The organism is Bradyrhizobium septentrionale, from assembly GCF_011516645.4.
Taxonomy (GTDB): domain Bacteria; phylum Pseudomonadota; class Alphaproteobacteria; order Rhizobiales; family Xanthobacteraceae; genus Bradyrhizobium; species Bradyrhizobium septentrionale.
This window is the reverse complement of record NZ_CP088285.1, coordinates 6,488,318-6,545,988: the sequence shown is the minus strand read 5'-3', so window position 1 is coordinate 6,545,988 and position 57,671 is coordinate 6,488,318. Positions and strand designations below refer to the sequence as shown.

Sequence of the window (57,671 nt, the reverse complement as noted above, 5' to 3'; positions counted from 1 at the left end):
TACGTTGCTACCCTGAGGCGCGGTGATTTCGATCGGCTTCGGCGGCTTGCGATATTTTCCGGAATCGGCATAGGCGTGCGATGGCGTCTGGGGTGGCGGGGGCACCACGCCCAGATCGGTCACCGACAGCACGGTCTTGCTCTTGAGATCGACCTGGGCGAACAGGTTCTCGATCGGCTTGCCCCAGAGATTGTTGGCGGCGCCCGACGTATCGACGCAGGGAACGTTGAGCAGGCGGCGGCCTTTCATGGCGGGATCGGTCACCGGACCGACCGTCAGCGGCAGGCACAGCACGTTGCGGAAATCCGTGATGCCGCGCTTGGCCATCGCGGCGACCCAGCGCGGGTCCTGCTTCGGCAGATCGCCGGCGGACATCAACTCGTCGATCGTCAGCGCGGCCTCGTGATCCCTGACCTCGTCCCAGCCGAGCAGGCTGCGCGCAGCGAGATCGATGTGCGCTTCATAGAGATGCCCTCCGCTCAGCAGCGTCGCAACGGCACGGCGCGCGAACGGCTGTCCGGGCCGCCACGCCCGCACCTCGTCCTTGGAATCCTCCTCGATCGTCATCGAGACGACGCGCGTGGTGTCGTCGAACTTGCCGGCCGCGCGGAGGATCTCGGAGACGGACCGGATCTCGTCTGTGGTAAGCCCGTCCATCGGGTGCATGGCGGCGACCTGCGGCCACATCCGGCGCTCGGCCTGCGCGGGCGGCGGTGCCGCCAGCGTCACCAAGACCAGACCGGCCAATGCCCATGCGCATCCCCGGAACATCAGAGCCATTGCGCCCTCTCCTCAAAACTGGAGCCGTCAGAATACAAGCAACGGCGACGGCGTGAAGCCTTATCCGGCCACCTGTTCCGACGCCTCCGGCGCGATCGCGGCCTTTGTTGGGCGTGGCGAGGTGCGGTGCACGTCCAGCAGCCGCATGCCGAAGCGGTCGCGCAGGACCGGCCAGATGCCGCGCGGGGCCACCATCATCACGACAACGGCGATGATGCCGAGCCCAACCAGATACCAGCCGCCGGACAGGCCGAGCGGACCGGTCATCAATTCGCGCAAGCCGAAGAAGATGATGACGCCGAGGATCGGCCCCTCCAGGGTTCCGATACCGCCGATGATCACGATGAACATCATGTAGACCGACCAGTTGACGTCGAATGCGGCTAGCGGCGCGATGTACAGGTTGCCCATGAAGCTGAGCGCACCGGCAAGCCCGCATCCCGCCGCCGACAGCACGAAGGCGACGAAGCGGTTGTGGCGTACGTCGACGCCGACGCTCATCGCGGCGAGATCATTGTCGCGCACGCTCATCAGCCCGAGCCCGAAGCTCGAGGTCATCAATTTGTACAGCGCTGCGATGGTCAGAAGCGTCAGGCCGCCCGCGAGCCAGAACATGGTCGGCTCGAACCAGTCGAAATCGATCTGCTTGCTGGTGGCGAGCGGCAGCCCGGAGGTGCCGCCGACTGCCTGCGATTTCATGGTGAAGGCGCCGATGATCTCGGCGAACACCCACATCGCGATCGAGAAATAGGCGTCGCGCAGCCGGAACAGCGGAAACGCGATGATGGCGGCCACCGCGGCGGCGACCAGCGGCGCCACCGGCAGGACCCAGACCGGCGTGACCCCGAGCCAGCCTGAGGTCAGGAACAGCGCATAGGCGCCGAAGGCGATAAAGACCTGGTGGCCGAGCGAGACCAGTCCGGCATAACCCGCCAGCAGGTTCCACATCTGCGCCATGGTCAGCAGCAGCAGGCACTCGGTCGCGAGCCGCAGAAAACCTTCGTTCAGCACGAAAGGCGCACCCACGATCACCGCGATCAAAACGACGGCGCTGGCCAGCAGGATGGTCCGTGTCGGCATCGGCGTCACACCCTGCTCGACACCAGGCCCGACGGCCGGATCAGCAGCATGATGAAGAACAAGAGATGCGCATAGAGCAGCCCCGCATTCGGATCGATCTTCAGCCCGATCAATTGCGCTATGCCGAGCGCGATGCCGCCGAGCAATGCGCCCCAGAACGAGCCGAGCCCGCCGAGCACCACGACCTCGAACGCGATCAGGAGCCGCTCGGCCCCCGAGAACGGCGTGAAGCTCGAACGCACGGCGAGCAGCACGCCGCCGATCGCGCCCAGCGCCAGCGACAGGCCCATCACATAATTGTCGACCCGGTCGGGCTTCACCCCGGAGAGGCGGACGATGTCGCGGCGGTCGGCGGTGGCGCGCACGATCCGCCCGAACTCGGTATGGCGCAGCATGAGCTGCAGCGCCATGAACAATAACGCGGCGAGCACCAGCGTCAGCAGCGGCATGATGCCGATGTTGAGGCCGGCGATCTCGAGGCTGGCGCGCGACAATTCGCCGACCTGCAGGCTGCGCACGTCGGCGCCGAACATTTCGACCATCACATTGCGCAGGATCACCGAGACGCCGAAGGTCAGGAGCAACGGCGACAGCGGATCGGGCGACGTCACGACCCGGTTGACGATGACGGCCTGGTAGAGCCATCCGACGCCGAACGACAGCGCGATCACCGGGATCAGCATCAGCAGCGGCGAGACCTGCGGAAACAGATTGGCCAGCAGCACGGCACAGAACGCGCTCAGCACCATGAACTCGCCATGCGCGATGTTGACGACGCGCATCACGCCGAACACCAAAGCGAGGCCGATGCCGAGCAGCGCGTAAAGCCCGCCCAGCAAGGCACCGTTGATCAATGTCTCAACCCAGATCATGTCCCATCAATCTTCTAGTTGCCGAAATAGGCATGCGTCAGCTGTTCGGGCTGCAACCCCTGCGCCGGGCCGGTCAGCGACACCCGCCCCTTCAACAGGCAATAGATCCGTTCCGACGCCGCGAGCGCGCGATTGACGTCCTGCTCGACCAGCACGACGGCGGTGCCCTCGCCGCGAATGTCGGCAAAGGAGCGATAGATCTGCTCGACCATTACGGGCGCAAGCCCGAGCGAGATCTCGTCGCACAACAGCAGCCGCGGGTTCGACATCAGCGCGCGGCCGATTGCGGCCATCTGCTGCTGGCCGCCGGAGAGCTGGCCGGGAAACATCCGCCGCCGCTCCTCGAGGATCGGGAACAGGTCGAACACCCGCCGCAGCGTCCAGCTGCCCTTGCGCCGGTTCACCGTGCCCATCAGGAGGTTCTCCTCGATCGTCAGCGAGTCGAACAGCAGCCGGCCCTCCGGCACCATGATGAGCCCGAGCCGCGAGACGTCCTCCGCCGGCATCTGTGAGATATCGACGCCGTCGAAATGCACCATGCCTCTCCGCTCCTCGTTGAGTCCAACCAGCGCTTTCAGGAAGGTCGACTTGCCGGCGCCGTTGGCGCCAACCAGCGCCACCGCCTCGCCGTCGGCGACGGTGAAATTCATGTCGAACACGGCTTGGAGATCGCCGTAGAATATCTGCAGGCCGCTCACATCAAGCAACGCCATCGGCCTTCAATCCCATGTAGATCTCGCGCACCACCGCGCTGTCCATGACATCGGCCGGCGGTCCCTCCAGCACCTTGCGGCCGAAATCGAGCACCAGGATGCGATCAGACACCGCGCGCAATGCGTGCGGAATGTGCTCGATCCAGATCATGGCATGATCTGCTTTCACCGATTGGATGATGGCAACGAGGCGCTCGACCTCGGGCTCGGTCAGCCCTGCGGCGATCTCGTCGAGCAGGATCAGCTTCGGCTTCGAGGCCAGCGCCTTGGCGAATTCCAGCCGCTTGCGGTCGATCAGCGGCAATGCGCCCGCGAGTTTGTCCGCCTTCGTGTCGAGCCCGGTGCGCTGCAGCACCTGCATGGTCCAGGCGCAGGCTGCGTCGCCGTGCAGGCCCGCGCCGTAGGACGCCGCCACCAGCGCGTTCTCATAGACCGACAGATGCGGGAACGGTTGCGGGATCTGGAACGCCCGCCCGAGCCCCATCCGCGCCCTCTGGTGCGGTGGCAGGCTGGTGATGTCAGCGCCGTCAAGCATGATCGAACCGCCGTCGGCCGCAAGCAGGCCGACGATCAGGTTCAACAGCGAGCTCTTGCCGGCGCCGTTCGGGCCGATCACGCCGAGGCATTCGCCGCGCGCCAACTCGAAGCTGACGCCGTCGGCGACCACGATCTCGCCGAAGCGCTTGCAGAGCCCGCTGACGCGCAGACGCGGTGCCATCTCAGGCCAGCTTGGACAGCAATGCGAGATCGGCCTGCTTCGGGATGAACGGCGCCGTGCCGTTGTGCACGATCAGCAGCTCGTATTTCGATTTGCCGCCCTTGGTCTTGCGCCATTGCCCGCCCGACAGCGAGGTCACCGCGACGCTCTTGATCGGGCTGTCCTTGAACTTCACCCGGCCGACGACGGTCTCCATGTCGAGGCCGGCAATCGCATCGCGCAGCGAGTTCTTGTCCTTGGGATCACTGTTCTGCAGCGCCGCCAGCGCGACCTCCCAGAGCGCATGGGCGTAGCCGATCGGCTGGGTCCATTGCTTGCCGGTGGTCTTCTCCCACTCCGCGGCCAGATCGCCCGCGCTCTGGCCGGTCAGCGACGACTTGAAGGGATAGGCCGGCGTCCACCACACTTCGGTCGACATGCCGTCGCCGCGATCGCCGAGCGCATTCACCGCGCTCGGGAACAGGAACGCCGCCGCCACCGTGCAGATCTGCGGCTTGAAGCCGGCCTGCGCCGCCTGATTCCACAGCGTCACCCAGTGATTGCCGTAGGTGAAGCCGGCGACGATATCGACGCCGTTGTTCTTGAACGCCGAGACCTGATTGGTGAAGTCGTCGGTCGCGATCTGGAATTTGCCGGCGGAGAATTCCTGATAGCCGGCCTGCGCGATGCCGCCGGGCAATCCCACCTTCGGATCGGAGAACGCCTGTCCGGCCGGATTGTCGATATAGAGCGTGCCGACCTTCTTGTTGGTGTCGACCGACTGCCACATGCCGAGGAAGTTCTTGACGACGTCGTCGGCGCCCCAGAAGAAATGGAAGCTGTAGGGAAAGCCTTTGTCCGGCGTCGACTTGCGCGGGAACATCCAGCCCTGCCACGGCACCATGGTCGAGATCGAGGGGATCGACCGGGCGTCCGACAGCTCCTGCACCGGCGCCTGGGCGTCGCCGTCCTCGACCAGGATGAGATCGCATTTTTCGCGCAGCACCAGCTCGCTCGCAACCACCGACGAACGGTTCGGATCGGATTGGTTGTCCTTGAACACGAATTCGATCTGATAGGTCTTGCCGCCGATCTTCAGGCCGTCCTTCACCCGCGCCTTGATCCGCTCATGGATCCAGGTGTCGGGTTCGGCAAACGGCGCGCGGACGCCGGACAGGCATCCGACCCAGCCGATCTTGATTGTATTGCTCGCGGCGCGCGCGATATTGACCAGCGGCACGTTCACGGCAGACGCAAGGCCGGTGGCGCCGGCCGCCTTCAACAGGGTCCGCCGGTTGAGCCGGCCGGACGAGTTCGTCTTTGAATTCTCGGTCATGTCCCTCTCCCTGAAACAATCTCTAAAGTAGCTAGGCCGCCGATCGCCGGATCGCCGCGCGGCTCACGGAAGCGAATTTGCACAATGTGTTTTCGATGATCTGGCGCGGGATGCCGCGCACGATGAAGACCAGGCGCGAGCGCCGGTCCGCCGACGGCCAGCCGCCCAGCGTGATCGGCGGATGGAAGACGTGCTGCACGCCATGCACCACGACAGGCGCGTCCGGCTGCTCGGCGACATGCACGATCGCCTTGAAGCGCAGCAGGTCCTCGCCTTTGAGCGCCGCGACATAATCCAGCCAGCGTGCGAACGCATCGCGCTGGATCGGCTCGTCGATAACAAGGCTGTAGGACGACACGCCTGCATCGTGCGCGTGGTGGCTATGGTGGGCGCAATCCTCGCCGTCGCAATGGTGATCCCTGTGATCGTGCGGCGCGTTCGCCGCCTGCGACGCCAGATCGAACCAGCGCACGACATCGGTCGAGCGGGCCGACGGATCGAACAGCCCGGCATCGAGAACCTTTGCCGGATCGACCATCCCGTTCCGGACGCGATGACGCACCGCGACCGGGTTGATCGCCGCGATCAGCGCCTCGAGCCGCGCCAGCGCATCATCGGCGGCGAGATCGGTCTTGGTCACGAGCAGCCGGTCGGCGACCGCGATCTGCCTGACGGCCTCGCTGTGCGACTCGAGCGTGTGCGCACCATTGACGGCATCGACGGTCGCGACCACGCCGTCGATCCGGTAGCGGGCGACAACATCCGGAGCCGTCATCAGCGTGTGTAGCACCGGCACGGGATCGGCGAGCCCGGTGGTCTCGACCAGCACGCGGTGGAACGGCGGGATTGTCCCGGCGGCGCGGCGGGCAGCGAGATCGGCCAGCGTCTCGATCAGATCCTCGCGCACCGAGCAGCAGATGCAGCCATTGTCGAGCAGCGCCAGCCGGTCCTCGCTGCTCTCGACCAGGAGATGATCCAGCGCCACCTCGCCGAACTCGTTGATGATAGCGACGACGCCATTGAGTTCTGGCTGGCGCAGCAAATGGTTCAACACCGTGGTCTTGCCGCTGCCGAGGAAGCCGGTCAGCACCGTGACCGGGATCTGATCCACCGCTGCCATCACTTGCCCCGCTCATAGACCTTGCGGCCCTCGAAGAAGGTCATTTCGACCCGCGTATCGGCGAGCTGGTCCGGCGGGATGTCGAAGATCATCTGGTCGAGCACGATCAGGTCGGCCGATTTGCCGATCTCGATCGAGCCGATCGACTGGCCGAGCCCGGCCGCGCGCGCGGCGTCGATGGTGTAGATGTCGATCACGGTGGCGAGATCGAGCGCCTGCTCGGCCCACAGCGACTTGCCGGGAAAATCCCCGGTCGGATTTTGCCGGGTCACCATGCCCTCGATGCCCTGCCAGGGATCCGGGATCGGGATCACCGGCCAGTCCGAGCCGCCGGCCATCAGCGCGCCGGCCTGCTTCAAATCCCTGTTCGGCCAGAACCGCTGCGCCCGCTCCTCGCCCATCGCGGCCTTGTGCGCCTCGAGGAAGATGGTCGGATACCAGATGATCGGCGACAGATCGGCCGCGACGCCGAGTTCGGCGAAGCGCGGGATGTCGTCCGGCGCGATGTAGCTCGCATGCGCGATCTGGTGCACCAGATGGGTCGCCCCGTTGAAATTGCGCACGACGTCGATGGCGTCGAGCGCCTGCGTCACGGCGGCATCGCCGGCGCAATGGATCTTCGCAGCAAGGCCAAGCTTTTCGCAGCGTCCGAGCCAGCGGATCAGGTCCGGTACCGTCAGCATCGTCGAGCCGCGGAAGCAGCAGCCGCGCACGGGATCGGCCACATAAGGCTCGTGGAAGGCGGCGGTCTTGGCGCCGGGCACGCCGTCGAGGAACACCTTCACATAGTCCGGCTTCACATGCGTGCCGCGATACTGCTCGCGCAGCGCAAACAGCTCCTCGCCGGCCTTGCCGAACATGAAGCCCGGCTCGACCACCGGCATCGCGCAGACCGCCCAGGCGGTGAGCTCGCCGCGGTCGTCGAGCCCCTTCAGCGCCGCCATGATCGGCTGCATGCTGGCGGCGTCGATGAAGGCGGTGACGCCATAGGTGTTGAGGACCCCGATCGACCGCGCCACCGCCGCGCGGTCCATCTCCGCGGTATAGTGCCCAGAGGCGGCGAGCGCCCGCTCCACCAGGCCCGAGGCGGCCTCGATCATGATCCCGGTGAGCGTCCCGCTCTTGAGGTCGCGGCCGATCTCGCCGTCGGTCGGGTTGGGGGAATCGGCCTGCACGCCGGCCAGCCGCAGCGCCGCGGAGCTCGCCCAGCGATTGTGATAGCTGTCGTCGCGCAGCACGACGGGATGCCCGAGGCAGGCCGCATCCAGCAGCGCGCAGGACTCCGCGGTGTTCATCTCGTTCAAGAGATTGTTGCCGAACTGCCCGCCGACGATCCAGGCGCCCGCCGCCGCCGCCGACGCCGCCTTGTGCAGGGTCTCGGCGATCCTTGGAATGCTGTCGGCGGAAGAGAAGCGCAGCTCGTAGAGATCGGCGTGCCCGCCCATCATGATGTGATTGTGGATGTCGACGATCCCCGGCATCGCCATCCGGCCGCCGAGATCGACCGTCGCGGTCCCCTCGCCGACCAGCGCCGTAACATCGCGTTCCTCGCCCACGGCGATGAACCGGCCGGCCTTGACCGCAGCGCAGGTCGCCCAAGGCTGCTGGCGGTTCGACGTGTAGATCCGGCCGTTGCGGAAGACCGTGTCGGCGAATGTCCTGCTCATACGGATCAACTTCTCGGTTGGGAAAGCCTGCAGCGATCAGCCTTTCGTCGCGCGGTGCAGCGGGCTGAACCGCGCACGACGCCGGCATGATGGCCAAAGGTTCGGCATGTCGGCGTCTGGAACAATCCACCGTCCGGTGGATGCTCCGTCGCCTGCCGGATTGAGGTGGCGGAAACCGGCAGCCATCGGGGAGCCGCGCGATCGACGCGGCTCCCTTTTGACCTGCCTGGCGGGGTATGTCGGCGCTTGCGCTACTTGGTGAACATCGGCCGCTTCGGCGGCGTCGCCGGCTCATCCGGTGCCCAGAGACGGAAGCTCAGGTTGGCGAACACCGAGTAGCCCTTGGTGATCGACGCCGTATCAATTCCGGGCGGGCCGGCGGTGCCGCCGGAGGCGTTCGAGGAGAACTCATGCGTCGCCCAGACGGTCAGCGCGGCCGGTCCGAAATTGTAGCCAACGAGGCCGCCACCGGCCCAGATGTTGTACCGGTTGACGTTGATCGCGCCGTTATAGAACGCGCTCGACGTGTCGCTGGTGACCTGCCCCGCGTAATAGGCGATGGGACCGATGGTCCAGTTGCCGATCGTCTTGGTGGCGGTGAACTCGGCGTGGAGGACGTCGCCGGAGCGATAGCCGCTGATCGAACTGCTGGTATTGATCTCCTGAAACAGGTTCGCCGTCAGATTCCAGCCGTCCTTCAGGTAGGACACCACGAACTCGGGCTGAAACGTCCACCAGGGATTGCCGACGTTGCTCAAGCCGGCCGGGCCGCTGATCGAGCCATTCGGCACGTAGATGCCGAGGCCCGTCTTGATGAAGAAGCCGCTGTCGCCGAGCTTCCAGCTCAGTTCGGCCGGCACAATGTAGGTGTTGTGCATGCCGACCTGCTGGATGTTCACCGGCGAGCCGACGTCGGCCATGATCCAGGGCTGCACGATGACCGCATCATAGGTTGCGCCGAGGAATGTCCAGCCCGGCACCCACAGCAAGCCCGACGCCTCGACGGCCGCATGGACCGGCGTCGCCACGCCACCGACATTCGGCGCGCCGGGCCCGACAATGTTCGATTGATAGGTGAAGACCTGATTGAAGCTGTACAGCCCGGGCGGCGGCGCGCCGGCCGTTCCACCGCCGAGCGTGATGCCCGGCTTCTGCGCCCAACCCGCGTAACCGAACTCGAATGCGTTGGCTGATGTCATGCCCGCCGCTGTCACGGCAAGCGCCGCGGCCGTAACTCGTCCGTTGAAGTTCATGTTGCCCCTCCGTCCCCGATATCGCTGCGCCGCGACGCGGCGCTGCAACTCCCGGCAAACCTAGGAAAGCATCTCCGGCAGGCGTTATCCGGAATCGGCAGGCCCGCCGACATGGCAAATGAAAAAGTGCTAGCGTGGGGCGGAAAGCACGTTCTGAACGGTGCGTGAGGGCAATTCGCCAAACAGCAACCGATAGTTTTCGGTGAAGCGGCTCCAGTGCCAGAAACCCCACCGCGCCGCCACGTCGCCGATCGAAATCGGCCGGCCCGCCGCAGCAAGCGCACGCAACTCGCGGCGCACGGCGTTCAGCCGCAGCGTCCGCAGATATTGCGACGGCGTGAGACCGAGCGCATCCCGAAAGCAGGCCTGCAACGTCCTGCGGCTTACACCGGCGATGCGGCACAAATCGGCGATGTTGGGCGGATCGTCGACATGCGCGAACATGTAGTCGCTGACGCGATCGACCAGTCTCTGTTGGGCGGTCGCCGCCCTGACCTCGGCCCTTGACGTCTTCGACAGGATTTCGGCGAGCGCGCCGACCACGATATCCTGGAGCGATGCGCGCGTGCGACAAAACCTTATCGCCGTCTCGAGCTGATGGCCTGGATCGCAGATCTCGCGAAAACCCTGTTGGAGCGCCGGCAATCCCGGCCCACCGAATGAATGGTGCGGTTGCCGATAGCCGGAAACGAGGTCCGCCGACTGCGTCTCGCCGAGCGCGTCCAGCGATGACGCAAGATGATCGCGCGCGATCGCAATCGATACAACGTCCAGCAGGGTCGGTGTCACCAGCGGCGGCAGATCGACGCCGTCGTTGAGCAGTACATCGGGAAACGCCAGGGAGCGGCCGTTGAAATGTCCGTCGCTTGACGCCGCCAGCGGCAGGCTGAACACCAGCGCATCCGGCCACGCCGTACCTTGCTTGATCAGCGCTTGCGTCGTGGTCTCCCTGACGATCTCAAGGCTCTCGAGCCGGATCCTCACCAGACGTCCGGCGAACCGTCCCGACGACACCTGATCCATGCGCAGCTTCCAGCCGCCGAACCGGCCGGCATGCTCCGCCGCGTCGGCGGACTCCCCCACCGACACGCCGATTACCCTGCCAGACTCTGCTTCGGAAATCGCTGCCATGAAGCGCTCCCCGACGCCGAGCTTTGGCGAACGCGGGGTGTAGCAACAATCAACCCTTGGATGGACGATTTATATCTTTCCAGAAACAATTTACGGCCACAGCCGAACCTGGTCAGAAGCCCAGCGCCAGCCCGTCCTTGCGGTGGTCGGAGGCTCCGAACAGCACCCCGCGCGCATGGTCGATGCGGATCGCCTGGCAGCCGCCGATCGGCTCCTCGGAGAGGCGCGCATCGTGGCCGCGGGCGCGCAGCTCGTTGCGGATATCAGGCGAAATCGTCGTCTCCAGCGACAGCACGCCGTCGAAGGCAAAGGAGCGCGGCGCCTCGGCCGCCGCCTGGATGTCCATCTTCATGTCAAAAATGTTCGACAGCAGATTGGCATGGCCCGCCGCCTGGTAATGCCCGCCCATCACGCCGAACGACATCACGGTCTTGCCGTCCTTGCGGAGCAGGCCCGGGATGATCGTGTGCATCGGGCGCTTGCGCGGGCCGAGCGAATTGGGATGTCCGGGCTTGGCGCGAAAGCTCCAGCCGCGGTTGTGCAGCAGGACGCCCGACTTCGGCGCGTAGATGCCGCTGCCGAACGGATAGAACAGCGAGTTGATCAGCGAGACCGCATTGAGGTCGCGGTCGACCACCGTGACATAAACGGTGTCGCGGTGCTCGATGTCATCCCAGATCGCGGGCGCGGAGGCATGGCGCATGTCGATCTTGCTGCGGATCGTCTTGATATAGTCTTCAGCAAGAAATGCGGCCGGATCGACGTTGCTGACGGCGGGATCGCAGAAGAAGGCGTCGCGCGCCCGGTAAGCGGCCTTGGTGGCCTCGGCGAGCAGATGGATGCGATCGGCCTGCGCCAGCGCTGCGACGTCGAAGCCCGCGAGCGTCCGCAGGATCATCAGCGCCGCGAGCCCCTGCCCGTTCGGCGGACACTCGACCACATCGTGATCGTGATAGCGCGCCGAGATCGGGCGCACATAGTCCGAGGTCTGTGCCGCAAAATCCTCGGTGCTGTGCGCCCCGCCCAGCTCGCGCAAGATGCCCACCATCTCGTCGGCGGTCTCGCCCGCGTAAAAGGCGTCGCGCCCGTGTTGCGCGATCCGGCGCAAGGTAAGGCCGAGCGCAGGTTGGGTACGGATGTCGCCAACCTCCGGTGCCCTGCCGCCGGGAAGAAACTGCGCCGCCGCATTGGCGTCGATCTCGATCCGGGCCCGGAAGCGGCGCCAGTCCTCGGCGACGCGCGGCGTGACACAAAAGCCCTGCTCGGCGGCTGTGATCGCCGGCCGGAAGATCTCCTCCAGTGACCTGCTGCCGTGGTCCGCGACCAGCCGGCACCATGCATCGATCGCGCCAGGTATCGTCACCGCCTCCGGCGCAGTCGGCGGAATGTCGCGTGCGCCGCCCGCGGCAAATTTCTCCGCATCGGTACCAGCAGGCGTGCGGCCCGAGCCGTTCAGCGCGATCGGCTCGCCGTCCCTTGGCGAAACCAGCGCAAAGCAATCGCCGCCGATCCCGGTCATCTGCGGCTCGACCACGCCCTGCACCGCCACTGCCGCGACCGCGGCATCGACGGCGTTGCCGCCGGCCTTGAGCATCTCGACCGCGGCAAGCGTCGCCTGCGGGTGCGAGGTTGCGGCCATGCCACGCTCGGCAACCGCTACCGAGCGGCCAACGGCCATGAAATCACGCATGTCGAATCCTCTGATGTCTGAGCGGCAGCCGCTCGCCAACATTGTCGAAAACGACACCGGTCCTTCGGGAACTTTCGGCTCGCGCGGGCGGGTGCAGCAATCAACCGTACGGTGGATCGGGTGACGTGGACGAGGCGCGGCGCCCCGTCGTCATTCCGGGGCGTGGGAAGCACGAGCCCGGAATCCATCGGGCCGCAAATAATGTGGATGAATGGATTCCGAGCTCGACGCTGACGCGTCGCCCCGGAATGACTGAGATATGTGCGACAAGACAACCCGACGGGCAACTCAGCAAAACCTGTCAATCACCGCGCGCAAAAATATTTCGGTTTATCGGCAGACCCAACTCAGTGTATAGATTTGGCTGTCTCACCCGATCGAGGGGCGCTTCGCGATCGTCACGAACGCGGTGTGGGATGCGGTGGACGCCGAGCGTGTCGCTGACGAGAGCACGCGAAGCGGACGGTGAAGTCGTGTGGTCCTGACGCCCTAGTGGCAGGTGTCCCCTTGCAGAACGCGCGAGCGTTTTCGCAAAGGCGGTGACAAGCAAGCCAAGTCTCGCCGGGGAGAGCACGAAATAAGCCGTAACCCATCGCGCAGGGAAAGCCGGGTTGTTTCCGGTTACACCTGTGGTCCTACCCCCGTGCTTTCTACTTTTGCACGGGGCCCATGGGTGCAATCGGCACCCGGCTTTCCTTGCGCCCTCTGTTGAAGGGGGCGAAACAAAGAAGCAGACTCGGACGATTCATGTCGCGAGAATACAGATGTGTGACTCACTGGCCGTGCCACACACTCGACGTCGTCCCGGCGAAGGCCGGGACCCATAATCACAAAAGGATGTTGTTGAGCGTCGCTGGAACGACGAGTCCCGTTCACTACAATTGCTGCGGCGTATGGGTCCCGGCCTTCGCCGGGACGACGGTGGTGGATGCGGCGCCACCCAGCGTCAACGACAGGCAGCGTTGCTCACGAACAGCTCGACGAGAATCCGCCACGATGAACAGGCCGAACTCCGCGCCGGATTCGAAGCACAATGCCCCTCACCGCACCCCCGCGCCCTAATGCGGCCGTGACATCAGCGCGACGACCGCCGAGCGGGTCTCGACGCCGAGCTTTTCGAAGATATGGATCAAATGCGTCTTCACCGTCGCAAGGCCGATGCTCAGGCACTCGCCGATCTCGCGGTTGGTCCGGCCGCAGCACAGCAGCTCGACGACCTCCATCTCGCGCGAGGTCAGCCCGTAGCGCGGCGGCTCGTCGGCATTCGACGACAGCCGGCTGGTCAGGTTGAACTCGAGGTAGTCGTGGATCTTCTCGGCGATGTGCATGCTGCCGTCGGGAATGGTGCAGCCCGGCGCCCACAGCACGCTCATTCCGGCCACGATCCGGTCGTTGCGGCGGAAGAAGAACTCGATCATGTCGGCGACGCCGCACTGTCCGGCGAAGGCGCGGTAGGTCGCCGCCTCCTGGGTCGCGCATTGATCGAGGGCTGTGCTCAACCGGGCAATCGGCCGGTTGCTCGCGGAGCGCGGATGCAGCGGATCGAGCCGGTTCATGCCGGCAAGATACTGGTCGTGGAAACTCGGCGGCACATTGCTGCTGAGCACGAAGCGGTTGAGGGTGAGGTTGCCGTCGACCTCGTAGAAGGCGGTCGCGGACCCCTCGAGAATGCCGCGCGCGAACTGAATGGCCTGCGTGGTCGCCGGATCCGGTCGGCCCAGAAGCGCGATCATGACCTACCTCCCGATGTTTCCCGATGGCGGACGTCTGCGCGTCGCGTGCTCGGCACGCTGGGACAGACGCAGGGCTTAGTCAAGCAATTTGCGGGCCAAGCCCGCGCCACGCACATCCTTGAAACGGTTACACCGGGGCAACCCGGCCGCCACCTCCACCATCCGGTTGATTGCGAGCGGCGCGGCGCATGCGGAACTTTCGTGAAACTTCCGATGGCATTGCTGGATCAACAATGAATTCGCGTCGCATCATGGCCGCCTTCCCTCCGGCGGCCGACGAACAAGTCACGCTGGCCAATTGGCGTCAGCATCCCTACAGCGAATGGGCCTTCCGCAACGTGCGCGAGCTCTTGCCCACCGCAAACATCGCGCGCGCCTCAGTGCCGGCGCCGTTGTCCTTTGCGCCGCGCTATCTCGACGACGTCAGCTTCGCAAACCCGCGCGGCGAGACGGTCGGCGTCGGCCAGGCGCTGCGCGCGAGCCACACCGACGGCATCGTGGTGTCGCATCGCGGGCAAATCGCCTTCGAATGGTATGCCCACGGCCTCACGCCCGACACCCCGCATCTGATCTTCTCGGTCAGCAAGTCGGTCGCCGGAACACTCGGCGGCATCCTGGCCGATCGCGGCAAGCTCGACGTCGACGCGCCGGTGACGCGCTACATCCCGGAGATGGAGGGATCGGTCTATGGCGGCGGCTGCACGGTGCGGCATCTGCTCGACATGAGCGTCGGCATCCGCTTCGAGGAGGACTACATGGCGCGCGACGGCGACGTCATCAATTACCGCCGCTCGACCGGCTGGGAGCCGCCGGATCCCACCATTCCGCCGAGCAATCTGCGCGACTATCTGCGCACGCTGCGGCCGAACGGCACGCCGCATGGCCAGACCTTCCACTACGTCTAGACCAACACCGACGTGCTCGGCTGGGTCTATGAGCGCGCCTGCGGCATGTCCTATGCAAAGATCCTCTCGCACTATCTGTGGCAGCCGATGGGCGCCGAGCACGACGCCTACATCACCGTCGATTCACGTGGCGCAGCCCGCGTCGCCGGCGGCATCTGCGCGACGCTGCGCGATCTCGCCCGCTTCGGCGAGATGATGCGCAATCACGGCGTCAGCAACGGACGGCAGGTCGTGCCGAGCTGGTGGATCGACGACATCAGGCACAACGGCAATGCCGAGGCGTGGTCGCGCGGCGACCTGACGAAAGTGTTTCCAAACGGCAATTACCGCAACAAGTGGTACACGCTCGACCGGCGCGAAGCCCCGTTTGCCGCAGTCGGCATTCATGGCCAGTGGATCTACATCGATCCGGTCAATGAGACCGTGATCGCGCGCCTCTCCTCGCAGCCGCTGCCGATGGATCTCGATCTCGATCACATGTGGATGCGCGGCTATCGCGCGATCGCGGCCAGGCTCAGCGGCCAGGCCTGAACGGTTGCGACAGGGGGACATCATGGGACCATCGATCAACCGGCGCACCCTCCTGCAGATCGGCGCCGGCGCGAGCCTCGGCATTGCGATGCCGCGCATCGCGCGGGCCAGTTCGAAGACGATTACGGCGGTGATGCACGCGCCGCTGCGCGCGACCGACCCGATCATGACCACGGCGTGGACGGCGCGCAACCACGGCTACATGATCCACGACACGCTGTTCTCGACCAATTCGAAATTCGAGATCAAGCCGCGGAGTTCCAGCCCGGCGTCAAGGCCGCTTACGAAAGGAATCCGGACTACGTCTCGCGCGACGAGCCGTCGGACGGCACCGGCGGCGGCAAGGTCGTCAAGATCGGCCGCTACGAATGGCTCAGCGTGCCCGATTTCCAGATCGCAACCAACGCGCTGATGAACGATGAGATCGATTACTTCGAAGTTCCGCCGCACGACCATCATGCGATGCTGGCGCGCGCCGCGAATGTCGAGCTGACTGATTACAACACGCTCGGCTTCTCCGGCATGTGCCGGATGAACTGGCTGGTGCCGCCGTTCGACCGGCCGGAGATCCGCCAGGCCGTGCTGCACGCCGTGAACCAGAAGGATTGGCTCGACACCCAGATCGGCAATTCCGACTACTACAAGGTCACGCCCGCGATCTTCATCGCCGGCACGCCGTTCGAAAGCGCGGTCGGCTGGTCGACCAAAGCCGATACGGCCAAGGCGAAGGAGCTGCTGAAGCAAGGCGGCTACAAGGGCGAGCCGATCACGATCCTGCACGCGACCGACGCGCCGATCATCACGGCGCGCGGCACCGTCACCGCCGAAGCGCTGCGCGCGATCGGGATGAACGTCAACCTGCTGGCGATGGACTGGGGTTCGGTGGTGGCGCGGCGCGCCAAGCAGTCGATGCCGGCCGAGGGCGGCTGGTCGCTCTACCACTCGACCTGGGCCAGCGCCGATTTGATCAATCCGAACGGCAACGCCTGCGTCAACGGCAAGGGCAAGAACGGCGGCTTCTTCGGCTGGGTCGAGGACGCCGAGCTCGAGCGGCTGCGCGACGGCTTTGCCCGCACCGCGGCGCCATCCGACCAGAAGGCGCTCGCCGACAAGATCCAGGCACGCGCCTATGAGGTGGTCACCCACGTCCCGACCGGGCAGTACAATGAGCCGGCCGCGACGCGGAAAGCGCTGAAGGACATCGTCCGCGCGCCGGTGCCGCTGTTCTGGAACGTCGACAAGACCGGTTGACGAGGCCTCATTCGACGGGCGGTCGCCGGGTATGCCAGTCCGTCACCGACTGGAACGCGCAACCGGCGCGGACCAGCAAATCTTCGGAGAGATGCGGACCGACCAGCTGCATGCTGAGCGGCATCTTGTCCGACGCCATGCCCATCGGCAGCGTGATGGTCGGGCTGCCCGAGAAATCGAACACCGCCGTGAAGCGCAGGATGCTCAGCAGCACAGTCGGGTCGGCGCCGTATTCGCTCATCTTGGTCAGCGTCGGGATCGGCACCGGCATGGTCGGGATCAGCAACAGATCGATATCCTCGAACATCGCAGCCAGGCTGCCGCTGAACTTGAGCCGTTCGTGATGGATCGCGGCAATATCGACGCCACTCACCGACCTGCCCTGCTCGATCACTTGCGCAAGATCCGGTCCGTATTCGGACTTGCGCGACGGGTAGGTGTCCAGATGCGCCTCAGCCGTCTCCACCGAGCACATCGGAATCCACTGGCTGACGAGCCTCTGATAAGGCGGGAAATGCACCTCACGGATGTCGGCGCCGAGAGCGGCGAGCGTGCGCTCGGCTTCCAGCAAGGCGACCACGACCTGCCGATCGATGCCCTCCTGGGTGTACCTGCGGTCAACGCCGATCCGCAAACCCCGGATGCCGTCGCCTGCGCCGGCCAGATAGTTCGGCACCGGAGCCCGCAACGCAGTCGGGTCGTTGATGTCAGCGCCCGCGATGACGCCGAGCATCGCCCCGGCATCCGCAGCGCTGCGGCACATCGGTCCGACGTGATCGAGCGAATCCGCCAATGGGAAGATGCCGTGCCGGCTGACGCGGCCCCAGGTCGGCTTGATCCCGGTCAGGCCGCAGGTCGCCGACGGAAACCGGATCGAGCCGCCGGTATCGCTGCCGATCGAGCCATAGCAGAGCCCCGCCGACGTCGCGACACCGGATCCGGTCGACGAAGAGCCGACCCAATAGTTCACATTCCATGGATTGAGCGGGGCCTGGTCGGCCGGATGGTGGCTGGTATAGGCCCCCTCCGTCATCTTGAGCTTGCCGAGCGTCACCGCACCGGCGAGCTCGAGCCGGTCTACGATCGTGGCATTGAAGGACGGCACGAACCTGGCGTGGATCGTCGTGCCGCCCGCCGTTGGCGCGAACGTCGTGTAGCAGAGGTCCTTCAGCCCGATCGGAACGCCATGCAGCGGGCCGCGCCAGATGCCCTTGGCGATCTCCGCATCATACTGCCTGGCCTGGGCCATCGCCCGCTCCGCAAGCACGAGTGCGTAACCATGAAACTGGCCATCCAGCTTCGCGATCCGGCCCAGGATCGCCTCCGTGACCTCCGAGGGCTTCGCGTCCTTGCGGCGGAACAGCTCGGAGATCTCGGTGATGGATTTGTAGTGCAATGGATCCGCTGACATGTCGTTGTGGCCCCGGCTAGAACTGAACACCGCGCGTCAAGGCACCATCCACGACGAGGTTGGTCCCGGTGATGAAGCTCGCCGCCTTGCTTGCGAGGAAGACGGCGGCGTTCGCCATCTCCTGCGGCGTGCCCATGCGGCCGGTCGGGTTCAGCGCCAGCGCGGTCTTGTACAGTTCGGGATTGCCGTCCTTGATCATGTTCCAGACGCCGCCCTCGAAATAGGTGTTGCCCGGCGACACGGAATTGGCCCGGATGCCCTTCGCGGCGAGCTGGTAGGCGAGGCCCTGTGTGTAGTGGATGATCGCGGCCTTGAACGTCCCGTAAGGACCGCTGGCACAATCGACCTCGCGCCCCGACACGCTGGCGATGGTGACGATCGCGGCGGCGCCGCTCTTCTCAAGATGCGGCATCGCCGCGTTGACGAGCCGCACCGTCCCCATCATGTCGGTGGAGAATTCCTTCTCCCAGCTCTCCTCGTCCTGCCCGATCGAGAGCGCACTGACATTGGCGACCACGACATCGATGCCGCCGAGCCTGGACGCCATGTCGGCGACCCAGGCCTTCAACGCCGGCCCGTTCGAGACGTCGACGGCACTGCCGAACGCGGCAACGCCCTTGGCTTTGATCGCGGTGACCGCGGCGTCGACGTCACCCTGGTTACGCGCACAAATCCCGACATTGGCGCCTTCAGCCGCAAACGTGTCGGCGATCGCCCTGCCGATGCCCTTGGTGCTGCCGGTGACGAGAACCTTTGCTCCCTTGAGTCCGAGATCCATGTCCATTCCCTCCATTATTATCGATTGTTAAACACGCTGTACCTCACCACGCGGCGTAACCGATCAAAGCAACAGCTGCGCGCGGACATTGTCCGCATTGACCTCCTCGCCGGCCAGCGATCGCGTGATCTTGCCCTTTTCCATGATGTAGCAGCGCTGGGCGATCGCCAGGATGGTGTCGAGATTCTGCTCGACGAAGATGATCGTCGTCCCAAGCTCGGTGCGGAACGATTGCAGCGCCTCGCAAATGTGTTGCACGATCGACGGCTGGATGCCCTCGGACGGCTCGTCGAGGATCATCAGCGACGGGTTGCCGATCAGCGCCCGGCCGATCGCAAGCTGCTGCTGTTCGCCGCCCGACATGGTGCCGGCGATCTGCCGCCGGCGCTCCTTGAGGCGCGGAAAATACGTATAGACCAGCTCCGGCAGCTTCTTGCCGTCGGGTCCGCCGATCAGCTCGCCGACCTGCAAATTCTCCTCGACGCTCATCTGCGGGAACACGTCGCGGCCCTGCGGGATGTAGCCGAAGCCGGCGCGCGCCCGCGCGTCGGCCTCGAGCTGCGTCACGTCCTGCTCCATGAAGGTGATGGTGCCGCGCCAGCTCTGCAGCAGGCCGATCAGGCATCGCATCAGGGTCGACTTGCCGACGCCGTTGCGGCCGATCACGCCGACGATCTCGCCGCGCGAGACCGACATGCTGACGCCCTGCAGGATCGGCGTCGCGCCGTAGCCGGCCCAGAGTCCCGACACGTCCAGAATGCGATCAGTGGGCATGGGTCTTACCCAGATAGATTTCCGCGACTTTCTCGTCTTCAAGAATGGCTTCCAGACTGCCGCGCGCAACGATCTTGCCAAGATGCAGAACAGTGACACGTTGCGCGACCTGACGCACGAACGCCATGTCGTGCTCGACGACCAGCACCGTCATGCCCTCGGCATTGAACGACTTGATCAGTTCGCCGGTCTTGTAGGTTTCCTCCGGCGACATGCCGGCGGTCGGCTCGTCCAGCAGCAGGAGTTGCGGCTGCAACGCCAGCGCCATGCCGATCTCGAGCCATTGCTGCTGGCCATGCGACAGCGCCCCCGCGAGCTTGCCGCTGTCGTCGGCCAGATTGAGCAGCGACAACAGCCGCTCCTCCTCGACGCTGCGTTCGGCGCCCGAAAGCCGTTCCTGGAGCGCGATCTGGATGTTCTGCCGCACCGGCAGTTCCTTGAACACGCTCGGCGCCTGCATCTTGATGCTCATGCCGCGTTGCACCCGCGCGTAGGGACGCTCATTGGTGATATCGATGGAGTCGAAGAAGATGCTGCCCGCGGTCGGCGGGTAGAGGCCGACGATCAGCTTGAACAGCGTGCTCTTCCCCGCCCCGTTGGGCCCGATCAGGCAATGGACCTCACCGACATTGACCGTCAGGTCGACGTCGGAGACGGCGGTCAATCCACCGAACCGCTTGGATACGCCTTTCACATCGACCAGTGCCATGATTCAGGTCTCATCCGATTGCAGACGGCCGGCGTCCGCCAGCGCGGGGCCTTCGTCGCGCCGCCGGCGGCGGGACCACCAATCGACGACGAGCTTGCCGATACCGAGCACAAATCCCTGCGGCGCCAACATCACGGTGGCGAGCAGAAGCACGCCCATCAACACCAGCGCCGCCTGCTGGCTATAGACCGTGATGGTCTGGAAGCCGAACAGCAGCAGGAACGATCCAACCAGGGTCGCGGTCAGATCGTTGCGTCCGGAGAACGCGACCCATACGATCGGCATCGCCGCCGCTGGCAGGCCGATGCTGGAAGGCGTAATGAACTGCCCCCAGGACGTGTACAGCGCGCCGCTCAGCCCTGCCAGGCCGCTGCCGATCACGAATGTCAGCAGCTGATACTTGCGGACGTCGTAGCCGAGCATTTCCGCGCGCTGCGGATTTTCCCGCGTCGCCACGATCACGTTGCCGATGCTCGAGTTCACCAGCATGCGCAGCGCGATGTAGACGATCACGATCAATGCGATCATGACGTAATAGAGCGCCGATCCTTCGATGGTGAAATCGCGGACGGTGAGCGGGTCCATCCCCTTCATGCCGTTGAAGCCGTTCAGCCGGGCCGGACCGATATGCCATTCCGGTCCGGCCGTCTGCCCGAGGAAGAAGGCAAGCACCAAGGTCGCCGACAGCGTCACGATGCCGAAGAAAATCCCGCTGATGCCGCCCCAGATCATGAAGTAGCCGAGGATCCCGGCCGCGATCATCGCGATGAGGACGGAGAGAACGAGCGCGGCGATCGTCGCCGTTCCCCCGCCCATGTTGATGGCAAGCACGCCGTAGCCGTAGCCGGCGATGCCGAAGAAGAAGGTCTGGCCGAACGACAGCATGCCGCCGTACCCCCACATCAGGCAGAGGCCGAGCGCCATGAAGATCCAGATCAGGAAGTAGGCGAAGTTACCGACATCATAGGAGTCGGCAAACAACGGATAGATCAGCGCGCCCACCAGCACGGCAAGGAAACAGGACCAGAAGATCTTGCCTCGTCCGAGCGTCTGCGGACCATCGAGCAGCTTGAACATCCAAAATTCCCGTCTAGCGGCCACGGCGAACCAGCACGCTGGATAGTCCCTCAGGCAACACACGTATGATCAGGATGACGGCAAACAGCATGCCGATCTGCCCGATGATCTGGCCATAACTCGCATTCAGCGCCATCCTGATCATCGCCAGGAACACCGCCGCCGGCGCGGTTCCGAGCAGGACATTGGCGCCGCCGATCACCACGGTGACGAAGCTCTCGACCACGAAGGTCGCGCCCATGGTCGGGATCAGCGTCATGGTCGGCGCGTACAGCGCGCCGCACAGCCCCGCGAGCGCCGTGCCGATCCCGAAGCTGATGGAATAGATGCGCCCCGTGCGCGCGCCAAGCGCCTTCGCCATGGCCGCGTTCTGCATCGTTGCGCGCGCGATCACCCCGAAGCGCGTCTTCATGAAGATGATGTAGAGGCCGGCCAGCACCGCCACCGCACAGCCGAACAGCACAAGTCGGTAAGTCGAGAACGTGTAGCCCCCGATCGCAAAACTTCCTTCGGGCGTTCCGATGCCGCGCACCGCGGAACCGACGATCAACAGCATCGACTGCGTCACGATCAGGCTGAGGCCCCAGGTTGCGAGCAGTGAATCGAGCGGACGCTTGTAGAAGCGGCGGACGATCAGGAACTCGACAATCATGCCGATGATCCCCGCGGTCAGTGCGGCCAGAATCTGGGCGATCGGAAGCGGCACGCCGAGGTTCACGAGCCCCACGGTCACATAGGCGCCGCACATGATGAACTCGCCATGCGCCATGTTGATGACGCCCATCATGCCGAACACGATGGCAAGGCCTGCAGCCGACAGGATCAGGAACGCGAAGACGTCGGCGAACTGATAGAATAACGAGAAGAGTTCAGCCGACATTCCGGTCTCCGTGATCACGGCGCCGCATCATTGCGGCGCCGGCTCGGTTCAAAATCGTAATGCACAACACGAGCAAGAATCGTGCCCGCGCGCGTCACGATTTGTTGGGAAGATGACTCGGCGTGTACTGGTCCTTGTCGTTCTTCTTGGTGAGATCGCAGCCGATCTCGCCCAACCAGTACGGCTGGATCGTCCCGTAGTCCTTCTCGACGGTTACCTCATGTTTGGGCCCGACCGAGATCAGGCGCATGCGGTGCGAGGTATGCTGGCTCTTCGGATCGATGCAGACCTTGCCCTCGGGAGCGTCGATGCAGGCATCGCCTGACGCGATCACCTTGCGCATGTCCTCGAGCTTGGTCGACTTCGCCTTCTCGACCAGCGTCTTGTACATGTAGAGCGCATTGTAGGCGTTGTAGCCCATGTCGTTGATGTAGAGCTCGTCGGGGAACTTGGCGTGCCAGCGCTTCTTGAAGTCGTTGGCTTCGGGGGTGTCGATCTCCTCGAACCAGTTGGCGGTCGCATGCATGTTGTTGAGCGCCGGCGGCTTGAACCGCTTGTGCTCGAAGCCGAGCATGACCTTGATCGAAGACCCCATCGGCAGATTGAGGTTGGCGGCAGCCGCCTGCTCGAAGAACGAATCCTGCGCGGCGCCGACATTGATGGTCAGCAGCCAGTCCGGCTTTGCCTTCTGGATGTTCTGGATCGTCTGCGCGAACTGCGACACGCCGAGCGGGATGAATTCCTCGCCCACGACCTCGCCGCCGAGATCCTTCATGATCTTACGGTTCCACTCCGCGGAAATCTGGCCGAAATTGTAGTCCGCGGCGATGACGTAGACCTTCTTGCCGAACTTCTGGACCATCCAGGGGATCAGGGTCGAGAACTGCTGCTCCGGCACCGCGCCCATGCTGATCATGCTGGCGTCGCAAACGCCGCCTTCATACTGGTTGGTGTAGAAGTACGGCGTCGTGGTGCGATCGACGATCGGACGCAATGCCTCGCGCGAGGCCGAGGTGATGCCGCCGATCAACACGTCGACCTTGTCGCGATTGAGCAGCCGGCGGCCGAACTCCTGGTAGCGGGCATTGTCGCCCTGCGGATCTAGATGGATCAACTCGATCTGCCGCCCGAGAATGCCGCCGCTCTTGTTGATCTCCTCGACCGCCAGCTGCGATCCGTGCAGCTTGGGCATACCCATGAATGCAAGGTCGCCGGAGACGTCCTCCAGCAAGCCGATCTTCAACGGCGGCTCGGCTGCCCGGGCGCTACCTATTGCTGCCGTCGCCATCACGGCACCAAGCAAAGCTATTCCGACTACACGCCCCGAAATCATCGCGATGTCCTCTCGTTAAAGGATGTTGGAAGTCACGCCTTGAGGTAATTCTTCAGAATCGACGCCCCCATCGTGTATTTGGGGTCGACCATGTTGCCGAGCCGCATGCGGCCGGCCTGGCTGAGCAGCATGTAGGCGTCGATCTCGTCGAAGCCGTAGTCCGCACTCATCCACCGCACCAACTCGCGATAGGCGATACGCGCCGCATCTTCGAGCGGCCGTGCGCTGCCGATCGTCATGATGAAGTCGCGCGTCTCGAGCCGCGGCCAGGCAAAGCTCCAGTTCTTGATCAGATCGACCTGCAGCGTGACGGTCGCGCGCTGCTCGAGCGCGACACCTGAGAGCTCGCCATCGCCTTGCGTGGCGTGGCAGTCGCCGACATAGAGCATGCCGCCTTCGGTATGCACCGGAAAATAGATGATCGCACCAGGTGCGACGTCGGGCAGATCCATGTTGCCGCCGTGATAGTCGGGCTGCAGCGAGGAGATTGCCTCGATTTCGGGCGACACCCCGATGGTGCCGATGAAGGGCTCGTAGGGCAGCGTGATCTTGTCGTTCCAGCGTATGCCGTTGCGGTCGACATGCAGCTTTTTCACCCGCTCGGGCAGCGGCGGATTGAGCAGTGCTGTCGATGCGGTCCCGACCAGACCGCCGAACTCCGGAATGATGCAGGTGGTGCCTGCCGGCTGTGCGCCGCGGGTCTCGACGTCGCGGATATAAACGGCAAGGCAATCGCCCTTCCTGGCACCCTTGACCGCGATCGGCCCGCATTGCGGGTTCAGGTAAGGAAAATTCAGTTTCGCCGTCGGGCTGTCGGTCTCGCTGGTGAGCACGCCGCCGAAGGCGTCTTCGGTCTCGACGACCACCACCCCGCCGGGATCGATCGACAGCGTCGGCTTCGCATAGGGTCCATAGACGTAGTGGAAGCCGCCCTGCTGCTCGATCGTCAAACTATGGGTCGTGCCGGTCGCGCCCTTGGCGACAGCCCGCTTTGCCATGATGGAACTCTTCAACCAGTCTTCGGTCATACGAACGGCTCCTTCAGATCGCGGGATGGCTCTTGTGCCAGTCGGTGACGCGCTGGAAGGCATCGCCTGCACGAACGAGACTTGCCTCGTCGAAGTGACGGCCGACGAACTGGAACGCGACGGGACCACCGCCCGGCGCGAAACCGCCGGGAAGCGTCACAGTCGGACTTCCGGTCATGTCGAACGGACAGGTGAAGCGAAGCAACCCGGCAATCAGCGACGCGTCCTCGCCAAGCGCGGCCATCTTGGCCAGCGTCGGCGCGGCAAATGCCTGCGCCGGGACGGCGATCAGATCGACCGTCTCGAACAGCAGCCGCACCGCGCCGCGGAACGCTTCGCGCCGCAGCACGATCTTCTGATAGTCCATGCCGGATTGCGCCCGGCCGAGGTCGAGCAGGCCCGCAAGCCCGGGGCCGTATTCGTCCTTGCGCGCGGGATAGGTCTCCTCGTGCGCCACAGCCACTTCGATGCCGCACAACGGGAACCAATCCTCGATCACGGCCTTGGGATCGGGGAACGTGATGTCCTTGATCTTCGCACCGAGATCGGCGGCAACACGCAAACCTTCGCTGAGCACCTTGCCGGCGGCATCGTCGGTGCCTTCGCTGGTCCAGCGCCGATCGACGCCGATCGTCACGCCGCGCAGGTCTCCGGTGAGACCAGCGAGATAATCCGGCACGGCCAGCGGCACCGACGTGGTGTCCTTGGGATCCTGGCCAGCAATCACGGCGAGGATCGCGCCGCAATCGGCCGCGCTGCGCGCCATCGGGCCGATGTGATCCAGCGTGGCCGCAAGTTCAAAGGCGCCGTAGCGGCTGACGCGGCCCCAGGTCGGTTTCAGCCCGGTGATGCCGTTGGCGGCCGAGGGAAAGCGGATCGACCCGCCAGTGTCGGTTCCAAGCGACCCAAAGCAAAGCCCCGCTGCGGTGGCGACGCCGGAACCGCTCGAGGACGCGCCCGACCACAGATCGGCATTCCACGGGTTCTTCGGCGGATCGATCTTCGGGTGATGATCGGCATAGGCGCCCTCGGTCTGCTGCAGCTTGCCGAGGATGATGGCGCCGGCATCCTTCAGCCGCGCGACCACCGTGGCGTCCTCGCTCGGCCGGAAATCGCGATGGATGGTCATGCCGTGCGCGGCTGGAGCGCCCTTGACCCAGCACAGGTCCTTGATCGCGATCGGTACGCCGTGCAGCGGACCCTTGACCTTGCCGGACGCGATGTCCTTTTCGGCCGCCGCCGCTTCCGCAAGCGCCGCATCGGCCATCACATAGGCGTAGCTCTTGAGCTTGCCGTCGAGCTGCTCGATCCGCCCGAGCATCGCCTTGGTCACTTCGACCGGCGAGAGCTTCTTCGCCTGGATTTGCTGCCCGACCTCGATCAGCCCGAGATAGTGAAGTTCCGTCATCGTCTCGCATCCCCGCACTTGACATGACGCAAGCGCAGGCACTGCCCATCACCGCGCATGCGCCTCCGGCTTGGCGACACGGAGGTGTCGCCAATTTGTTTAGCGGCAAAAGCAAAAAGCCACCCGCCCCTCCGAAACGAAGGTGACGAATGGCTCAAATGCCGCGGCTATGAACTATCGCATTGGGCCCGGGATCGAACGGAGCACTCTGCACGGCGACCGGGACGTCATCGGCCAAATCGACGCGCGCAAGTTCGACAGGAAGCCCTGTAGGAGAAAATTCTAAGGAAGTGTGCAGCGCGTTGTCAACGAGGCTGGCTGCACAAATTTCGCGAGGTGCATGCGCAGCAAAACGGCATGACCTCTTGCCCCGACCTCTGCGAAGATGGTTTGCTTCGTGAATTCAATGAAAGTCGTCGATGACAAAGCCGTCCATACCAGTTGGCATCATCTGCTCGCAACACGGGCCCTATCAGGCCATGGGGCGCGAGATCCTCAAGAGCGCGATGATGGCGGTCGACGAGATCAACGAGCAGGATGGCTTCGATTTCTCGATATCAGCGCATGTCCGCGATCCTCGCGGGGTGATTGCGGAATACCATACGGTCTGCGACGACCTCATTCGCAATGTCGGGGTCGAGCACATCATCGGCTGCTACACATCGGCCTCGCGCAAACAGGTGCTTCCGATCGTCGAGCGCACCGACCGACTGCTCTGGTACCCGGCGCGCTACGAGGGCTTCGAATGCTCCGACAACGTCATCTATGTCGGCGCCTCGCCCAATCACAACGTGCTGCCGCTGGTGCGCTACGTGCTCGACAATCTGTCGCGTGAGATCTTCTGCGTCGGCTCCAACTATGTCTGGACCTGGGAAACCAATCGCGTCACCCGCGAGCTGGTGACGGCGGCGGGAGGTCGCATTCTCGCCGAACGCCTGCTCGAACTCGGTGAGAGCGCGGTGACGCACATCGTCGACGAGATCGTGCGGCGCCGGCCGCCGGTGGTCTTCAACACGCTGGTCGGCAGTTCGAGCTATGATTTTATCCGTGCCTTTCATGCCGCAACCACTGCAGCCAACCTCAGCATTCCCATGCTGAGCTGCAGCCTGTGCGAGCCCGAGCTCAAGATCGCAGGCCCGGCATCCGCCGGATGCATCACATCATCAGCCTATTTCGAAAGCATTCGCCTGCCCGAGAACAAGGCTTTCGTCGCACGCTGGAAAGCCCGTTACGGCGAACACAGCAGCCCGTCGGTGGACGGACAATCCGCCTATGTCGCGGTCTATCTCTTGGCCCGCGCGCTGCAACGCGCCGGCACCTCTGATATCGGCGAGGTGCGGCGCGCCGCTGCCGGCCATCGCTACAATTCGCCACAGGGTCCGGTCTGGATCGACGATAGCAACAACCACTGCGTCCTGACGCCGCGGCTGGCCGTCTCCAACGCCGAAGCGCAGTTTGACATCTTCTGGGAAGCCGAGGCTCCGGTTAAGCCTGATCCTTATCTGACGCAGCTCGACGTCGCCGCCAGCCCCGCACGGGATGCAGCGTCGCCGAATGCGCCGCATTTACGGGTTGTGAAATGAGCAAACCGTCTTCATTTTCGCTGCGCGGACGCAAGGCGCTGGTCGCCATCAAGGACGAGCGCGATGCCTCGATCGTCAAGCGCCAGTTCGAGCGTCTCGGGATCGAGATCGTCACATGGGAGCCCGGCGCCAAGATCGACTGCCGACCGGACGTGACGCTGATCGACGACGAGTTCCTGCCGCTGACCTCACCGGCGCAGCGTGCGTCGCTTGGGCGAAGCCCGGTCATCGCCCTGCTCGGCACGGAGACGCCGAGCCGACTGAAGCTGGTGCTCGACCTCGATCCGGCGTCATTCCTGGTCAAGCCGCTGCGCTCGGCGGGCATCTATGCCGCCCTCGTGATGGCCTTCGAACGGAACGAGCGCACCAACGAGCTGAAGCAGCAAGTGGTCAAGCTCGAACAGCGGCTTCGATCCCGTCGCATCGTGCTCGCCGCCGTGCTTCAGGTCATGCACACCCATGCGCTGGCCGAGCCGGCCGCCTTTGCGCTAATCCGGCGGGCAGCCATGGAACAGCGCAAGACGATCGAGGACATTTCTGCGGAAATCACGGCAAAGGGCTCCCTGCCGCGGGCGATAGGCTAGCTCCCAGGACTATTTCTTCAGTTCCGCGTAGAGCTGCATGACCCGTTGCGGCAACACCTCGATGCGCGGCACGCGAAGCGCATAGCGCTCGCCAAAAATGCGATCGAGCTGGGGAAATCTGCCTTCACCGATGCCAAATGCAAAGATATCGGTGCTGCGCCGCCGCAACTGCTGGGCGGCACGGCGCGCGTCCTCCACGAGATATTGCGGATCGGGTACGTCGATATCGGAGGGCTCGCCGTCGGTGAGCACCAGCAGCACCTTGCGGAATGCACGCCGCGCCGCGAGGTAGCCGCCCGCGTGGCGCAAGGCCGCACCAAGCCGGGTGGAATGGCTGCTGGCAACGCCCGCGAGACGCGACCGAACCACCGCGTCCATCGGCTCCTCGAAGTCCTTGATGCGCAGATAACGCACGCGATCGCGGCCGTCGGAGCTGAAGCCATGCACCGCGATCGCGTCATTGGCCGCCTCGACCGCCGTCGCCATGATCGCAGCGGCCTTGCGCTCGACATCCAGCACGGTTCGGCCGCGGCGGTCGCGGTCGGCGGTCGATTGCGACAGGTCCATCAGCAGCAGGATGGCGAGATCGCGCGGTCCCGGCGCATCGCGCTGATAGACCCTGGGCTCGCCAGTGTTACGGGCACGCCGCTCGATCGTCACGGCGACCGCCGCATCGATGTCGAGCGCCTCGCCGTCGCGCTGGCCCTTGTGGCGGATGCGGCGGCCAATGGACGCATCGCGGGTCAAGCGTGTGACCCAGCGCATCGTGTCCGTGTCCGCCGGCAGATCGAACGGCTTCGCAGAAACAGCGGCATCAGCCTCCAGAATGGTGGTCCAGTCCGCCCGCTCGGCCCGCGCGGCATAGTCCCATTCCGGATAGGTTGCGGCCGGAAATCCGTCCAGCAGCGTGACCGCGCTGGCCTTCGCGCGCAGCGTCTCGTCCGGCCTGGCGTTGTCGTCGGTCGACTGTGCGGCTGGATCATCGCGCCGCTCGATCCGCACGGAATCGACCGCGAGCTCGATCGTCTCGGCCGGGCTGTCCGGCTGATCGCCGAAATCCCACAGCGCCAGATTGTCGTCGCGGTAGGCGGGCTCGACGACGTAGCTCTTGGCGTTGAACTGCAGCCGCATCTGCCCGATGTCATTGCCGAGCAGACCGCCGATCTCGCGGCTGATGGCGGGATCGGTGCAGCGATCGGCGGCGGCAGCAAACAGCTGTTGTCCCTTGGTTATCCACGCATCCGAATCCCGGTAATCCGGGTCGATCAGCGCCCGCGCCAGCCGCGTCAACAGCCCGGCCGCAGTCGCCTGGCCAGACGGCGTCGCCGTGTGAAATGGCAGCCACAGCCGGCGCAGCCCGGGCAGTTCGCGTAGCGCCAGCGTCTCGATCCTGGCATCCTCGATCAGCGAGACCAGCGCGATCTGCAGCGCCTTCAATCGACCCACGGGAAAGCGGACGGTGGAATGCACCAGATGCGCCCCGGCGTGCGCGACCGCTGCGAGATAGATCGCGTCCGCCCCCTCGCCTTCGAAGCCGGGAAAGGTCTCCGGCAGGCCGATGAAGCCGGCGGCGAGCGAGGTCCGCCGCGGCACCGGCGTCGGTGCAACGGCCAATTTGCGGAAACGTGATTTTCTGTTCCACAACGCAAGTGCGGTCGCGGTGAGACGCTTCTCCAGCCGCGCATAATCATCCGCCATCCGCCCGGCTGCGAACAGACGCGCCGACAACGGATCGTCGAGCGCGAAATAGGCCCGCCGCCGCGCCGCGCGGCCGCCGCTCGCGCGCAAGCCGGCGGAGACCCAGGCGGAAAACGACTCGCCGTCGGACTGTGCCAGAAACGGCTCCAGCCGAACGATCGCAAGGCCGGCCGACTCCGGCCCGGTATCTGCGAGTTGGCTGAACGCGGCGAGAACCGCGGTGAGCTCTCCAGCACCCGCAAGCCGCGGCAGCACCTTGGACAGCTCAGTCAGCAGTGCGTGAGCGACGCGGCTTCCGGCGCTGCGGCCGATGTCGCTGACCGTACGGCCGATCGCGACCAGGTCGTCGGCCGGTCGCTGCACCGGCCAGCGTTCTGATAGCCTGAGAAAGCCGAGCACCACGGCTGCGCCGAGATTGGCCGCGAACAGGCTGTGCACAGCCTCATCCCAGGCCGCGAGATGATCGGACGAAACGACGGGCTGCAATGCGGCGCGCGCCGCCTGCACGGCCGCAGCGATCTCGTCGTGACCGCGCAACAGTGCCGCAAGCCGGCGTCCGGACCGGAAGCTATCGAGCGAACTGATTTGCACGACCGCCACCTGCCGACTTCCGCTCACGCAGAGGCCGAGATCACGTCGCGCAACGTGTTCCTGGTGTCCGCATCATCGGTCAGGGGAACGACGATCGTGGTCTCGCACGCCTTTTCGAGGCTGATGCCGCATCCGATCAGCCGGCCGGCATTGACCAGCATCCGGGTCGAAGCGCCTTCGTCGAGGCCCTGGCCCTTCAGGTTGCGGCTGTGCTGGGCGATCTTCACCAGCAGATCGGCGAGGTTGGGCTCGATGCCGGCCTCGCGCGACACCACCTCGGTCTCCGCCGATCGGTCGGGATATCCGAAATCCAGCGCCGCAAAGCGCTGCTTGGTGGATTCCTTGAGGTCCTTGATCGCGCTCTGGTAGCCCGGATTGTAGGAGATCACGAGCTGGAAGTCGGAATGGGCGTGGATTAGCTCGCCACGCTTCTCCAGCGGCAGCACACGACGATCATCGGTCAGGGGATGGATCACGACGGTGGTGTCCTGGCGCGCCTCGACGATTTCGTCCAGATAGCAGATCGCGCCAAGGCGCACGGCCGTGGTGAGCGGACCGTCGCTCCACACCGTACCCTGTGCATCGAGCAGCCAGCGTCCCACCAGATCGGCCGCCGTCATGTCCTCGTGACAGGCGACCGTGATGAGCGGACGGCCGAGCCGCCACGCCATGTATTCGATGAACCGGGTCTTGCCGCAGCCGGTGGGGCCTTTCAGCATCACCGGCATGCGGTTCGCATAGGCTGCACCGAACAGTTCGAGCTCATCCTTGAGCGGCCGGTAATACGGCTCCTCCCGGATGCGGTACTGGTCGAGCAGCAAAGCGGGATTGGACAAGCTCACGCCTCCCATGATCGCGCAGGCAACCGTTCGATATTACGATGCGAGCAGTTCCTTGAGCTTGGTGTCGATGAAAGCGACATCGACCGGATTGGTCCCCGGCCCGCCCGCGAAGTGCCCCCAGATCGACGGCACCGGCACGAACTTGGCGTTCGGCATGCTCGCCACTTCGATCTCGCTGTCCTCCGGCGGGAAATAAAGGTCGGTCTGGCCCGGCATGACATAGGCCTTGGCCTTGATGCCCCTCAGCGCGGCCTTGAAGTCGCCCTTGTAGATCTCGTTGGCGCTGATGTCGCCGTTCTGCCAGGTCCACAGCATGGTCAGCAGGTTGTTGGGGTCCTTCGGCAGGAAGAAGCCCTCCCAGAACGCCACCAAAAAATCCTCCAGCGACGAATAGCCTAATGTCTTAATGTCGATCTGCTCGCGATAGAAGGCCTGCGAAAAGCCCCAGCCGGCATAGACCCGCGCGGCGGCGCGCAGGCCGCGGGCCGGCTTGTCGGTGTACCAGCCCTCCTTCCATGCGGCATCCGCCGTGAGTGCTGCCTTGACGCCCTCGAGGAAGACGTAGTTGTGGCGCGAGCATTTTGCCGAGCCGCAGAACGGCGCCAGCAGATCCATCACGTCGGGATAGAGCGCGCCCCAATGGAAGGTCTGCAGTGCACCCATCGACCAACCGACCACCAGACGGATGTGCTTGATGCCGAACAGCTCGGTCACCAGCCGGTGCTGGGCGCGGACATTGTCGTAGGCCGTCACCTGCGGAAAGCGCGGCCCGTTATACGGTTCCGGCGTGTTGCTCGGCGATGACGACAGGCCGTTGCCGAGCATGTTGGGTATGATGATGAAGTATTTTGCCGGATCGAGTGCCATGCCCGGTCCGATCAGCCATTCATTGTCGTAGTGCTGGCCGGAGTACCAGGTCGGATAGACGATCACGTTGTCCTTGGCCGCGTTGAGCTGGCCAAACGTCTTGTAGGCGAGCTTGCAGTCGCGGATGGTTGCGCCGCGCTGCAAGGTCAGATTGCCGAGATCGTAGATCTGATAGTCGACGCTCATTGATGCATCCTTTTTGCTTGATTGAGCCTGTCGCTTATGCGGGACGCGCCACCTTTTCGGCGGACGACTCCACCCGTGCGATCGCCCCGTACACGATGCCGGCGACCAGCGCGGCCGAGATCGCAGTGGACAGCCCCGGCATCAGGTTTTCAACTGCAAAGGCGCACAGCGACCCGATGCCCCAGGCAATGAACGGCTTCGCACGCCAGTCCACGTCCGCCCGCGCACCGGCGCGCAGCAGGTACTGATCGACCAGGATGATCGCGCCGATCGGCGGCACGAGGATGCCGAGCAGCGACAGCCACTGGATGAAGAACGCCCAGACATTTCCTGCCGCAACGACGATGCCGATGGCACCGAGTATCACCGCCATCAAGCGCATGTTGGTGCCCAGAATGCGCGACCAGCCGGTGGCCGCATTATACAGGCAGTGCGAGCAGACCGAGCCGAGATTGGCGTAGAGAAAGATGAACGCGAGAATGCTGAGCCAGGTCAGCTGCTTGCCGTTCATGTAGCCGAACATGTTGTCGACGCCGAACGGATTGGCGTTCGGCACGGCGAGCGCCGCGGTCATCACGCCGCCGACCAGCATCGCCACCAGATTGGCAAACGGAAACGCGCTGAAGGTGGCAAACAGCGATGATCGTGCGCTCGGCGCCCAGCGGTTGAAGTCGGCAGTCACCGTGCCGGCGTCGATGAACAGCGCGAGCACCACCGTGAGACCGACGCCCATCGACATGCTGGCGACGCCATTGTTGCCGGCATAGGCGAAGATCGCCGCTGATGTCGTGGTCGAGGCGGCGTCGGCCGCGACCCAGAGGCCGAGCACGACGAACAGCGGCACCGACGCCAGCCCGATATAGTGCAAGCCCTTCACGCCGACGAAGGTGATGGCGATATAGAGCACGCCGGCCACGACGGTCATCGCCACATAGTTGAGGCCGTAGGTCGAGGAGATCAACGCGCCCGTGATGCCGGTCTGCACGGCGTACCAGCCAAGCAGCAGGGTCGACAGCAGGCCCGACGCAAGCACATAGCCCTTTTTGCCGAACACAATGCTCGCGATCAACGCGAAGTTCATGCCGCGCCGGGTGCCGATCAGGCCGAGCGCGCCCACATAGGCGAACATGATCAGATTGCCGACGATCATCGCCACCAGCGCATTCTTGAACCCCATGCCCAGCACGAGCAGCGATCCGGTCATCGCGCCGGTGATGATCATCGGAAAGCCCAGCCACACCATGGTGACCGAGAAGGCGCTGCGCCGGGCGTTCATCGGCACCGGCTCGTGCTCGAACTCGTGACCGAGAAGGTCGTCGATTTGGCCCTCGGTCTGATGAACCAGCCCGCTATTCGATTGACTGCTCATGCTATCGCCCCTGCTTCCCCTGTTTGGAAATGCCCGCCCTTGCCTCGAACCACGCCGGCGCGAAAACGTCGCGCCGGCGCCGATCGTCGATGTCGCCTAGCGATGCGCGACTTTCTGGTTCGGAATGCCCTCGATCGGACACTCGTCGGTGCCGACAGTCGGGCGGGTCATGGCCTCGACCATTTCCCGCGTCCCCTCGGGATCCGTGATCCAGTTCTTGTAGAAGGTGTAGGGGCAGACCGCGTGGCCGCGGTCACCGTCACCGGAGTTGATCAGGCCGGTATAGCCGCGGTGCATCAGCTTGAAGAGATGGTTCTGCGACTGCATGTTGCGGCGGGCGTCTCGGATCAGCGAGACCGAGAGCTGGGCGTACTGGATGCCGTTGTCCTCGGTGCCGCACTCGCCGAGCGTGCGGCCGTCAAAACCGATGATCGCGGAATGGCCGAAATAGGAATAGACGCCGTCGAAGCCCGAGGCATTAGCGACTGCGACGTAGCAATTGTTGGCCCAGGCCATCGACTTCGAGATCTGGATCTGCTGCTCCTTGGCCGGATACATGTAGCCCTGGCAGCGGACGATCAGCTCGGCGCCGCGCATCGCGCAGTCGCGCCAGATCTCCGGATAGTTGCCGTCGTCGCAGATGATCAGGCTGATCTTCAGCCCCTTCGGCCCTTCCGAGACATAGGTGCAGTCGCCGGGATACCAGCCCTCGATCGGCACCCATGGCATGATCTTGCGATACTTCTGGACGATCTCACCCTTGTCGTTCATCAGGATCAGGGTGTTGTACGGCGCCTTGTTGGGATGCTCCTCGTGGCGCTCGCCGGTCAGCGAGAACACGCCCCAGACCTTCGCCTTGCGGCAGGCGTCCGCGAAGATGCGGGTCTCCTCGCCGGGCACCGACGATGCCGTCTCGTACATCTCCTTGGAGTCGTACATGATGCCGTGGGTCGAGTATTCCGGGAAGATCACGAGGTCCATGCCCGGCAGGCCGAGCTTCATGCCCTCGACCATGTTGGCGATGTTGCGCGCGTTATCCAGCACCTGCGCCTTGGTGTGCAGCCGCGGCATCTTGTAATTGACCACGGCGACGCCGACCGTGTCCTTGCTGCTCGATATGTCTCCATGCAACATGTCTCGTCTCCCTTTCGTGAACGATAATTCCCGCTACACAGCCATGTGCAGCTGGATGAGATCATCGGTGAGCTCACCGATCGCGCCCTTGGCGACGACGCGTCCCTTTTCGAGCAGCGCGAAGCGGTGAGACGCACGCCGCGCGAACGAGACATTCTGTTCGACCAGCACGACCGTGATTCCGCGCTCGCGGTTGAGGCGGACGATCACGTCCTCGATCTGCTCGACGATGTTCGGCTGGATGCCCTCGGTCGGCTCGTCCAGCAGGATGACCTTGGGCTGGGCGAGCAGCGCGCGCGCGATCGCAAGCTGCTGCTGCTGGCCGCCGGAGAGATTGCCGCCGTAGCGATTGAGAAAATCCTTGAGCACCGGAAACAGCTCGAGCACCCATTCCTCGATGCCGTTGGCCGATTTCGCGGCGAAGGTGCCGAGCGTCAGGTTCTCCCGCACGGTGAAGCGCGGCAGGATCCCGCGGCCCTGCGGCACATAGGCGATGCCGGCCTTGGCGCGCTGATAAGTCCGCAGCGGCGAGATGTCGGCACCGTCGAGCGACAGCCGTCCGGTGACCCGGTCCATCAGGCCGAGGATGCTGCGCATCAGCGTGGTCTTGCCGACGCCGTTGCGACCGAGCACCGAGAGGAACTCGCCATTACCGACCATCAGGTTGATGCCCTGCAGAGCGCGGCTGTTGCCGTAGAAGGCGTCGACGTCGGTCAGCTCAAGCATGGCTGATGCCTCCCGATCCGAGATAGGCGCGGCGGACTTCGGGGTGCGCCTCGACCTCCGCCGCGGTGCCCTCGGCCAGCATCTGGCCCATATGCATCACCGAGATGATGTCACCGATCGCCTTCACAAAGCCCATGTCGTGCTCGACCACGATCAACGTGTGCTTGCCCTTCAGCCGCGCGAACAGTTCGGCGGTCTTGCGGGTTTCCTGCGCCGTCATGCCTGCGGTGGGCTCGTCCATCAGGATCAGCTCGGCGTCCTGGGCGACCAGCATGCCGATCTCGAGCCATTGCGTCTGGCCGTGCGATAGGTAGGCGGCGGGCCGATCGAGCTGCTCGGTGAGCCCGACCAGCTCGGCAAGACGTTCAACGTCCGGGCGCCCGGAATTGCCGATATTCCAGCGAAGGTTGCCGAACACGGAGGTGCGGCGCGCCCGGGCCACTTCAAGATTCTCGGAGACCGAGAGCTCGCGGAACACGCTCGGCACCTGGAACTTGCGACCAACACCGGCGCGGGCGATCTCGTATTCCTCGAGATCCTGCAGCGCGGTGCCGTCAAAACTGACAGTGCCGCCGCTCGGCTTGACCTTGCCGCAGATGATGTCCAGCGCCGTGGTCTTGCCCGCGCCGTTCGGCCCAATCAGGCAGCGCAGCTCGCCCTTGCGGACGCTCATGTTGAGACCGTTGATCGCCTTGAAGCCGTTGAAGCTGACCGAGATGTCGCGGAGTTCGAGGTGGGAGGTCATGTGCTGCCCTCCGTCTGACCGACGCCCTGCGCAACGCCACGGCTCGAGGCTTGTCGGCGCTGCACGATCCAGCGCAGGACGACCTGGGCGAGGCCGGCGAGCCCCTTCGGCAGGAACAGCACCACGAGCACGAACAGCGCGCCCATCACCAGCGTCCAGGTTTCCAGGAACGCTGCAGATTCCGACAGCGCGCCCTGCATGCCCGCCACCAGCACCGCGCCGAGGAACGCACCGACCAGGCTCTGCCGGCCGCCGACCGCGCACCACACCACCACCGACAGCGAAATCTGCACGCCAAGGAAGGTCGGCGAAGCAAACTCCATCACCACGGTGTAGAGCATGCCGGCGAGGCCTGCGATCGCGGCCGACAGCGCGAACACGAAGATCTGGTAGAGCGCGACGTCGTAGCCGAAATAGCGCACCCGGCTCTCATGGTCGCGGATCGCCTGCACGATCAGGCCGGCCCTGGACTTCGTGAAGGCAAAGGCCACGAGCAGGCTGAGCAGCACGCAAGTAGCAACGAGATAATACGTAGCGCGGCCATAGGCATCGAACGCGACGCCGAAGATCTCGAGCTGGGCGAGATCGGTGATGCCGTTGAAGCCGCCGGTGTAGCTCTGCTGGTCGATGATCACGAGATTGATCACCACCATGGTGGCGAGCGTGATGATCGAGACATAGACGCCGGTCACACGTCCGCGGAACATGAACCAGCCGAGCGCCGCCGCAACCAGCGCCGGCACGAGCAGGCCCGCCGCGATGGCGAAAGTCAGCGAGCGGAACGGCTCCCAGAACCATGGCAGGTGCGCGACATTGTTCCAGACCATGAAGTCCGGCAGCCCGCTGGCCCCCGTATGCACCGGCACGGTCTTGAGCTTCAGCGCCATCGCCATGGCGTAGGAGCCGAGCCCGAAGCTCATCGCCTGGCCGAGGTTCAGGATGCCGCCGAAACCCCAGGACAATCCGAGCGACACCGTGAGGATGCCCAGCACCAGATAACGCGCGACCTTGTTGAGCAGGAAGTCATTGTTGAGCAGCAACGGCAGCGCGAACACCAGCGCGCACACGATGAGCAGCGGTGCAAGCTGCGCGATCAGGCGCTGCAATCCGCTGGAGGTGGTCGCATTCGACGGCATGAATGAGCGATCTGTCTCAGGCCCGCACGCGTGCGGTGAAAAGCCCTTCGGGGCGGAAACGGATGAGCACGACGATGGCGAGCAGCACGATTGCCTTTGCCACCGTGTCGTTCTGCAGGAAGGCAATGCCGCCGGAGAGTTCGCCGAGGATGAAGGCGCTCGCCACCGTGCCGGCGAGGCTCTGCACGCCACCGAGCACGACCACCATGAAGGCATCGACCACATAGCCGGTGCCCATATCGGGCGACACGCTCTTGAGCGGCGACACCAGTGCGCCGGCAAGGCCCGCAAGTCCGGCGCCATAAGCAAACGTCAGCGCATAGACTCGCTTGGCGTTGATGCCGAACGAGGCGGCGACCGAACGGTCCTGGATGATGGCACGCAGCTTCATCCCGACCGTGGTGCGGTTCATCAGCAACCAGGTCGCCGCAAACAACGCGATCGACACCACGAACAGGAACACCCGATACGACGATATCGGGATGCCGAACACGTTCATGCTGTCGGACAGCGCCGGCGGCAGCTGCACGTAGCGCAACTCGCTGCCGACCATCAGCCGCACCGCCTGCTGCAGCATGATGCCGACGCCCCAGGTCGCAAGAATCGTATCCAATGGCCGGTTGTTGAGCAGGCTCAGGACGTAGCGTTCGATGACCCAGCCGAACGCGGCAACCACCAGGAAGATCGGAACCAGGCTCGTCAGCAGGCTCCACCCGAAATAGGTGTGAAACACCCAGGCGGCGTAAGCACCGAGCATCACGAACTCGCCATGGGCGAGATTGATGATGCCCATCGAGCCGTAGATGATCGACAGTCCCAGCGCGACCAGCAGCAGGATCGACCCGATGCTCAGCCCCGTGACGATTTGTTCGATGAATTGGTCCACGTCGGGATCCGCTCTTCAATGTTCATTTGGTGCGCCCCGCCCCTCGCACGCATGCATGCGAGAGGCGCATTTGGTGCGGGATGCCGGCCGCCGGCGCCGCACGCCGACGGCCGTCATCAGCCCCGTCGTCAGCTCTTCTCGACCAGGCCCTTCTCGGTGCAGGACTGCCCGGGATAGGCCGCGTAAGGCACGGGCTTCAGCCATTCCTTGGATTCGACGAGAATCTCGAACTGGCCGTTCGACTTCGCTTGGGCAATCTTCGGCCATAGCCAAGTGTGCAGGTTCTCCGGCTCGATCTGGACCTTGCCCTGCGGCGCAATCATTCCCTCGCCCTTGACCGCGTCGCGAATGTTCGGCGGCGTCAGGTCGCTGGTCGCAAGCTTCTCGACCGCCTGCTTGAACAAATAGGTCTGGAAGTAGCAGGCCTCCGACACGAAATGCGTGACCTTGTCGGCGCCCCAGCGCTTCTTGTAGGCCGCGACGAACTTCTCGTTCTCCGGCGACTTGTGCACCATGAAGTACGGCGCCGAGGTGAAGTGACCGGCGGCAGCCTCGCCGCCCATCGCCGCGACCTCGTTCTCGGACGTCGTCAGGCTCGCCATCGGCATCTTCTCGGGATCGAGGCCGGCAGCGCGATACTGGCGATGCAGCGCGACCACGGAATCGCCGACCACGGTGGAGAAGATCACGTTCGGCTGGGTCGAGCGGATCTTGTTGATGACGGAAGAGAATTCTGAATGGCCGAGCGGCACATATTCTTCCGCGACGACCTCGCCACCAAGCTTCTCGAGCAGCTTCTTGCAGTAGTTGTTCTCTTCCTTCGGATAGATGTAGTTGGAGCCGATCAGATAGAACTTCTTGCCGAACTTCTTGACCAGCCAGGGCACGAACTCGTCCTGCTGCTGGTTCGGCACCGCGCCGGTGTAGATCACGTTCTTTGAGCACTCGCGGCCTTCATAGAGCGTCGGATACCAATAGAGATTGTTCTGCCGCTCGAACACCGGGAGCACCGCCTTGCGGCTTGCCGAGGTGTAGGAGCCGAACACGCTGACGCATTTGTCGCCGACGACGAGCTTGCGGGCCTTCTCCGAGAAGGTCGCGGGATCGGACGCGGGATCCTCGACGATCGGCACGATCTTGCTGCCCTTGATGCCGCCTGCGGCGTTGATTTCCTCGATGGCGAGCAGCGTCGCCTTGTTGAGCGATTCTTCGATGATCGCGGTCGTTCCCGTCAGCGAGAACAGCACGCCGACCTTGATTTCGCCGCCGGCTGCGTAAGCGAGGTCGGCGTTCTTGATCCAGATGTGCGGCAGTCCGGCGCCGGCAAACGCGCCAAGCGCCGCGGTATTCCTCAGCAAAGTCCGCCGTGAAATGCTCATCCCTAGCTCCCTTCAGGACTGAAAAAACAAAAAGCCCTCCCGATGCGCGCTTACGCGAGCATTGGGAGGGCTTTGTTGCCGGTTGTGTCGAAGGCGGCGCTGTCGCCGCCGGCCCCGCTATTGGGGCTTACTGTTGATGATCGTAGCCAAGCAGTTCGAACGAGTCAACAATCGCCGCAGCGACTGCACTTGCCGACACGCGACGATCCATCGCCTGCCGTCTGATGAAGCCATAGGCTTCGGTTTCCGGCATCTGCCGCGTCGCCATCAGAATGGCCTTGGCGCGTTCCACCGTGCGCATCGAGCGCAGATTGTCGTCGAGCTTCTCGATTTTGCTGCGGAGCCGCCGCTCATAACCAAATTGACTGCGCGCCAGGACGAGGCTCGACAACACCGCATTCTGCGTGAACGGCCGCGGCAGAATGGCGTTCGGCGTCGCATGACACAGCGCGTCGGCATGAACGGTCTCCGTCGCCGGCAGGATCACGACCAGCGCGGAGCGCGCGTCGCCTGGAATCCACGGCAGACGCCGCGCCAGATCAGGTGAATACTCGCAGTAAACCACGTCCGCATCGGCCGGCACGCTCTCCGGCATCGGCCAGACCTGACGCACCCGCATCCGGAACCGCTGCAACTCGCGCAGCAACATGCCGACCTGATCGTCGACCGGCGCGACCACCACCGCCGACAAATCGGCAAGTTCCTGAACCATGGTCTTGCGCCCGCCGACGTCTCGGCTCAGCGTCGGCTTACGCGACATTTCGTTCATTGGACGCTTCCTGTTTGCGTTGCACGACCGTATCCGATCAGGAACGGATCGGCATGCACCGGCTCCTTCGACTGGCTGACGATATCGAACTGCCCGTTGCGATTGGCACGCCCGATCCGGGTCCACAGATCAGTATGCCCCGACATCGGGTTGACTGTCACCGCCCCTTGCGGCGCATCAAAGCTGGTGCCGAACACCATGGAGCGCAGCACTTCCGTGTCGAGCGAATTGACCTGTTCGAGCGCCTTCGCGAACAGATGCAGCTGGAAATAGGACGATTCGGCGCACATGTTGGTCGAGACGTCGGCGCCGAATCGCTTCTTGAAGCGCTGCACAAATGCGTTGTTGGCGCTGCCCTCGACGCCCTGGAAATAAGATGCCGCCGTGACGTGCCCCGCGCCGACGTCGAAGCCCATCGCCGCAATTTCGGCTTCCGTCGTGGTCAGGCTGGCGATCGGCACCTGCTTGGGATCGAGCCCGACATTGGCGTAGGCCTGATAGAGGAACACGGTGCCTTCGCCGACGACAGTCGAGAAGATCACGTCGGGCCTGACGCGCTTGATGTCCTGGATGATCGGCACAAAGTCCTGCCAGCGCGCATAGACATTGACATAGCGCTCGCCGACCACCGATCCGCCATTGGCCTTGAGCAATTCGCGCATCACGCGGTTGGATTCGCGCGGATAGATGTAATCCGAGCCCACGAAATAGAACCGCGTTCCGAACGTATCCATCAGATAGCGGCACAGCGCGAGGCTGTTCTGGTTCGGTGAGGCGCCGGTGTAGATGACGTTCGGCGACGCCTCGAAACCTTCGTAAAGCGTCGGATACCAGAGCAGGCCGTTGAGCCGTTCGACCACCGGCAGCACGGCCTTGCGGCTCGACGAGGTGTAGCAGCCGAAGATCGTACTGACCTGGTCCTCGACCATCAGCCGCTTGGCGAAATGGCCATAGGCGGCGGAATCCGAGCCCGGATCGTAGGCAACAGGAACCAGCTCGCGGCCGCACACGCCGCCCGCCTCATTGACCTCCTCGATCGCGAGTTGCGTGCCCTGGTACTGGGTCTCCTCGATCACCGACATGAAGCCGGTTCGCGAGAACAGCACTCCTATCCGCCACGGAGCGGACGTCGTTTGGGTAAGGTTCGACATGATCAGGCCCTCAACAGAGTTGGAGGGACGAGAGGGATTATTGTTCTTGTTGCTCTCGAACAGCTTTGCCGGCGGCGCAAGATTGCATGACATCTGCCGCGAGACAAGGACCCCGGCCGCTCATCCTGTCAGCGGAGCTGACGCGAAACCGGGCAAGTGGATGTCTTGATGCCTGATCATAGGTGCAACGGTTCGCGAACCATCTATCTCCGGTAGACCTGCGATCGATTTCCCGTATCGAGGGCAGCCGCGGACCGTCACTTCGAGGAAACCTGCCGCCGGCGCCATTGCAGCAAGGCGTACGGTGGGTTCGACTCCGGATGATGTTCGAAGACTCCCTCCACGTCAGCGCCGATCGTGACCTTCTGCGCGGGATCGCCGAGCAGATTGCCGACCATGCGGATTCCCCCGGCGTGAGGCAGCTCGACAAGCACCGCAATATAAGGTCCATGCCCTTTCAGCGCCGCGTGCGAGGGATGCCACACACGCTCCCAGCTGAAGATCCGGCCGCACGGCTGGACTTCCGTCCATGCAGGGTCGAAGGCGTGGCAGCGATGGCAGAGCCATTCGGGTCCGAATTGCCAAGCGTTGCAATGGCTGCAGCGCTGCACCAGCAGCTTGCCCTTCCGCAATCCTTCCCAATAAGGCGCTGACAGGCCATCAGGCTCTGCGACCGGGATTGGCAGGCCCGCCGGTAGATAGCGCGCGGTCGGATTGGTCATAAGGTGGCCTCCGAACCCAAAATGAGATTGCTCGCGGGTGAGACCATCGGACCTCCGATGACCATTGCCACGTCGCTGCGGCGGGCCTGGCTCGTCGACGTGCCGCGCACCTGACGAACAGCCTCCAGCACGAGCTCAAAGCCGTGCATGTAGCATTCGGCGAGATTGCCGCCGCTGGTGTTGAGCGGCAGCCGCCCGGACGGCGCGATCAGGTTCTCGAATGTCAGGAAGTCGTTGGCGTCCTCCGGGCGGAAGAAGCCATGCTCTGCCAGCGCCATCACGACGCCGCCGGTGAAATTCTCGTACGCCTGGACCACACCGACGTCGGACGGTCCTATCTCGGCCATGCGGTAGACATCCGGAGCGACCGTGTCGAAACTCGCGGTGGCATAGAGCGGCGCGTTGTGCGCCGTCGCGGCCGCACGATGTCCGGAGCCAAAGGCCGCACCGAGCAGATAGGCCGGCTTGCGCCTGAAGTCGCTGGCGCGCTCGGCCGATACCAGCACCAGGGCCGCTGCGCCGTCATTCTCCATGCAGCAGTCGTAGAGATGAAACGGCTCCACGATCCAGCGCGAAGCATCGTATTTCCCGGGATCGAGCGGCCTGCCATACATCACGGCTCGCGGGTTGGCCTGGGCATGATGATAGGAGGCGAGCGCAATCGCGCACATGGCGTCCTGCCGGACGCCGTGCTCGTGCATGTAGCGCTGCACTCGCATCGCAAAGCGCTGCGGCGGCGCCAGCACCCCGTAGGGCATCAAGTAGGAGCGTTCGCCCGACACGGTGTGGATCCCGGCCGCCTGCCCGAAGCGACCATATTGGCCCTGCGCCAGCGAGCGGAACACCACGACACAATCGGCGAGGCCCGCGACGATCGCGGCTGCCGCATTGGCAACCGCCGCGCAGCAGCCGCCGCCTCCCCCGCCCCACTGCATCGTCGCAGTGCGCAATCGGTGCGTGCCGAGCGCCGCTGCCAGCCGCGACGCCTCGCTGCGGTCGTCGCTGTAGGAGGAAAAGCCGTCGATGTCGCGGGGATCGAGGCCGGCGTCCTCACATGCCGCCAAGATGGCTTTCAGGGCGAGCTTGAATTCCGGGTCGGGAGAAGCGCCGTGGCGATAATACTCGGTTTCGCCGATCCCGATCACGGCGACACGGCCACGCAGCGTCCGCTCGTCTCGCGCTCGCGCCGTCACGCCTTGACGTCCTCTCGTGACGGCTGGCTGCCGAAAGCTCCGCTCGCGGCGAGACGCGCGATCTGTGCCTCCTCATAGCCGAGCAGCTCGCGCAGCACGCTGTCGGTATGCTGTCCGACTGCCGGCGCCGCGACGGGGTCAACGATCGGCGTCCGCGAGTAACGGATCGGCAGGTTCACATTCGGCACCCAGCCGACCGTCTCGTGCGGAATCCGGGTGACGATGTCGCGCTCCCTCGCCTCGGGTGAGCGGATCGCCTCGCCGACGGTGCGCAGCTGGCCGCAGGGCACGCCGGCGGCCCGCATCCGTGTCTGCCAGTGTGACCAGGGCTGCTTGCCAAACGCGTCACCGAGGATCGCGAACAACTCCTCACGCCGGCGGATCCGGTCAGGGCCTGTCGCATAGATCTCGGCCGCGGCGAGGTCCTCGCGCCCGAGCACCTGCGACATCAAGCGCTGGAAGATCTTGTCATTGCCGCAATTGATGTAGAACGAGCAATCGCTGCCAAGAAACACGCCCGACGGGCAGGTGTCGGGACTGGTGTTGCCGCTTCGCTTCGGATCGGCATCGTTGAACAGCGACTGCATGGTCGCGTACCCGGTCATCAGGACGGCATTCTCGAACAACGATACCTCGATGGCCTGGCCCTGCCCACTGCGCTCGCGCGCGAACAGGGCCCCAAGGATCGCATTGCTCGCCATCATCGCGGTGCTGATATCCATGACTGGCGACAATGCCCGCACGCCCTCGCGATCGGCATAGCCGTTCATCGATACAAAACCGCTCTCGACCTGCGCGATCGGATCGAAACCGAGCCGGTCCGAAAACGCCCCGTCGCGTCCATAGGCCGATACCGCGCAATAGATGATCTCAGGCTTGATCTTGCGGCAGTTCTCGTAGTCGAGCCCCAGCCGCGCCATCACGCCGGCGGAGAAATTCTCGACGACGACGTCAGCTGTGGCGATCAGCTCGCGCGCGACCTTTATTCCCTCGGGGGATTTGAGATCGAGCGCGACGCTGCGCTTGTTGCGGTTGGTCCAGAGGAACGGCGCGCCGTGCTTGAGATCGGGATGCACTGGAGGATAGCGACGCAAATCGTCGCCGCGGCCGGGCGCCTCGATCTTGATCACCTCGGCGCCCATGTCGGCCAGGATCATGGTGGCAAACGGTCCCGCGATGAAATGCGAAAAATCGACCACCCGAATCCCCTGAAGCGCCCTTGGCGCATTGGGCGCACGAGGCGTGTGCTCAGGGAATTCGGCTTCAAGTTGATCCAACATCAGGACATCCGTCGGTTTGAGAAGTGTCGATCCAGGTTTGCCGCAAACGTTCAATTGCTCTTCGAAGACTCGACGAGCGAACATCCGCTCTGATCAAGCGGTCGAAACGCCTCCGGTCCGGACAGCACGCCAACCTGCTCCAGCAGATCCCACTTGCTCTTCGACGCAGTCGGGCTCTTCACCTTGAAGATGTACATGTTGTGAATGGCGCGGCCATCAGCGCGAACGACAACTGGCCCGAACAAGGCGTCATCGATCGGCGTCTCCTTCAGCTTGCGGATCACGGCCTGCGCATCGTTGCTGCCTGCCGCGAGCGCCGCGTTCAGATAGGCCAGCACCGAGGAATAGACACCGGCATGGAATGCGGTCGGTGACTGCCCATGTTGCCGCTCGCTGAACCTGGCCGACCAGGCGCGGCTGGCATCGTTGAGGTCCCAGTAGAACGGCTGGGTGATGATCAGCCCCTCCCCGACCGCAAGCCCGCTGGACTCGACATCGTTGGTGGTGGTCAGCAGCGCCGCGAAGGTCCGCCCGCTCTGCTTCAGCCCGAATTCTGCGGATTGCTTGATCAGGCTGACCGTGTCGCCGCCTGCCGTCGCGAACGCGATCACATCCGCGCCCGAACCCTCGGCCTGCAGAATGAACGAGGCGTAGTCCGCATTGTTGATGGGCACGTTGACCGACCCGAGCACGGAGCCGCCGCCGGCACCGATCACCGCCGTCCCGTCGCGCACCATCGACTTGCCGAGCGCATTGTCTGTCGCGATGAAATACCACTTCTTGCCGCCGTGGCGGACAAGGTAGGCGCCGATCGTGTGCGACGCTGCCCAGGTGTCGAACGTCCACTGGATCGTGTTGGGCGAACAGAATTTCCCGGTCAGGTCCGAAGACGCCGCACTCGATGCAATCAGCGCCGCCTTGGTGCCGCGCACGACCTCGTTGACGGCGAGCCCAACGGCCGAGTTCGGCACGTCGGCGACCGCATCGACCTTCTCCTGATCGATCCAGCGGCGCGCGATTGCAGCGCCGACGTCCGCCTTGTTCTGGTGGTCGGCCGAGACGATCTCGACCTTGAAGTCGGGATGAAGCCGCATGAAATCCTCGGCGGCCATTTTGGCTGATGTCACTGACCCTTCGCCGGCATTGTCCGAATAGGGACCGGAGGCGTCGTTGAGCACGCCGATCTTGATGGTGCGCGCAGAGTCCGCCGACGCGGTCGAACTGGCCCAAATGGCCAGGAGGGATATTCCGACAATGCACGAAAAATACTTCATTGTTTCCACCCTTAATATGTCGTTGTCTTAGAGATCGAGCACCAGCGTCCGCGATTTGGCACCCGAGCAGCAGATCATGATGCTCTTGTTCGCCGCCTGCTCGTCCTCGCTCAGGAACTGGTCGCGATGATCGGGGATGCCCTCCAGCACGCGCGTCTCGCAGGTGCCACAGACCCCTTCCGCGCAGGCGTAGTTCACCGCCATTCCGGCGTCCAGCAGCGCATCGAGGATCGTCTTGCCGACCTCGACCGCAATCGTGCGGTTGCTCCGCGCGAGCCTGACGTCGAAGCCGCCCTCGGCGGCCGGTGCTTCGCGCGCCTGGAAATACTCGACATGAACGTGACCGGCCGGACGATCGGCGGTCGCCGCCTCGAATGCCTCGAGCATCGGCACCGGACCGCAGCAGTAGAGATGCGCGCGCGCTGGCGCATTCCTGACGATGGCCGGGATATCGAAGACGCGCCCCGATCGCTCGTCATCGAAATCGACATGCATGTTCAAATGGACATCCGGTCGAAGCGCCGTGAACTCATCGAGAAACGCGGCGGCGGCGCGGCTCCTTGCGGCGTAGAACAGCTCCCAGCGGCGTCCCAGTGCCTCCAGCCGTCGGATCATCGACAGCAGCGGTGTGATGCCGATGCCGCCCGCGATCAGGATCGAGTGCTCCGCCTCTTCGTGGAGCGCGAAGTTGTTTCGTGGTCGAGATACCCTGAGGATATCTCCCGCCTTGATGCAGTCGTGGACAAAGTTGGAGCCGCCCCGACTCTCACCATCCCTGTTGACCGCGATGACATAACGCTGCCGTTCGCGCTGGTCGTTGACCAGCGAGTAGCTGCGGATCATGCCGTTCGGCAAATGCAGATCGATATGGCTGCCGGCCGTAAACGGCGCCAGCCCGCCGCCGGCACGGGCGATCAATTCGTACGAATTGATCCGCTCGGCCTCGTAGCCGATGCGCTTGACCAGCACGTCCTGCGTCGCGTCAGCCATGGCGGGATGCGCTCACAGATCGTAGCCGAAATCGGTGCCGAGCTTCGCCCGCATGAACGGCGCGCCGACATCGACCCAGGAATCCTCCGGCGGTAGCCGCAGCGACACCGCCCGCACCATGAACACGTCGGGGTCCGTAACGCCCTTGGGCTTGATCGCGTGATCGCGATAGGCGCCAAGCGCCTCCAGGATGAAGCGCCGCGTCATCGCGATGCCGGTGTCGCTCGAGCAGAGCGTCTCCTTGGTACGGTCGAAGATCGGCGAGACGCCGCTTTGGCAGGCGCCGTCCTGCACCCACAGACCCGGCAGGCCCGAGAACCAGGTGGTCCGCTGCGCCTCATAGTCGAACTGAAAACCGTTCTGCGGATTGTATTTGGTCCAGTAGCCCGCGTATGGGACCGTCACCGGGTGCTCGACCAGGGCGTGGCGGCTGGCGTGACCGCTCTCGCGGCCCTTGTGTCCTTCGGCAAAGACTTGCCGCGTTTTCGGTAGCAGCGGCTCCGACGGATGGTAGGAGAACATGATGCAGAGCGTGTTCTCGTCATCGATCGGCACCCAGGCGTGCCCGCTCAAATCCGGGAACGGCGACAGCGGCGGCACCAGCGTATAGAACGGCAGCATGAACTGGTTGACGCGCCAGTACAGCGTGTTGGCATCGTAGTTGCGCCGCGCGGCGATGCTCATGCCAAAGTCCTGCTTGATGCATTCGAAGGTCGGCCGCAGGTCGCGCTTCTGGATCCAGGCGCTGGTCGTGCCCTGGGCGTCGAGCCGCCCATGCAGCAGCGGCGCGTGCGCCGAGTCGATCTCGCCTTCGACCGCCTGCAGCCAGTTGCACTCCTGGACGCGAACCGAGATGTGCACCTGCTCCGCCGGCACAAGATTCCATTCGAGGTTCGGCAACGGCGGAAGCTCAGCCTGGTCGGGACCCATATAGGTCCAGATCATCCCGTTGCGTTCCTTGCAGGGATAGGCCTTGATCCGCACGCGCTCCTTCAGGCGGCTGCGCACCGGCTCCGCCGGCATGTCCGTCACCGCGCCGGTGACGTCGAATTTCCAGCCGTGATAGACGCAGCGCAGCCCGCAATCCTCGTTTCGGCTGAAGATAAGCGGCGCGCCGCGATGCGGGCACGCCTGGTCGACCAGCCCGACGCGTCCTTCGGTGTCGCGGAAGGCGACCAGATCCTCGCCGAGCAGCCGGATGCGCTTGGGCTGTCCGTCCCTGGCGAGGTCCGCCGACGGCAGGAAGGGGACCCAGTACAGGCGGAAGAGATCGCCGAGCGGCGTGCCCTTGCCGACCCTCACCAGGCGTTCATTGTCTTCGCGCGAGAGCATGGGTGTGCCTCCTTCAATTGCGTTTGGTCGGACCCGCCGCACCGCCGAGAAGTGCTGCGACACGGTCAGACAGTCCGAGATCCTGAGCGGTCCAGAGCGGATCGGATGCAGTGAGCGGCCTTCTTGGAACGGGAGGCTGCTTGCCCTCCTCCACGAGGCCGACGATCAATTCGATGCGTCGCCGCTCAAGCTCCCGTAGCGCGTCCTCGACGACGGCCGCTTCGGCCGTGCATCCCGGGAGCTCGGGATAGGCGAGACGAACCCGCCACTGCCCCGGCTCGGTTTCGACCGCCTCGGCCTCCAGCAGATAGGGAATAGAGAGCAGCTCACGCAGGTCCAAAACCGACCTCCCAGACGATGTCTTCGCATCGCATTTGATACGTATACGTACTACATTGCCGGATGGCTGACAAGGGCCAAGAGCCATTGCATCGTCCTGCGAACAGACTCGGGCGGCGGTTCATCGCAGGGTTGAGGACGTCAGGCCAAGCTGCTAACGGCTAACGCGAATTCGTGAAATCGGAGTCCAACGACGGTGGCAGCCGACAAGGCAATGAAGACGAGCTCAGCCGCAGACATTGCGCGCAACTGGCAACTGGAAGGCGGCGTCGGATTCTTGCTGCGGCTACTGGAGGCCCGCTACGACGGGCTTTACCAAAGCATGACGCGCCAGAGCGACATCACGCCGCGGCAGTTCGGCGTGCTGATGGCGCTGTACCAATTGGGCCCTCTCACCCCCTCTGTGCTAGCGGAGCGGATCAGCTGCGACCGCAACACGCTCAGCGAAATGCTGAAGCGGATGGTCGCGCGGCGGCTGGTCGCGAAGAAGGACAATCCGGACGACCGCCGCTCGCTCCAGGTGCAGATCACCGCCAAGGGCGAGGAAGCGCTTCTCGCCGTCATTCCGGCCGCCGCCGAACTGCAAGACATCATGCTGGCTCCCTTGCGCAAGGAAGACCGCGCTCACTTCCTGAAATGCCTGCTGGCGATCGCGAAGGCTCCGCCGCCGGACGCGCCGTCGGATGCCTGAGATCATCGGCGCCCGGACCGCCTAAAGCGCGATGAGATTTAGGCCGACGCCCTCCCAAACGTGCCGGCGGCAGCGAGTGCTGCGATCGCGTCGGGCGATAATCCAAGAACCCGCGACAGCACATCGTCCCGCTGCGCGCCGATCCCGGGAACCTGACGCCCGATCGGCGTATCGGCCCCGGACATCTGCCACGGCGCGTTGACGCCGACGAATTCGCCGGCACCGTCGGCAACCGTTCCGAACACACCGCGCTGGCGCAAATGCTCATCGCTCAGCGCCTCACCGGGTGCGCGATATTCGGCGCAGGGAACGCCGGCGCGGTCCAGCGCCGCGATGCATTCGGCGACGGTGTGGCGCTCGGTCCATTGCTCGATCACCTGCATCATGGCGGTCCAGTTGGCGCCACGTGCCGGAATGGTTGCAAAGCGCGGATCGTTCACGAGCTCATCCTGTCCCGTCACCTCGCATAGCGCCGCAAAATTGCGCGGCGTGACCGGGGCGATCAGGATATCGCCATCGCGTGTGCGCACGGGGCCGTAGGTTGGACGCGGCACGTGGACCGGGAATTGCGCCTCCTGAAGCTCGTAGACCAAGAGGTTCAGCATGCAATCCATCAATGCCACGTCGACGCGCTGACCTTTGCCGGTGCGCATCCGCTGGACCAGCGCGGTCTGGATCGCGGAATAGCCGAAGATGCCGCCGAGGATGTCGGCGACAAAGATCGCGCCGGCCGCCGGCCGCTCCCGGTCACCGGCATAGCGCATCAGCGAGGTATCGAACCCGCTTTCGGCATGCACGATCATGGCGTAGGCCGCGCGCTCGGCAGCGGGGCCTGTCTGTCCATAACCCGAGATCGAGCAATAGATCAGACGCGGGTTGATCTCGCGAAGGGCCTCGTAGCCGAGACCAAGCCGATCCATCACTCCGGGACGAAAATTCTCAACGACGATGTCCGCCTCCGCGACCAGGCGATGCACGAGCTTGATCGCATCGGCGTTCTTCAAGTCCAGCGCCAGGCTGCGCTTGCCGGCATTGAGCTGGCCGAAATAGGTGCTGTGGCCTTCGCGCAGCGGCGTCCGCAACCGCATGTCGTCGCCTTCCGGCGGCTCGATCTTGATGACCTCCGCGCCGACGTCGGCCAGCAGCCGCGCGCAATAGGGCCCCGCCACCATGATGGAAAAATCCAGCACGCGCACACCGGCAAGCGGCGCCCTTTCGCCATCCTTCTGCATCCGATCTCTCCTACCTCGGCAGTCCGAGCGCGCGCTGCGCGATCAGGCTGCGCTGAATTTCGTTGGTCCCGATGCTGATCACCCACATCAGCGAATGCCGCAGGTTTTGCTCGAAGCGGCCATTGTCGATCGCACCCGGCATCTGCTCGGACAGCGCAGCGCGCATGCCGAGGATGTCGAGCGCAGCCTCGCCGAAGCGCTCCATCAGTTCACCGGAGAACACCTTGCTGATCGCGCCATATTCCGGCGGCGTCGCGCCGTCGGCGGCGAGCTCGGCGCAATGCATCATCAGGAGACGGCCGATCTCGATTTCGGACGCCAAAGTCGCGATCCTGTCGCGGACGATCGGGTCCTCAGCCAGGGACCGATCGCCGATGACATGCGCACGCAATCGTTCGAAAGCATGGGCGACCTTCAGAACGATTCCGCCACCAACCAACCCCCGCTCGAAGGCCAGCGCGCCGGTCAGCACCTTCCACCCACCATTGACCTCGCCAACGATGTTCTCGGCGGGAATGCGAACATCGTCGTAGAAGATGTTGGCGAACGTGCCGTCATACATCGTTACAGACGGACGAATCGTGATGCCCGGCGCATCCATCGGCACGATGAACATGCTGATGCCGGCGTGCGGCGGTTTGGCGTCCTTGTCGGTGCGCGCGGCGAGGAACATGTATTTGCCCCACCAGGTAGTGGTCCAGATCTTCTGGCCGTTGATCACCCACTGGTCGCCGTCCCGGATGGCGCTGGTGCGCAGCGCTGCCAGATCGGAACCCGCCTGCGGCTCACTGTAACCCATGCCGTGCATGGCTTCGCCGCGCAGGATTTCCGGAAGGTATTTTTGCTGCTGTTCCGGCGAGCCGAACATCATCAGCGCGTTGGCCTGAATCGCCGCGCCAATCCGCGGTGCCTCGCCCCGCTCCATCGTCTCCATGAAGGCGATCTGCTCCAGCGGAGAGCGCGCCTGGCCGCCGAATTCTTGCGGCCATCCGAGGCCGATCCACCCGGTCTCACCGATGTCGCGGGCGAAGCCGGCATCGAACTCGCGCTTGGCGAATGGCCTCTGGTCGAACGCATCCTTCCGGCTTCCGGTCCAGTTTTGCTCGAGCCAAAGCCGGACCTGCTCGCGTAACGCATTGCCGGCCGGCCCGAGGTCGTATTGCGGCAGCCCTGCGCCGCCGGCGTCCAACAGCCGTGCCGCCAGTTTTCGTTTTGCATCCGACGCGCCGCCGAGCGCGATCGCATCGAGGTGCACTCGCTTGAAATGGGCCGGCGCCTCGTGCTCCTCGGCGTAACCGATCGCACCGAAAATATGCTGGGTCTCCAGCGAAACCCGCCGCAACGCATCGCCTGAGAACGCCAAAGCACAATCGGCGAAGTAGCGCCAGTCGTCGTCGCCACCATCATGCAGTCTGGCGGTATGTTCCAGGATCAACCTGACGCCCTCGAGCGCGATCAGGCAGTTTGCCAGCTTGTGCTGAATGGCCTGGAATTTTCCGATCGGATGCCCGAACTGATGCCTTTCCTTGGCATAGTCCACCGCGAGATCGAACGCGCGCCGGGCAGCGCCATAGGCGCGCGCGATCAACGCCACCTTGCCCTTGCGGCGGAGATCGCCGGCATCGACCGATCCGAGCGGAATCAGCGTGGCCGGCGCAGCGCTCAGCCTGATCTCGTAGAGCGCTGACGCGCCCATCGCGCGGATCGCGATGCACTCGACGCCGGGAGCGCCGAGGTCGATCAGCGCAAGGTGAGACTGATCGAGCGCGGCCAGGAGATGCGTCGCGCTCGCTGCAGTCTCGACGAAGCGGAGCACGCCTGTTGCCTTGAGGTCGGTAACCTGGATCGAGCCCGCGCCGGGATCGGGATCCAGCGCGGCGAATGAGAAGACAACAATCGCCTTCCCGCAATGCAGCCGCTCCAGCAAATCAGTGGCAGCAGCGATCTGCGACCCGGAGACCGCAAGATTGGCCAAGGCCGCAGACCACATCGGCGCCGGACATCCGGCACGGCCAAGCTCCGCCATGACGACGAGAATCTCGGCGAGCCCGCCGTCGCCGTCCTCCGCACCGAGCGTGGCTACTCCCTGCCCGACCAGCTTGCGCCAGATCGCCGATATCGCGTCCGGCGAGGACGACGCAGTCGCGCCGCGCGGACGCCAATGCTCGTCGAGGAATCCGCGCACGGAATCGCGCAGCATCCCAGTGATATCGTCTCCTGACACCTCGGTCGGCGCCATCGCCCGGCCTATGCCTGGCCGAACCTGGGCTTGCGCTTCTCCTTGAAGGACATGGTCGCTTCCTTGTGGTCGGCGGTCTCGAATGTCACCTGCTCCAGCGCCATCGAGGCCTCCAGCAGCATGTTCACGCGCTCCTTGACGATCTGGTTGATCGACAGCTTGGTCCAGCGGATGGCCCAGGTCGGGCCGTTCGCAAGCTCGACCGCGATCTCGCGGGCCTTGGCCAGCACTTCCGCGCGCGGCGCGACGTGATTGACCAGCCCGATCCGCTCCGCTTCCTTGCCCTTCAGCAGCGTGCCGCGGATCAAGAATTCCTTGGCCTTGTTGATGCCGATCAGCAGCGGCCAGATCACCGTACCGCCGTCGCCCGCGACCAGACCGACGCGCGAAACGTGGGTGTCGCCGATCCGCGCGTCGTCCGCCATCACCGTGATGTCGCAGAGCAGCGCATGGGTCGCCGCGAGGCCGATGGCGTCGCCGTTGATCGCCGCGATGATCGGCTTGTCGAGCTCGAGCTGGCGGGTGACGCCGCGCCGGCTGATCATCGGATCGTGCACCTCGCCCTCCTCGAGCACGTCACCGCCCGGCCGCTCCGACATCGCCTTCACGTCGCCGCCGACGCTGAAGAAATCGCCGGCGCCGGTCAGCACGACGGCATTGACGGCATGGTCGTCGGCGAGATCGTCCCAAATCGTCCGCAGCTCGCGGATCAGCTTCTGATTGATGGCATTGCGCGCCTGCGGACGATTCAAGGTCACGGTCGCGACCTTGTCGGCAACCTCGACCGTCAGACATTCATAATTGGCGTAGTTGGACACGTTTACCTCCACTGTTATTGCTATTTGAGTGTTGTGGCAGGGTCAGTGCGCGCTACCGGCGCATCCCCGGCTGCACGTCAGCCAATGCGACGTGAAGCGACATGGCGCCGGGATCCTGCTCCAGCATGCGCTGTACGGATTCGAGGTGCAACCGCAGCAGCCGGCTCGCCAGCGCCACGTCGCGCTCGCTCAGCGCCGCCAGGAATTGCCGCCGCTTCTCGGCCAGCCGCGCCATCGCAACCCCGCTCGAGGCGACCTTGGCGTAGACGAAGCGCATGTGGATCTCGGTGACGGAATCCACGATCATCGCGATCACCTTGTTGCCGGTCGACGCCGCCAGCAGCTTGTAGAACTCGCGCGAGCACTCGACCCGATCGAGCAGCCGGCCCTCCTTCGTAGCGAGCTCCGTCCGCTCGATATTGGCTTCCAGCGCGTCGAGATCGGCCCGCCGCGCATTTGCGCACGCCAGCTGCACCACGAGGTCGAGCACATGAACCCTCGCCTCCGACAATTCCCGCACCGAAATCGTGCCGAGGCTCAGCATGTCGCGCATGACCTCGTTCATGCGGCGGGTATCGCCCTGCTGGATGAAGGCGCCGCCCTTGACGCCCTTCTGCAGCCGCAGCACGCCGGCCATCTCGAGGCTGCGCAACGCTTCGCGCAGCACATTCCTGCTGACGCCGAGCTGCTGCGCCAGTTCACGTTCGGCCGGCAGCTTGTCGCCGGGCTTCAGCACGCCGAGCGCAAGCTGCTCGCGAATGCGCTCACAGATTTCCTCGAACGTCCGCCTGGTGTGGATCGGCTTGAAGGTCGGCGCGGCCGCGGAGCCGGCTGCACGAAGATCGGTGGCCCGCTCCCGCCGGTTCGGCGAGGCGGTACGGGGGCGCTGCGGCGCGCGAGGGCTTGACTTGGTGCTCATGCGGTGAACTATTAAATGGATCACCCATTCAATGGAAGCCCCGTTTTGGCTTCCGGCAAAGAAAACAAACGGGGAGTCCGTATGAGTTTTTCCGAGGAGCAGGTCGCATTCCGCGACAACGTGCGCAGGATGGTCGCCAGGCACGTGGCGCCGATCGCCGCCGAGATCGACGAGACCGACCGCTTCCCGCTCGAGCTGGTGAAGCTGTTCGGCGAGATGGGACTGATGCAGCTCTGGGTGCCGGAGCGTTATGGCGGCCCGAACGGCAATCTGACCATGGCCTGCATCGCGCGGGAGGAGATCTCGAAGGTCTCGCCCGCTTGCGCGTCGATCGCGGCACTCAACACCATGTTCATCATGCCGCTGCTGCATTTCGGATCGGAAGAGCAGCGCAAGAAATACCTGCCGATCATCGCCGAGGGCGGCATCGTCACCGCGATCGCGATCTCCGAGCCGCAGGCCGGCTCCGACGTCGCCGCGCTCAACACCCGCGCCCGGAAGGACGGCGACAGCTATGTCCTCAATGGCCGTAAGCAATGGTGCAGCTACGGCGTCGTCGCCGACTACATTGTGGTGATGGCGCGGACCAGTGACGGCGCCGGCGCCGATGGCATCAGCGCCTTCATCGTCGAGCCGAAAAAGATGCCGGGCATCTCGTTCGGACGGCACGAGCGCAAGATGGGCTTTCGCGGCGCCCCCAACACGCCGATCTTCTTCGACAATGTCCGGGTTCCGGCCGAAAATCTCGTCGGTGAGGAAGGCAAGGGTTTTCGCGCGTCGATGCGCGCGCTCGACCTCAACCGGCCGACCATCGGCGCCCAGTCCGTCGGCCTTGCGCAAGGCGCGCTCGATGCCTGCATCGCCTACGCCAAGGAGCGCAAGCAGTTCAAGAAGCCGATCTCCGAATTCCAGGGCGTGCAGTTCATGCTCGCCGACATGGCGATGCAGATCGAGGCCGCCCGCGCGCTGGTCTATGAATGCGCCCGCGCCGGCGACGCGGGGGACTGGAAGCGCCTCAACGTGCTCGCCAGCATGGCCAGATGCGTCGGCAGCGACATGGCCATGAAGGTGACAACCGACGCCGTCCAGATCTTCGGCGGCTACGGCTACACCATGGACTACCCGGTCGAGCGCATGATGCGCGACGCCAAGCTGACCCAGATTTTTGAAGGCACCAACCAGATCCAGCGCGTGGTGATCGCCCGCGAGCTGCTGCGCTAGCGATTTCAACAAGAAACGAACTACAGGGAGGAACGACCTTGAACCCTATCATCACCTGGGCGCTGGCGGCGATCGCGCTGTCCGGCTTGCTGGCGGCGCCTGCCGACGCACAGAAGGCCTACGGTCCCGGCGCCAGCGACACCGAGATCAAGCTCGGTCAGTCGACGCCGCTGAGCGGCCCCGCCTCGGCCTTCGGCGCGGGCGCCGGGCGCGCCGTGGTCGGTTATTTCGAGATGCTGAACGCACAAGGCGGCATCAACGGCCGAAAGATCAACTTCACCCAGCTCGACAATGCCTACAGCGCACCGAAAGCGGTGGAACAATCGCGCAAGCTGATCGAGGACGTCGGCGTATTGGCCGAAGTCGGTACGATCGGCACGGCGCCCAACGTCGCGATCCAGAAATACCTGAACGGCAAGCAGGTGCCGCAGCTCTTCATCACCGCCGGCGGACGCCGCTTCAACGATCCCAAGGCGTTCCCGTGGACCATCCCGCTCTATCCGGACTTCGAAACCGAAGGCCGCGTCGTCGCCAAATACATCCTGGCCGCGAAGCCCGAGGCCAGGATCGGCGTGCTTTACCAGAATGACGACTACGGCAAGGATTACCTCAAGGGCCTCCGCGCCGGCCTCGGCCCCAAGGCCGAGTTGATCGTTGCCCAGGCCTCCTACGAACTCGCCGACCCGACGATCGACTCGCAGATCGTCCAGCTCAAGGCCGCCGGCGTCGACACCCTGATCGAGCAGTCGTCGTCGAAGGCCGCCGCGCAATCGATTCGCAAGGTCTACGAGCTCGGCTGGAAACCCCTGCACGTGATCGGCGGCTCGACGGCATCGGTCGACACCATCCTGAAGCCGGCGGGCCTCGAAGCATCGAAAGGGCTGGTGACCACGCAATTCCTCAAGCAGCCCGGCGATCCGGCCTGGGCCAATGACGACGAGATCAAGGCCTACAAGGATTTCCTGAAAGCCTACGCGCCTTCGGCCAATCCGGACGATTATTCCGTGCTGGTCGCTTACATGAATGTGCATGCCGTGGAGTTGGCATTGCGCAAGTGCGGCGATCAATTGACCCGCGAGAACCTGATCAAGGAGGCGACGTCGCTGAACGGCGAACGGCTGCCGATGATGCTGCCGGGCATCTCGATCAGCACCCGGCCCGGTGACTACACGCCGTTCCGGACGCTGCGGATTGCGACATTCGACGGAGAGAGCTGGTCGCTGACCGGCGAGCCGCTCTCGGCGGATTGAAATGCTTGGCGAGAACCCCGCTTCGCGCCAACGTCGACTCAGGCGCGCAAGCTCGGCAGATCAAGCCCATTGGCCCGGGCGCATTCGACCGCGGTCTCATAGCCGGCGTCGGCGTGACGCATGACGCCGGTCGCCGGATCGTTCCACAGCACGCGTTCGAGCCGGCGCGCCGCCTCCGGCGTGCCGTCGGCAACGATCACCATGCCGGCGTGCTGCGAGTAGCCGATGCCGACGCCGCCGCCATGGTGCAGTGACACCCAGGTCGCGCCGCTCGCACAGTTGAGCAGAGCGTTGAGCAACGGCCAATCCGACACCGCGTCCGAGCCATCGCGCATCGCCTCGGTCTCGCGGTTCGGGCTCGCCACCGA

The 57,671-nt window shown here is 64.4% G+C and carries 52 protein-coding genes and 1 pseudogene (2 of these 53 running past the window's edge); 7 read left to right on the top strand and 46 right to left on the bottom strand.

What is annotated here, in order from left to right; all coding sequences use genetic code 11:
- The 13 genes from HAP48_RS32820 to HAP48_RS32760 all read right to left on the bottom strand — a co-directional run.
- On the bottom strand, positions 1 to 780 hold the beginning of the coding sequence (locus tag HAP48_RS32820) for a copper amine oxidase (protein ID WP_166204006.1). It extends 1,233 nt beyond the left edge of the window; 780 of the gene's 2,013 nt are visible here — the first part of the coding sequence; it begins with the start codon at positions 778 to 780; the stop codon falls past the left edge of the window.
- A gap of 60 nt (positions 781 to 840) precedes the next feature.
- The gene (locus HAP48_RS32815; RefSeq protein ID WP_210292709.1) at positions 841 to 1,860 is read right to left on the bottom strand and encodes a branched-chain amino acid ABC transporter permease; all 1,020 of its coding nucleotides are present in this window, start codon (positions 1,858 to 1,860) and stop codon (positions 841 to 843) included.
- A 5-nt stretch (positions 1,861 to 1,865) separates the two neighbouring features.
- Complete coding sequence (locus HAP48_RS32810; protein ID WP_166204004.1) at positions 1,866 to 2,732, bottom strand: branched-chain amino acid ABC transporter permease; 867 nt, start codon at positions 2,730 to 2,732, stop codon at positions 1,866 to 1,868.
- 14 nt (positions 2,733 to 2,746) lie between these two features.
- The gene (locus HAP48_RS32805; protein ID WP_166204003.1) at positions 2,747 to 3,445 is read right to left on the bottom strand and encodes an ABC transporter ATP-binding protein; all 699 of its coding nucleotides are present in this window, start codon (positions 3,443 to 3,445) and stop codon (positions 2,747 to 2,749) included.
- Positions 3,432 to 4,163, bottom strand: a complete 732-nt coding sequence (locus tag HAP48_RS32800; RefSeq protein WP_166204002.1) for an ABC transporter ATP-binding protein — start codon at positions 4,161 to 4,163, stop codon at positions 3,432 to 3,434. Before HAP48_RS32800 ends, HAP48_RS32805 begins: the two co-directional genes overlap by 14 nt.
- Position 4,164: 1 nt before the next feature.
- Entirely contained in the window at positions 4,165 to 5,478 is a 1,314-nt protein-coding gene (locus HAP48_RS32795; protein ID WP_224496713.1) for an ABC transporter substrate-binding protein, read from the bottom strand.
- 31 nt (positions 5,479 to 5,509) lie between these two features.
- Positions 5,510 to 6,598 carry a CobW family GTP-binding protein gene (locus HAP48_RS32790; protein WP_166204001.1) on the bottom strand — a complete coding sequence of 363 codons (1,089 nt, stop codon included), beginning with the start codon at positions 6,596 to 6,598 and terminating at the stop codon, positions 5,510 to 5,512.
- The gene (locus HAP48_RS32785; protein WP_166204000.1) at positions 6,598 to 8,265 is read right to left on the bottom strand and encodes an amidohydrolase; all 1,668 of its coding nucleotides are present in this window, start codon (positions 8,263 to 8,265) and stop codon (positions 6,598 to 6,600) included. Before HAP48_RS32785 ends, HAP48_RS32790 begins: the two co-directional genes overlap by 1 nt.
- 251 nt (positions 8,266 to 8,516) lie before the next feature.
- On the bottom strand, positions 8,517 to 9,518 hold the full coding sequence (locus tag HAP48_RS32780; RefSeq protein ID WP_166203999.1) for a SphA family protein: 1,002 nt from the start codon (positions 9,516 to 9,518) through the stop codon (positions 8,517 to 8,519).
- A gap of 129 nt (positions 9,519 to 9,647) precedes the next feature.
- A complete protein-coding gene (locus tag HAP48_RS32775; RefSeq protein WP_166203998.1) occupies positions 9,648 to 10,649 on the bottom strand; it encodes a helix-turn-helix domain-containing protein in 1,002 nt (333 codons plus the stop codon).
- A gap of 112 nt (positions 10,650 to 10,761) precedes the next feature.
- Positions 10,762 to 12,339 (bottom strand): gamma-glutamyltransferase family protein, encoded by a 1,578-nt coding sequence (locus HAP48_RS32770; protein WP_166203997.1) that lies wholly within the window; start codon positions 12,337 to 12,339, stop codon positions 10,762 to 10,764.
- Between the two features lie 875 nt (positions 12,340 to 13,214).
- Entirely contained in the window at positions 13,215 to 13,373 is a 159-nt protein-coding gene (locus tag HAP48_RS32765; protein ID WP_166203996.1) for a hypothetical protein, read from the bottom strand.
- Positions 13,374 to 13,397: 24 nt separating this feature from the next.
- The gene (locus HAP48_RS32760) at positions 13,398 to 14,072 is read right to left on the bottom strand and encodes a helix-turn-helix transcriptional regulator (RefSeq protein ID WP_166203995.1); all 675 of its coding nucleotides are present in this window, start codon (positions 14,070 to 14,072) and stop codon (positions 13,398 to 13,400) included.
- Between the two features lie 188 nt (positions 14,073 to 14,260).
- Here HAP48_RS32760 and HAP48_RS32755 point away from each other — a divergent pair.
- Positions 14,261 to 15,508 (top strand): annotated as a pseudogene (locus HAP48_RS32755) (serine hydrolase domain-containing protein).
- 177 nt (positions 15,509 to 15,685) lie between these two features.
- A complete protein-coding gene (locus HAP48_RS32750; protein ID WP_224496712.1) occupies positions 15,686 to 16,759 on the top strand; it encodes an ABC transporter substrate-binding protein in 1,074 nt (357 codons plus the stop codon).
- Positions 16,760 to 16,766: 7 nt separating this feature from the next.
- Here HAP48_RS32750 and HAP48_RS32745 read toward each other — a convergent pair whose 3' ends face one another.
- The 9 genes from HAP48_RS32745 to HAP48_RS32705 all read right to left on the bottom strand — a co-directional run bounded on the left by HAP48_RS32745 (position 16,767) and on the right by HAP48_RS32705 (position 26,157).
- Entirely contained in the window at positions 16,767 to 18,170 is a 1,404-nt protein-coding gene (locus HAP48_RS32745; protein WP_166203994.1) for an amidase, read from the bottom strand.
- A 16-nt stretch (positions 18,171 to 18,186) separates the two neighbouring features.
- The gene (locus HAP48_RS32740; RefSeq protein WP_166203993.1) at positions 18,187 to 18,948 is read right to left on the bottom strand and encodes an SDR family NAD(P)-dependent oxidoreductase; all 762 of its coding nucleotides are present in this window, start codon (positions 18,946 to 18,948) and stop codon (positions 18,187 to 18,189) included.
- 63 nt (positions 18,949 to 19,011) lie between these two features.
- Positions 19,012 to 19,722: an ABC transporter ATP-binding protein gene (locus HAP48_RS32735; protein WP_166203992.1), complete on the bottom strand. Its 711-nt coding sequence runs from the start codon at positions 19,720 to 19,722 to the stop codon at positions 19,012 to 19,014.
- Positions 19,712 to 20,431 (bottom strand): ABC transporter ATP-binding protein, encoded by a 720-nt coding sequence (locus HAP48_RS32730; RefSeq protein ID WP_166203991.1) that lies wholly within the window; start codon positions 20,429 to 20,431, stop codon positions 19,712 to 19,714. Before HAP48_RS32730 ends, HAP48_RS32735 begins: the two co-directional genes overlap by 11 nt.
- Positions 20,432 to 20,434: 3 nt before the next feature.
- Positions 20,435 to 21,508 (bottom strand): branched-chain amino acid ABC transporter permease, encoded by a 1,074-nt coding sequence (locus tag HAP48_RS32725; RefSeq protein ID WP_166203990.1) that lies wholly within the window; start codon positions 21,506 to 21,508, stop codon positions 20,435 to 20,437.
- Positions 21,509 to 21,521: 13 nt separating this feature from the next.
- On the bottom strand, positions 21,522 to 22,388 hold the full coding sequence (locus HAP48_RS32720; RefSeq protein ID WP_166203989.1) for an ABC transporter permease subunit: 867 nt from the start codon (positions 22,386 to 22,388) through the stop codon (positions 21,522 to 21,524).
- Between the two features lie 94 nt (positions 22,389 to 22,482).
- A complete protein-coding gene (locus HAP48_RS32715) occupies positions 22,483 to 23,676 on the bottom strand; it encodes an urea ABC transporter substrate-binding protein (protein WP_224496711.1) in 1,194 nt (397 codons plus the stop codon).
- A 77-nt stretch (positions 23,677 to 23,753) separates the two neighbouring features.
- Positions 23,754 to 24,749 (bottom strand): acetamidase/formamidase family protein, encoded by a 996-nt coding sequence (locus HAP48_RS32710; protein ID WP_166203988.1) that lies wholly within the window; start codon positions 24,747 to 24,749, stop codon positions 23,754 to 23,756.
- Positions 24,750 to 24,762: 13 nt separating this feature from the next.
- Positions 24,763 to 26,157, bottom strand: a complete 1,395-nt coding sequence (locus tag HAP48_RS32705; protein WP_166203987.1) for an amidase — start codon at positions 26,155 to 26,157, stop codon at positions 24,763 to 24,765.
- Positions 26,158 to 26,576: 419 nt separating this feature from the next.
- On the opposite strand from HAP48_RS32705, the gene HAP48_RS32700 reads away from it, so the two are divergent.
- Positions 26,577 to 27,740, top strand: a complete 1,164-nt coding sequence (locus HAP48_RS32700) for a transporter substrate-binding domain-containing protein (RefSeq protein WP_166203986.1) — start codon at positions 26,577 to 26,579, stop codon at positions 27,738 to 27,740.
- Positions 27,737 to 28,324: an ANTAR domain-containing response regulator gene (locus HAP48_RS32695; RefSeq protein WP_166203985.1), complete on the top strand. Its 588-nt coding sequence runs from the start codon at positions 27,737 to 27,739 to the stop codon at positions 28,322 to 28,324. The genes HAP48_RS32700 and HAP48_RS32695 overlap by 4 nt, the downstream gene beginning before the upstream one ends.
- Before the next feature lie 9 nt (positions 28,325 to 28,333).
- On the opposite strand, the gene HAP48_RS32690 is transcribed toward HAP48_RS32695, so the two are convergent.
- From HAP48_RS32690 to HAP48_RS32600, 19 genes are all read right to left on the bottom strand, one after another.
- Positions 28,334 to 30,622, bottom strand: coding sequence for a nitric oxide reductase activation protein NorD (locus HAP48_RS32690; RefSeq protein ID WP_166203984.1), 2,289 nt, complete (start codon positions 30,620 to 30,622; stop codon positions 28,334 to 28,336).
- Between the two features lie 14 nt (positions 30,623 to 30,636).
- Positions 30,637 to 31,449: a CbbQ/NirQ/NorQ/GpvN family protein gene (locus HAP48_RS32685; protein WP_275948993.1), complete on the bottom strand. Its 813-nt coding sequence runs from the start codon at positions 31,447 to 31,449 to the stop codon at positions 30,637 to 30,639.
- 39 nt (positions 31,450 to 31,488) lie between these two features.
- The gene (locus HAP48_RS32680; RefSeq protein WP_166203982.1) at positions 31,489 to 32,508 is read right to left on the bottom strand and encodes an alpha/beta fold hydrolase; all 1,020 of its coding nucleotides are present in this window, start codon (positions 32,506 to 32,508) and stop codon (positions 31,489 to 31,491) included.
- A 34-nt stretch (positions 32,509 to 32,542) separates the two neighbouring features.
- Positions 32,543 to 33,877, bottom strand: a complete 1,335-nt coding sequence (locus HAP48_RS32675) for a purine-cytosine permease family protein (protein WP_166203981.1) — start codon at positions 33,875 to 33,877, stop codon at positions 32,543 to 32,545.
- A 96-nt stretch (positions 33,878 to 33,973) separates the two neighbouring features.
- Positions 33,974 to 35,011 (bottom strand): aliphatic amidase, encoded by a 1,038-nt coding sequence (locus HAP48_RS32670; RefSeq protein WP_029080622.1) that lies wholly within the window; start codon positions 35,009 to 35,011, stop codon positions 33,974 to 33,976.
- Positions 35,012 to 35,044: 33 nt separating this feature from the next.
- Positions 35,045 to 35,737, bottom strand: a complete 693-nt coding sequence (gene urtE / locus HAP48_RS32665) for an urea ABC transporter ATP-binding subunit UrtE (RefSeq protein WP_166203980.1) — start codon at positions 35,735 to 35,737, stop codon at positions 35,045 to 35,047.
- On the bottom strand, positions 35,730 to 36,482 hold the full coding sequence (urtD, locus tag HAP48_RS32660; protein ID WP_166203979.1) for an urea ABC transporter ATP-binding protein UrtD: 753 nt from the start codon (positions 36,480 to 36,482) through the stop codon (positions 35,730 to 35,732). The genes urtE and urtD overlap by 8 nt, the downstream gene beginning before the upstream one ends.
- Complete coding sequence (gene urtC, locus HAP48_RS32655; RefSeq protein ID WP_166203978.1) at positions 36,479 to 37,618, bottom strand: urea ABC transporter permease subunit UrtC; 1,140 nt, start codon at positions 37,616 to 37,618, stop codon at positions 36,479 to 36,481. The genes urtD and urtC overlap by 4 nt, the downstream gene beginning before the upstream one ends.
- A 16-nt stretch (positions 37,619 to 37,634) precedes the next feature.
- Positions 37,635 to 38,504 (bottom strand): urea ABC transporter permease subunit UrtB, encoded by an 870-nt coding sequence (gene urtB, locus HAP48_RS32650; RefSeq protein ID WP_166203977.1) that lies wholly within the window; start codon positions 38,502 to 38,504, stop codon positions 37,635 to 37,637.
- Positions 38,505 to 38,632: 128 nt separating this feature from the next.
- Complete coding sequence (locus tag HAP48_RS32645) at positions 38,633 to 39,883, bottom strand: transporter substrate-binding domain-containing protein (RefSeq protein WP_035976739.1); 1,251 nt, start codon at positions 39,881 to 39,883, stop codon at positions 38,633 to 38,635.
- Positions 39,884 to 40,010: 127 nt separating this feature from the next.
- On the bottom strand, positions 40,011 to 40,652 hold the full coding sequence (locus HAP48_RS32640) for an ANTAR domain-containing response regulator (protein ID WP_029080628.1): 642 nt from the start codon (positions 40,650 to 40,652) through the stop codon (positions 40,011 to 40,013).
- Positions 40,649 to 41,803, bottom strand: a complete 1,155-nt coding sequence (locus tag HAP48_RS32635) for a transporter substrate-binding domain-containing protein (RefSeq protein WP_210292708.1) — start codon at positions 41,801 to 41,803, stop codon at positions 40,649 to 40,651. The genes HAP48_RS32640 and HAP48_RS32635 overlap by 4 nt, the downstream gene beginning before the upstream one ends.
- A 257-nt stretch (positions 41,804 to 42,060) precedes the next feature.
- Positions 42,061 to 42,525, bottom strand: a complete 465-nt coding sequence (locus HAP48_RS32630; protein ID WP_166203975.1) for a Zn-ribbon domain-containing OB-fold protein — start codon at positions 42,523 to 42,525, stop codon at positions 42,061 to 42,063.
- On the bottom strand, positions 42,522 to 43,718 hold the full coding sequence (locus tag HAP48_RS32625) for a thiolase C-terminal domain-containing protein (RefSeq protein ID WP_166203974.1): 1,197 nt from the start codon (positions 43,716 to 43,718) through the stop codon (positions 42,522 to 42,524). The genes HAP48_RS32630 and HAP48_RS32625 overlap by 4 nt, the downstream gene beginning before the upstream one ends.
- Positions 43,715 to 44,998, bottom strand: coding sequence for a CaiB/BaiF CoA transferase family protein (locus HAP48_RS32620; RefSeq protein WP_166203973.1), 1,284 nt, complete (start codon positions 44,996 to 44,998; stop codon positions 43,715 to 43,717). The genes HAP48_RS32625 and HAP48_RS32620 overlap by 4 nt, the downstream gene beginning before the upstream one ends.
- Before the next feature lie 50 nt (positions 44,999 to 45,048).
- A complete protein-coding gene (locus HAP48_RS32615) occupies positions 45,049 to 46,272 on the bottom strand; it encodes an ABC transporter substrate-binding protein (protein ID WP_166203972.1) in 1,224 nt (407 codons plus the stop codon).
- 27 nt (positions 46,273 to 46,299) lie between these two features.
- Positions 46,300 to 47,262: a PDR/VanB family oxidoreductase gene (locus HAP48_RS32610; protein WP_166203971.1), complete on the bottom strand. Its 963-nt coding sequence runs from the start codon at positions 47,260 to 47,262 to the stop codon at positions 46,300 to 46,302.
- 12 nt (positions 47,263 to 47,274) lie between these two features.
- A complete protein-coding gene (locus tag HAP48_RS32605; protein WP_166203970.1) occupies positions 47,275 to 48,594 on the bottom strand; it encodes a Rieske 2Fe-2S domain-containing protein in 1,320 nt (439 codons plus the stop codon).
- 13 nt (positions 48,595 to 48,607) lie between these two features.
- Positions 48,608 to 48,934, bottom strand: a complete 327-nt coding sequence (locus HAP48_RS32600; RefSeq protein ID WP_166203969.1) for a hypothetical protein — start codon at positions 48,932 to 48,934, stop codon at positions 48,608 to 48,610.
- 195 nt (positions 48,935 to 49,129) lie between these two features.
- Between HAP48_RS32600 and HAP48_RS32595 the strand changes: the two genes are divergently transcribed.
- Complete coding sequence (locus HAP48_RS32595) at positions 49,130 to 49,624, top strand: MarR family winged helix-turn-helix transcriptional regulator (protein WP_166203968.1); 495 nt, start codon at positions 49,130 to 49,132, stop codon at positions 49,622 to 49,624.
- A 38-nt stretch (positions 49,625 to 49,662) separates the two neighbouring features.
- Here the strand turns inward: HAP48_RS32595 and HAP48_RS32590 are convergent, their stop codons facing one another.
- The 4 genes from HAP48_RS32590 to HAP48_RS32575 are packed head-to-tail and all read right to left on the bottom strand — an operon-like array spanning position 49,663 to position 54,832.
- On the bottom strand, positions 49,663 to 50,856 hold the full coding sequence (locus HAP48_RS32590; protein WP_166203967.1) for a CaiB/BaiF CoA transferase family protein: 1,194 nt from the start codon (positions 50,854 to 50,856) through the stop codon (positions 49,663 to 49,665).
- A 10-nt stretch (positions 50,857 to 50,866) separates the two neighbouring features.
- A complete protein-coding gene (locus HAP48_RS32585) occupies positions 50,867 to 53,056 on the bottom strand; it encodes an acyl-CoA dehydrogenase family protein (RefSeq protein WP_224496710.1) in 2,190 nt (729 codons plus the stop codon).
- A 47-nt stretch (positions 53,057 to 53,103) separates the two neighbouring features.
- The gene (locus HAP48_RS32580) at positions 53,104 to 53,913 is read right to left on the bottom strand and encodes an enoyl-CoA hydratase/isomerase family protein (protein ID WP_224496709.1); all 810 of its coding nucleotides are present in this window, start codon (positions 53,911 to 53,913) and stop codon (positions 53,104 to 53,106) included.
- Between the two features lie 52 nt (positions 53,914 to 53,965).
- Positions 53,966 to 54,832, bottom strand: coding sequence for a FadR/GntR family transcriptional regulator (locus tag HAP48_RS32575; protein WP_166203964.1), 867 nt, complete (start codon positions 54,830 to 54,832; stop codon positions 53,966 to 53,968).
- Between the two features lie 81 nt (positions 54,833 to 54,913).
- Between HAP48_RS32575 and HAP48_RS32570 the strand changes: the two genes are divergently transcribed.
- Both HAP48_RS32570 and HAP48_RS32565 read left to right on the top strand, forming a co-directional pair.
- On the top strand, positions 54,914 to 56,053 hold the full coding sequence (locus HAP48_RS32570; protein ID WP_166203963.1) for an acyl-CoA dehydrogenase family protein: 1,140 nt from the start codon (positions 54,914 to 54,916) through the stop codon (positions 56,051 to 56,053).
- A 47-nt stretch (positions 56,054 to 56,100) separates the two neighbouring features.
- Positions 56,101 to 57,303 carry an ABC transporter substrate-binding protein gene (locus HAP48_RS32565; RefSeq protein ID WP_166215375.1) on the top strand — a complete coding sequence of 401 codons (1,203 nt, stop codon included), beginning with the start codon at positions 56,101 to 56,103 and terminating at the stop codon, positions 57,301 to 57,303.
- 38 nt (positions 57,304 to 57,341) lie between these two features.
- Here HAP48_RS32565 and hutU read toward each other — a convergent pair whose 3' ends face one another.
- On the bottom strand, positions 57,342 to 57,671 hold the final stretch of the coding sequence (gene hutU, locus HAP48_RS32560; protein WP_166203962.1) for a urocanate hydratase. 1,341 nt of this gene lie beyond the right edge of the window; only the last 330 of its 1,671 coding nucleotides appear in the window; its start codon lies off the right edge, out of view — the gene reads right to left on this strand; it ends in the stop codon at positions 57,342 to 57,344.

Bases quoted from the DNA above. Each gene is read 5' to 3' on its own strand.
- HAP48_RS32815 (WP_210292709.1), bottom strand. From the start codon at position 1,860: ATGCCGACACGGACCATCCTGCTGGCCAGCGCCGTCGTTTTGATCGCG.
- HAP48_RS32810 (WP_166204004.1), bottom strand. From the start codon at position 2,732: ATGATCTGGGTTGAGACATTGATCAACGGTGCCTTGCTGGGCGGGCTT.
- HAP48_RS32805 (WP_166204003.1), bottom strand. From the start codon at position 3,445: ATGGCGTTGCTTGATGTGAGCGGCCTGCAGATATTCTACGGCGATCTC.
- HAP48_RS32800 (WP_166204002.1), bottom strand. From the start codon at position 4,163: ATGGCACCGCGTCTGCGCGTCAGCGGGCTCTGCAAGCGCTTCGGCGAG.
- HAP48_RS32795 (WP_224496713.1), bottom strand. From the start codon at position 5,478: ATGACCGAGAATTCAAAGACGAACTCGTCCGGCCGGCTCAACCGGCGG.
- HAP48_RS32790 (WP_166204001.1), bottom strand. From the start codon at position 6,598: ATGGCAGCGGTGGATCAGATCCCGGTCACGGTGCTGACCGGCTTCCTC.
- HAP48_RS32785 (WP_166204000.1), bottom strand. From the start codon at position 8,265: ATGAGCAGGACATTCGCCGACACGGTCTTCCGCAACGGCCGGATCTAC.
- HAP48_RS32780 (WP_166203999.1), bottom strand. From the start codon at position 9,518: ATGAACTTCAACGGACGAGTTACGGCCGCGGCGCTTGCCGTGACAGCG.
- HAP48_RS32775 (WP_166203998.1), bottom strand. From the start codon at position 10,649: ATGGCAGCGATTTCCGAAGCAGAGTCTGGCAGGGTAATCGGCGTGTCG.
- HAP48_RS32770 (WP_166203997.1), bottom strand. From the start codon at position 12,339: ATGCGTGATTTCATGGCCGTTGGCCGCTCGGTAGCGGTTGCCGAGCGT.
- HAP48_RS32760 (WP_166203995.1), bottom strand. From the start codon at position 14,072: ATGATCGCGCTTCTGGGCCGACCGGATCCGGCGACCACGCAGGCCATT.
- HAP48_RS32745 (WP_166203994.1), bottom strand. From the start codon at position 18,170: ATGTCAGCGGATCCATTGCACTACAAATCCATCACCGAGATCTCCGAG.
- HAP48_RS32740 (WP_166203993.1), bottom strand. From the start codon at position 18,948: ATGGATCTCGGACTCAAGGGAGCAAAGGTTCTCGTCACCGGCAGCACC.
- HAP48_RS32735 (WP_166203992.1), bottom strand. From the start codon at position 19,722: ATGCCCACTGATCGCATTCTGGACGTGTCGGGACTCTGGGCCGGCTAC.
- HAP48_RS32730 (WP_166203991.1), bottom strand. From the start codon at position 20,431: ATGGCACTGGTCGATGTGAAAGGCGTATCCAAGCGGTTCGGTGGATTG.
- HAP48_RS32725 (WP_166203990.1), bottom strand. From the start codon at position 21,508: ATGTTCAAGCTGCTCGATGGTCCGCAGACGCTCGGACGAGGCAAGATC.
- HAP48_RS32720 (WP_166203989.1), bottom strand. From the start codon at position 22,388: ATGTCGGCTGAACTCTTCTCGTTATTCTATCAGTTCGCCGACGTCTTC.
- HAP48_RS32715 (WP_224496711.1), bottom strand. From the start codon at position 23,676: ATGGCGACGGCAGCAATAGGTAGCGCCCGGGCAGCCGAGCCGCCGTTG.
- HAP48_RS32710 (WP_166203988.1), bottom strand. From the start codon at position 24,749: ATGACCGAAGACTGGTTGAAGAGTTCCATCATGGCAAAGCGGGCTGTC.
- HAP48_RS32705 (WP_166203987.1), bottom strand. From the start codon at position 26,157: ATGACGGAACTTCACTATCTCGGGCTGATCGAGGTCGGGCAGCAAATC.
- HAP48_RS32700 (WP_166203986.1), top strand. From the start codon at position 26,577: ATGACAAAGCCGTCCATACCAGTTGGCATCATCTGCTCGCAACACGGG.
- HAP48_RS32695 (WP_166203985.1), top strand. From the start codon at position 27,737: ATGAGCAAACCGTCTTCATTTTCGCTGCGCGGACGCAAGGCGCTGGTC.
- HAP48_RS32680 (WP_166203982.1), bottom strand. From the start codon at position 32,508: ATGAGCGTCGACTATCAGATCTACGATCTCGGCAATCTGACCTTGCAG.
- HAP48_RS32675 (WP_166203981.1), bottom strand. From the start codon at position 33,877: ATGAGCAGTCAATCGAATAGCGGGCTGGTTCATCAGACCGAGGGCCAA.
- HAP48_RS32670 (WP_029080622.1), bottom strand. From the start codon at position 35,011: ATGTTGCATGGAGACATATCGAGCAGCAAGGACACGGTCGGCGTCGCC.
- urtE (WP_166203980.1), bottom strand. From the start codon at position 35,737: ATGCTTGAGCTGACCGACGTCGACGCCTTCTACGGCAACAGCCGCGCT.
- urtD (WP_166203979.1), bottom strand. From the start codon at position 36,482: ATGACCTCCCACCTCGAACTCCGCGACATCTCGGTCAGCTTCAACGGC.
- urtC (WP_166203978.1), bottom strand. From the start codon at position 37,618: ATGCCGTCGAATGCGACCACCTCCAGCGGATTGCAGCGCCTGATCGCG.
- HAP48_RS32645 (WP_035976739.1), bottom strand. From the start codon at position 39,883: ATGAGCATTTCACGGCGGACTTTGCTGAGGAATACCGCGGCGCTTGGC.
- HAP48_RS32640 (WP_029080628.1), bottom strand. From the start codon at position 40,652: ATGAACGAAATGTCGCGTAAGCCGACGCTGAGCCGAGACGTCGGCGGG.
- HAP48_RS32635 (WP_210292708.1), bottom strand. From the start codon at position 41,803: ATGTCGAACCTTACCCAAACGACGTCCGCTCCGTGGCGGATAGGAGTG.
- HAP48_RS32630 (WP_166203975.1), bottom strand. From the start codon at position 42,525: ATGACCAATCCGACCGCGCGCTATCTACCGGCGGGCCTGCCAATCCCG.
- HAP48_RS32620 (WP_166203973.1), bottom strand. From the start codon at position 44,998: ATGTTGGATCAACTTGAAGCCGAATTCCCTGAGCACACGCCTCGTGCG.
- HAP48_RS32615 (WP_166203972.1), bottom strand. From the start codon at position 46,272: ATGAAGTATTTTTCGTGCATTGTCGGAATATCCCTCCTGGCCATTTGG.
- HAP48_RS32610 (WP_166203971.1), bottom strand. From the start codon at position 47,262: ATGGCTGACGCGACGCAGGACGTGCTGGTCAAGCGCATCGGCTACGAG.
- HAP48_RS32605 (WP_166203970.1), bottom strand. From the start codon at position 48,594: ATGCTCTCGCGCGAAGACAATGAACGCCTGGTGAGGGTCGGCAAGGGC.
- HAP48_RS32590 (WP_166203967.1), bottom strand. From the start codon at position 50,856: ATGCAGAAGGATGGCGAAAGGGCGCCGCTTGCCGGTGTGCGCGTGCTG.
- HAP48_RS32585 (WP_224496710.1), bottom strand. From the start codon at position 53,056: ATGCTGCGCGATTCCGTGCGCGGATTCCTCGACGAGCATTGGCGTCCG.
- HAP48_RS32575 (WP_166203964.1), bottom strand. From the start codon at position 54,832: ATGAGCACCAAGTCAAGCCCTCGCGCGCCGCAGCGCCCCCGTACCGCC.
- HAP48_RS32570 (WP_166203963.1), top strand. From the start codon at position 54,914: ATGAGTTTTTCCGAGGAGCAGGTCGCATTCCGCGACAACGTGCGCAGG.